General features: G+C 71.7%; 42 protein-coding genes and 1 pseudogene (1 of these 43 running past the window's edge). 20 read left to right on the forward strand and 23 right to left on the reverse strand.

Features of this window, described 5'->3' with window-relative positions; genetic code table 11:
- A partial coding sequence (locus tag FB157_RS38440; RefSeq protein ID WP_145885368.1) for a type I polyketide synthase occupies positions 1-3077 on the forward strand: 3077 nt, incomplete at its 5' end.
- A gap of 124 nt (positions 3078-3201) precedes the next feature.
- Here FB157_RS38440 and FB157_RS38445 read toward each other — a convergent pair.
- From FB157_RS38445 to FB157_RS38485, 9 genes are all read right to left on the reverse strand, one after another.
- Positions 3202-4032: an ABC transporter permease gene (locus tag FB157_RS38445; RefSeq protein ID WP_145885369.1), complete on the reverse strand. Its 831-nt coding sequence runs from the start codon at positions 4030-4032 to the stop codon at positions 3202-3204.
- A complete protein-coding gene (locus FB157_RS38450; protein WP_261386807.1) occupies positions 4029-5048 on the reverse strand; it encodes an ATP-binding cassette domain-containing protein in 1020 nt (339 codons plus the stop codon). The genes FB157_RS38445 and FB157_RS38450 overlap by 4 nt, the downstream gene beginning before the upstream one ends.
- A 230-nt stretch (positions 5049-5278) precedes the next feature.
- Positions 5279-10459, reverse strand: coding sequence for a type I polyketide synthase (locus FB157_RS38455; protein WP_145885370.1), 5181 nt, complete (start codon positions 10457-10459; stop codon positions 5279-5281).
- 100 nt (positions 10460-10559) lie between these two features.
- Positions 10560-12674 carry an aminodeoxychorismate synthase component I gene (gene pabB, locus FB157_RS38460; protein ID WP_145885371.1) on the reverse strand — a complete coding sequence of 705 codons (2115 nt, stop codon included), beginning with the start codon at positions 12672-12674 and terminating at the stop codon, positions 10560-10562.
- Positions 12674-13429, reverse strand: a complete 756-nt coding sequence (locus FB157_RS38465; protein ID WP_145885372.1) for a thioesterase II family protein — start codon at positions 13427-13429, stop codon at positions 12674-12676. Before FB157_RS38465 ends, pabB begins: the two co-directional genes overlap by 1 nt.
- A gap of 36 nt (positions 13430-13465) precedes the next feature.
- Positions 13466-13660, reverse strand: coding sequence for a ferredoxin (locus FB157_RS38470; protein WP_145885373.1), 195 nt, complete (start codon positions 13658-13660; stop codon positions 13466-13468).
- Between the two features lie 20 nt (positions 13661-13680).
- Positions 13681-14871, reverse strand: a complete 1191-nt coding sequence (locus tag FB157_RS38475; protein ID WP_145885374.1) for a cytochrome P450 — start codon at positions 14869-14871, stop codon at positions 13681-13683.
- 35 nt (positions 14872-14906) lie between these two features.
- The gene (locus FB157_RS38480; RefSeq protein WP_145885375.1) at positions 14907-15965 is read right to left on the reverse strand and encodes a DegT/DnrJ/EryC1/StrS aminotransferase family protein; all 1059 of its coding nucleotides are present in this window, start codon (positions 15963-15965) and stop codon (positions 14907-14909) included.
- Positions 15966-15997: 32 nt separating this feature from the next.
- Positions 15998-17383 (reverse strand): glycosyltransferase, encoded by a 1386-nt coding sequence (locus tag FB157_RS38485; RefSeq protein ID WP_145885376.1) that lies wholly within the window; start codon positions 17381-17383, stop codon positions 15998-16000.
- A gap of 301 nt (positions 17384-17684) precedes the next feature.
- On the opposite strand from FB157_RS38485, the gene FB157_RS38490 reads away from it, so the two are divergent.
- The 4 genes from FB157_RS38490 (at position 17685) to FB157_RS38505 (ending at position 27320) form a co-directional block, all read left to right on the forward strand.
- Positions 17685-20579 carry a LuxR family transcriptional regulator gene (locus FB157_RS38490; RefSeq protein ID WP_186581880.1) on the forward strand — a complete coding sequence of 965 codons (2895 nt, stop codon included), beginning with the start codon at positions 17685-17687 and terminating at the stop codon, positions 20577-20579.
- 121 nt (positions 20580-20700) lie between these two features.
- A complete protein-coding gene (locus tag FB157_RS38495) occupies positions 20701-23451 on the forward strand; it encodes a LuxR C-terminal-related transcriptional regulator (protein ID WP_145885378.1) in 2751 nt (916 codons plus the stop codon).
- Positions 23445-26261, forward strand: a complete 2817-nt coding sequence (locus FB157_RS38500; protein ID WP_145885379.1) for an AAA family ATPase — start codon at positions 23445-23447, stop codon at positions 26259-26261. The genes FB157_RS38495 and FB157_RS38500 overlap by 7 nt, the downstream gene beginning before the upstream one ends.
- 348 nt (positions 26262-26609) lie before the next feature.
- Positions 26610-27320 carry a LuxR C-terminal-related transcriptional regulator gene (locus tag FB157_RS38505; RefSeq protein ID WP_145885380.1) on the forward strand — a complete coding sequence of 237 codons (711 nt, stop codon included), beginning with the start codon at positions 26610-26612 and terminating at the stop codon, positions 27318-27320.
- Positions 27321-27484: 164 nt separating this feature from the next.
- Here the strand turns inward: FB157_RS38505 and FB157_RS38510 are convergent, their stop codons facing one another.
- From FB157_RS38510 to FB157_RS38535, 6 genes are all read right to left on the reverse strand, one after another.
- Complete coding sequence (locus FB157_RS38510; protein WP_222441005.1) at positions 27485-28042, reverse strand: 4'-phosphopantetheinyl transferase; 558 nt, start codon at positions 28040-28042, stop codon at positions 27485-27487.
- Between the two features lie 424 nt (positions 28043-28466).
- Entirely contained in the window at positions 28467-29249 is a 783-nt protein-coding gene (locus FB157_RS38515) for an aminotransferase class IV (RefSeq protein WP_145885381.1), read from the reverse strand.
- A gap of 63 nt (positions 29250-29312) precedes the next feature.
- A complete protein-coding gene (locus FB157_RS38520) occupies positions 29313-30158 on the reverse strand; it encodes an SCO6745 family protein (protein WP_145885382.1) in 846 nt (281 codons plus the stop codon).
- Positions 30159-30162: 4 nt separating this feature from the next.
- Positions 30163-31044: an alpha/beta fold hydrolase gene (locus FB157_RS38525; protein ID WP_261386808.1), complete on the reverse strand. Its 882-nt coding sequence runs from the start codon at positions 31042-31044 to the stop codon at positions 30163-30165.
- A gap of 137 nt (positions 31045-31181) precedes the next feature.
- Complete coding sequence (locus FB157_RS38530) at positions 31182-32798, reverse strand: cation acetate symporter (protein ID WP_145885383.1); 1617 nt, start codon at positions 32796-32798, stop codon at positions 31182-31184.
- The gene (locus FB157_RS38535; RefSeq protein WP_145885384.1) at positions 32795-33328 is read right to left on the reverse strand and encodes a DUF485 domain-containing protein; all 534 of its coding nucleotides are present in this window, start codon (positions 33326-33328) and stop codon (positions 32795-32797) included. Before FB157_RS38535 ends, FB157_RS38530 begins: the two co-directional genes overlap by 4 nt.
- A gap of 246 nt (positions 33329-33574) precedes the next feature.
- Between FB157_RS38535 and FB157_RS38540 the strand changes: the two genes are divergently transcribed.
- Positions 33575-34582 carry an NADP-dependent oxidoreductase gene (locus tag FB157_RS38540; protein WP_186581881.1) on the forward strand — a complete coding sequence of 336 codons (1008 nt, stop codon included), beginning with the start codon at positions 33575-33577 and terminating at the stop codon, positions 34580-34582.
- Entirely contained in the window at positions 34579-35382 is an 804-nt protein-coding gene (locus tag FB157_RS38545) for an SDR family oxidoreductase (RefSeq protein ID WP_145885385.1), read from the forward strand. Before FB157_RS38540 ends, FB157_RS38545 begins: the two co-directional genes overlap by 4 nt.
- Positions 35383-35480: 98 nt before the next feature.
- Here FB157_RS38545 and FB157_RS38550 read toward each other — a convergent pair whose 3' ends face one another.
- Positions 35481-35918, reverse strand: a complete 438-nt coding sequence (locus FB157_RS38550) for a MarR family winged helix-turn-helix transcriptional regulator (RefSeq protein WP_145885386.1) — start codon at positions 35916-35918, stop codon at positions 35481-35483.
- 131 nt (positions 35919-36049) lie between these two features.
- Here FB157_RS38550 and FB157_RS38555 point away from each other — a divergent pair, with 131 nt between their 5' ends.
- The 3 genes from FB157_RS38555 to FB157_RS38565 all read left to right on the forward strand — a co-directional run bounded on the left by FB157_RS38555 (position 36050) and on the right by FB157_RS38565 (position 39357).
- The gene (locus FB157_RS38555; protein WP_261386809.1) at positions 36050-37558 is read left to right on the forward strand and encodes an MFS transporter; all 1509 of its coding nucleotides are present in this window, start codon (positions 36050-36052) and stop codon (positions 37556-37558) included.
- Positions 37559-37585: 27 nt separating this feature from the next.
- Positions 37586-38383 (forward strand): maleylpyruvate isomerase family mycothiol-dependent enzyme, encoded by a 798-nt coding sequence (locus FB157_RS38560; RefSeq protein WP_145885387.1) that lies wholly within the window; start codon positions 37586-37588, stop codon positions 38381-38383.
- Between the two features lie 104 nt (positions 38384-38487).
- A complete protein-coding gene (locus FB157_RS38565; RefSeq protein WP_145885388.1) occupies positions 38488-39357 on the forward strand; it encodes a helix-turn-helix domain-containing protein in 870 nt (289 codons plus the stop codon).
- 32 nt (positions 39358-39389) lie between these two features.
- Here the strand turns inward: FB157_RS38565 and FB157_RS38570 are convergent, their stop codons facing one another.
- The 6 genes from FB157_RS38570 to FB157_RS47725 all read right to left on the reverse strand — a co-directional run bounded on the left by FB157_RS38570 (position 39390) and on the right by FB157_RS47725 (position 46112).
- A complete protein-coding gene (locus FB157_RS38570) occupies positions 39390-40580 on the reverse strand; it encodes an acetyl-CoA C-acyltransferase (protein WP_145885389.1) in 1191 nt (396 codons plus the stop codon).
- Positions 40577-41230: a CoA transferase subunit B gene (locus tag FB157_RS38575; protein ID WP_145885390.1), complete on the reverse strand. Its 654-nt coding sequence runs from the start codon at positions 41228-41230 to the stop codon at positions 40577-40579. The genes FB157_RS38570 and FB157_RS38575 overlap by 4 nt, the downstream gene beginning before the upstream one ends.
- Entirely contained in the window at positions 41227-41985 is a 759-nt protein-coding gene (locus FB157_RS38580; protein ID WP_145885391.1) for a CoA transferase subunit A, read from the reverse strand. Before FB157_RS38580 ends, FB157_RS38575 begins: the two co-directional genes overlap by 4 nt.
- A 12-nt stretch (positions 41986-41997) precedes the next feature.
- On the reverse strand, positions 41998-43770 hold the full coding sequence (locus FB157_RS38585) for an FAD-dependent monooxygenase (protein ID WP_145885392.1): 1773 nt from the start codon (positions 43768-43770) through the stop codon (positions 41998-42000).
- A 17-nt stretch (positions 43771-43787) separates the two neighbouring features.
- On the reverse strand, positions 43788-45716 hold the full coding sequence (locus FB157_RS38590) for a maleylacetate reductase and hydroxyquinol 1,2-dioxygenase domain-containing protein (RefSeq protein WP_145885393.1): 1929 nt from the start codon (positions 45714-45716) through the stop codon (positions 43788-43790).
- A 165-nt stretch (positions 45717-45881) separates the two neighbouring features.
- Complete coding sequence (locus tag FB157_RS47725; RefSeq protein WP_186581882.1) at positions 45882-46112, reverse strand: hypothetical protein; 231 nt, start codon at positions 46110-46112, stop codon at positions 45882-45884.
- On the opposite strand from FB157_RS47725, the pseudogene FB157_RS48935 reads away from it, so the two are divergent.
- From FB157_RS48935 to FB157_RS38620, 6 genes and pseudogenes are all read left to right on the forward strand, one after another.
- A pseudogene (locus FB157_RS48935) lies at positions 46018-46242 on the forward strand (hypothetical protein); the annotation flags it as partial. The gene FB157_RS47725 and the pseudogene FB157_RS48935 overlap by 95 nt on opposite strands.
- Before the next feature lie 169 nt (positions 46243-46411).
- The gene (locus tag FB157_RS38600; protein ID WP_145885394.1) at positions 46412-47497 is read left to right on the forward strand and encodes an S-(hydroxymethyl)mycothiol dehydrogenase; all 1086 of its coding nucleotides are present in this window, start codon (positions 46412-46414) and stop codon (positions 47495-47497) included.
- A complete protein-coding gene (locus FB157_RS38605) occupies positions 47494-48129 on the forward strand; it encodes an MBL fold metallo-hydrolase (protein WP_145885395.1) in 636 nt (211 codons plus the stop codon). Before FB157_RS38600 ends, FB157_RS38605 begins: the two co-directional genes overlap by 4 nt.
- A 254-nt stretch (positions 48130-48383) precedes the next feature.
- A complete protein-coding gene (locus tag FB157_RS38610) occupies positions 48384-48746 on the forward strand; it encodes a bifunctional 3-phenylpropionate/cinnamic acid dioxygenase ferredoxin subunit (RefSeq protein ID WP_145885396.1) in 363 nt (120 codons plus the stop codon).
- The gene (locus FB157_RS38615) at positions 48743-49906 is read left to right on the forward strand and encodes an NAD(P)/FAD-dependent oxidoreductase (RefSeq protein WP_145885397.1); all 1164 of its coding nucleotides are present in this window, start codon (positions 48743-48745) and stop codon (positions 49904-49906) included. Before FB157_RS38610 ends, FB157_RS38615 begins: the two co-directional genes overlap by 4 nt.
- A gap of 79 nt (positions 49907-49985) precedes the next feature.
- On the forward strand, positions 49986-51119 hold the full coding sequence (locus tag FB157_RS38620) for an aromatic ring-hydroxylating dioxygenase subunit alpha (RefSeq protein ID WP_145885398.1): 1134 nt from the start codon (positions 49986-49988) through the stop codon (positions 51117-51119).
- Between the two features lie 67 nt (positions 51120-51186).
- Here the strand turns inward: FB157_RS38620 and FB157_RS38625 are convergent, their stop codons facing one another.
- The gene (locus FB157_RS38625; protein WP_145885399.1) at positions 51187-51984 is read right to left on the reverse strand and encodes an IclR family transcriptional regulator; all 798 of its coding nucleotides are present in this window, start codon (positions 51982-51984) and stop codon (positions 51187-51189) included.
- A 150-nt stretch (positions 51985-52134) separates the two neighbouring features.
- On the opposite strand from FB157_RS38625, the gene betA reads away from it, so the two are divergent.
- From betA to FB157_RS38645, 4 genes are all read left to right on the forward strand, one after another.
- Positions 52135-53805 carry a choline dehydrogenase gene (gene betA / locus FB157_RS38630; RefSeq protein ID WP_145885400.1) on the forward strand — a complete coding sequence of 557 codons (1671 nt, stop codon included), beginning with the start codon at positions 52135-52137 and terminating at the stop codon, positions 53803-53805.
- Between the two features lie 389 nt (positions 53806-54194).
- Positions 54195-55664, forward strand: coding sequence for an aldehyde dehydrogenase family protein (locus FB157_RS38635; protein WP_145885401.1), 1470 nt, complete (start codon positions 54195-54197; stop codon positions 55662-55664).
- Positions 55665-55684: 20 nt separating this feature from the next.
- Positions 55685-56773 carry a glycine betaine/L-proline ABC transporter ATP-binding protein gene (locus FB157_RS38640; RefSeq protein ID WP_145885402.1) on the forward strand — a complete coding sequence of 363 codons (1089 nt, stop codon included), beginning with the start codon at positions 55685-55687 and terminating at the stop codon, positions 56771-56773.
- A protein-coding gene (locus FB157_RS38645; protein WP_145885403.1) for a proline/glycine betaine ABC transporter permease crosses the window boundary here: on the forward strand, positions 56773-57671 show its 5' portion. 1111 nt of this gene lie beyond the right edge of the window; only the first 899 of its 2010 coding nucleotides appear in the window; the start codon lies at positions 56773-56775; its stop codon lies off the right edge, out of view. The genes FB157_RS38640 and FB157_RS38645 overlap by 1 nt, the downstream gene beginning before the upstream one ends.

A 57671-nucleotide genomic window follows, 5' to 3' on the forward strand; every position in this document is an offset into this window, starting at 1 on the left:
CCGCCACAGGCGTGACCCGTTTCCTGGAACTCGGCCCGGACGGTGTCCTGACCGCGATGGCGGCCGAGTCCGCCGACGCGGACGCCGTATTCGCCGCGGTGCTCCGCAAGGACCGCGACGAGGAGTGGACCGCGCTCCAGGCCCTGGCCCGCCTCTACGTCGACGGCGCCAAGGTCGACTGGGCGGCTGTCTTCACCGGCACGGGTGCCCAGCACGTCGACCTGCCGACCTACCCCTTCCAGCGCCGACGCTACTGGCCCACGGGCGTTGCCGCCGGACGGGGCGCCGAGGCTCTCGGGCTGCGGTCCGCCGAGCACCCGTTGCTCTCCGGCGCGGTGGAACTGGCCGGCTCCGACGGGTTCTTGTTCACCGGTCGGCTCTCGGTGGCTACGCACCCCTGGCTGGCGGACCACGTCGTCATGGGCTCGGTGCTGGTGCCCGGCACCGCGCTGCTCGAACTGGCCGTACGCGCGGCGGACGAGCTCGGCTGCGGGACCGTGGAGGAACTCACCCTCGCCGCGCCGCTGACGCTGTCCGGGGCGGGTGGCGCGGCGCAGGTGCAGGTGGGCGTCGGTGCGCCCGACGCGTCAGGTCGGCGGACGTTGACCGTCCACTCCCGGCCCGGTCGGGACTCCGAGGAGCCGTGGACGCAGCATGCCAGTGGCGTGCTTGCGCCCGAGGTACTCGCCCCTGCCACCTTCGACACCTCGGTCTGGCCGCCGGCCGGTGCCGAACCGCTGGACGTGGCAGGAGTGTACGACCGGTTCTCCGACGCCGGTTTCGACTACGGTCCGGTGTTCCAGGGTCTGGCCGCGGCGTGGCGGCTGGGTGACGACGTGTTCGCCGAGGTCGCCTTGCCCGACGGTGCGGAGAGCGCCGGGGGTGGCGCCTTCGGGCTGCATCCGGCGCTGTTCGACGCGGCCCTCCACGCTTTCGTTCTCGGCGGCGAGGGCGTCGGAGAGGGCCATGCCGGGGTCCCGTTCTCGTGGTCCGGTGTGTCCTTGCACGCCCCCGGTGCCTCGGCGGTCCGGGCCCGGCTCAGCCGGAGCGGCGCTGGCGGGTTGTCGCTGGCGCTCGTCGACCCGGCCGGTGCCCCGGTCGCGTCCGTGGAGTCCCTCGTCGTCCGGCCCATCACTGCGGACCAGCTGACCAGGGCTCATGGAGCCGCCCACGACGCGCTCTTCCGGCTCGACTGGACGCCGGTCCAGGCCGAAGGAACGCCGAGCGAGGGGACCATGGTGGTCGGATCGCCCACTGCGGCAGCCGAACTCGGGGAATACCCGGTTCACGACAGCCTGAAGGGACTGATGGCGTCGCTGGAACCGGATGCCGGCCTCCCGCGCTTCGTCCTGGCACCGGTGTCCGGCGACGGTGACTCCATCGGATCACCCGATTCCGTGCACACTTTGACCGCTCACGTCCTGGAGCTCGCGCAGGCTTGGCTGGCCGAGGAGCGGTTCGCCGACTCCCGCCTGGTGTTCGTGACATCCGGTGCCACGACCGGCGCGGATCCGGCCGGCGCCGCGGTGTGGGGTCTGGTGCGGTCGGCACACTCGGAGAACCCGGATCGCTTCGGTCTGCTGGACCTGGACGGTCCCGACGCGGTGCGGCTGCTGCCGAGTGCTCTCGCCGCGCTCGCCGAGGGGGAGCCGCAACTGGCGCTCCGCGGTGGCGAGGTGCTGGCGGCCCGGCTCGCGCGGGTGCCCGCTCCGGCCGCCGACACGGGCCGGGATGCCGTTCTCGGTGGTGAGGGGACCGTACTGATCACCGGTGGTACGGGCGGTCTGGGCCGGCTCCTGGCGCGACACCTGGCCGCCGAGCACGGTGCACGGAGTCTGCTGCTCGTGAGCCGTCGTGGTGCGCAGGCCGAGGGTGTGGCCGAACTCGTCGCCGAGCTGGGCGAGTTCGGTGCGGAAGTCGTCGTGGAGGCGTGTGACGTCTCCGACCGGGCGGCGGTGGCGGACCTGATCACGCGGCATCCCGTGCGGGCGGTCGTCCACACCGCGGGCGTTCTGGACGACGGGATCCTCGGATCCCTCACCCCAAAGCGGCTCGCCACCGTGCTGCGCGCCAAGGCGGACGCGGCCTGGAACCTCCACGAGGCGACGAAGGACCTCGGCCTCGACGCCTTCGTCCTCTTCTCCTCCGCCGCGGGCACGCTCGGCAACGCGGGCCAGGCCAACTACGCCGCGGCCAACGCGTACCTCGACGCGCTCGCCCGGCACCGCCGTGCACAGGGCCTGCCGGGGCTCTCACTGGCCTGGGGGCCGTGGTCCGGCACCGGGGGTGGCATGACGCGCGCGCTGAGCGAGGTGGAGGCCGAGCGCCTCGCGCGGGCCGGGATGCCGCCGCTCACGCCGGAGCACGGTCTGCGGCTGTTCGACATCGCTCTCGGCGGTGAGCAGCCGGATGTGCTCCCGGTGCGGCTCGACCTCGCGGCCCTGCGTGCCCTGGGCGAGGTGCCGGCGCTGCTGCGTGGCCTGATCCGTACTCCCGTACGCCGCGGCGCGGCCGCGGGAGACACGGTGGGCGGACTCGTCGAACGGCTGACTGCGCTGCCGGAGACCGAGCGCCACGAGGCTCTCGTGGCGGAGGTGCGGGGACAGGCCGCTGCCGTGCTCGGGCATGCCCGGGCGGCGGAGGTGGACCCCGAGCGGTCGTTCCAGGACCTCGGCTTCGACTCGCTGACCGCGATCGAGCTGCGCAACCGGCTGAGCGCGCTGGCCGGGGTCCGGCTGCCCGCCACCCTGGTCTTCGATCACCCGACGACCGCGGAGCTGGCGGACCACCTGTACGCGCAGCTCGACCTCGCGCCGTCGGCCGGGGAGACCGCCGGGGCGGCACTCCTGGCCGAACTGGCCGGGTTGGAGCGGGCGTTCGGGCGGGCCGAGGTCAGCGAGGAGGTGTTCGAGCAGATCGCGGGACGACTGGACGTCCTGCGGGAGAAGTGGAGCTCCCTGCGGGCCACTTCGCGCGGTGGCGGTGGCGAGGCCGGATCGGGCGAGGATGCGTTCGACTTCGACGGAGCCTCCGACGAGGAGGTGTTCGACCTGCTCGACAAGCAGCTCGGCCTGTAGCGGCGAGCGGGTACGGGGCCACGGTCCCGTACCCGCTGAATCGTCCGAAAGACCTGGGGCCCGGCCCTCCGAGGAAGTTCCGGAGGACCGGGCCCCAGGGCCTTCAGACCTGGCGAGGGCTTGGTCACATCGGGCGCCGGAACCCCAGCACCGCCAGAACGCCGCCCACGACGGCGACGGCACCACCGGTGAGCAGGGCGGGCACGATCGAGTCCCCGCCCGGGATGCCCAGCGCGAGCGCGCGTGTCGCGTCGATGGCGTACGTGAGCGGGTTGACCCGGGCGACCGCCGCCAGCCAGGCGGGCAGGTCCGCGACCGGAATGTAGGCGCTGGAGGCGAACATCAGCGGCAGGATCGCGATGACCGCGAGGTTCTGCATCGGCTCCGCACGGCGCAGCCAGGCCCCCGCCGCGATGAACGCCCAGCCGATGGACCAGCTCATGAACAGCGTCAGGCCGACCGAGGCCGCGACCTGAGCCGCTCCGCCGCGCGGCGAGTAGCCGAGCACGGCAACGGCCAGCACGAGGATGACCACCGCCTGCACGGCGCTGCGCACCAGGTTCGCGATGCTGCGGGCGAGCAGCAGCGTGCCGGGGACGATGGGGAGGGACCGCAGCCGGGCCACCACACCGTTCTTGAGGTCGTCGACCAGTCCCACGCCCGACTGCACAGCGGACTGCACGGCGTTGTCCACCAGGACGGCGGACAGGATGAAGTCGAGATAGCTGATGCCGGCCGGAAAGTGCGGCGGCGCGCCCATCTTGCTGAAGACCTGGGTCAGGACGAAGAGAATGATGACGGGCTGCAGCAGTCCGAAGAGGATCACGCCGGGATCGGTCACCAGGGCGCGCAGTGACCGGCCGGTGAGCACCTGGACCTGGACGAACACGGAACTGCCCTGCCACTGGGCCCGGTCGTGGGGCGAAAAGGCGGGTGGACGGGTGGTCGTGGTCATGTCGCCGGACCTCCGGAGAGCGAGGGGACGAGGCCCTCGGGCCGCTGCCCGGAGAGGGTCAGGTAGACGTCGTCGAGGGTCGGTTCACCGAAGGACAGCTCGGTGGCCTCGATGCCGGCCTGGTCGAGCGCCCTGATCACGGACGCCACCTCCTTCGTCGCCTCGATGGGCACGACGACGGAGTGCGGCTCCGGGGCCGCCATCGGTTCCAGGCCGGCGCGCCGCAGCGCGGCGACGGCCGCGCCCGTGTCCTCGGCGCCGCCCATCGTGACGGTCACCGTGCGCCGGCCGACTCGGGCCTTCAGCTCGGCGGGTGTTCCGCTCGCGATCACGGAACCGGCGGACAGCACGGTGACGTGGTCGGCCAGCCGGTCCGCCTCCTCCAGGTACTGCGTGGTGAGCAGCACCGTGGTCCCGTCGGCCACCAGCGCCTCCACGATCTCCCACAGCGTCAGGCGGCTCGCCGGGTCCAGACCTGTGGTGGGTTCGTCGAGGAAGAGCACTTCGGGGTGGCCGACCAGGCTGGCGGCGAGATCCAGCCGTCGGCGCAGGCCTCCCGAGTACGTGCCGGCCCGGCGCTGCGCCACCTCCTGGAGGGCGAACAGTTCCAGCAGCTCGTCGGAGCGCGCCCGGGCCGCCTTCCGGCCCGCGCCGAGCAGCCTGGCGATCAGCACGAGGTTGTCCCGGCCGCTCAGCTTCCCGTCGACGGAGGCGAACTGGCCGGTCAGCCCGATGCGCCGACGGACTTCCTGCGGCTGCTCCGTGACATCGAATCCGGCGACCGCGGCCCGGCCCGAGGAGGGCGGGAGCGAGCCGGTGAGGATGCCGACGAGCGTTGTCTTTCCCGCGCCGTTGTGGCCGAGCAGTGCCAGCACGGTACCGCGCCGGGCGGACACGGTGACCGAGTCCAGCGCGCGCACGGATCCGAACGTCCTGCTCAGATCCTGCGTCTCGATCATGATGTCCGGGTCCGCCGACGTCCGGGGGACCGCGCGAGGCTCGAAGAGCCGGGTCATCGAAGAACTCCCAAGGGTTGGTTGCGATGCGGAAGAAGCCGACCGGCGGGAGGACCGCCGGTCGGCTGGGGACAAGGGCTGGTGGCCGAGCGGGTTCGGCGCGGTCCGGGGGGCAGCGCCCTGAAGGGGCGCGGGGCGGAGTTCGAGTGCGGCTCCGCCGCGTGGGAGCGACCGGCCACGAGGGACCCGTGGACGATCGACGGCCCGGCGCGGCCGTTCCCGCGGAACGCTCAGTCGCCGGCGCCGTCCATGAGGCGGAACAGGTCCTCGTCGGACGCGGTGTCGAGATCCAGGCCGCCGGCCGGACCGCCGGAGGGTGCCGGATCCGAGTGCTTCACCAGCTCCTTCAGCCGTGCCGCCGTCACCGGGTCGAGGCAGGCACCGGCCGAGAGCGCGCGGTCGAGTTCGTCCACGATGTCGGCGACGGACCGCTGTGCCGTCGTCGTGTGCCGGGCCAGGTTCTGTCGAACGAGGTCTGCGACGGCGGTGGGCGTGGGGTGGTCGAAGACCAGGGTGGCGGGCAGTCGTGCCCCGGTGGCCGAGGTGATCCGGTTGCGTAGTCCCACGGCGCTCACCGAGGTGATGCCCAGGTCGGTGAAGTGCGTGTCGGCGTCCGATGCCTCCAGGGGCCGTCCGCCGAGAGCGGCGGAGGTCTCGTCCAGGACCAGGCGCAGCACGGCATGCCGTCCCTCGCCCTCGCCGAGCCCGGACAGCCACGAGGCCGGCGCGGACGGTGCGGGACCACCGGCCGGCCCGTCCGTCGCGGTGTCCGCGCCTGCCCCCGTCGCGCCCGTGGAAGCCAGCCAGTAGGACCGGTGCTGGAACGGGTAGGTGGGGAGGGGCACGGTGACGGCACCGGGCAGGACCGACTCCCAGGACACGGGTGCACCGCGCAGATGCAGCCGGGCGACGGCCGTGAACAGGGCGTGCTCCTCGTTCCGGCCGCCCTCGTCCCCGTCGGCCACCGGTACGGCGCCGACCCCGGGCGTGTCCGCCGCGCACGCGTCGACCATCGGGGTGAGCGCGGCCCGCGGGCCCAGTTCCAGGAACACGTCGGTGCCGTCGCGCAGCAGCCGGTCCACCGCCCGCGCGAACCGTACGGGTTCGCGTACGTGCCGGACCCAGTGGCCGGGGTCCCGTGCCTCCTCGCGGGTGAGCGGGCGCCCGGTGAGACAGGAGACCACGGGAACGGACGGCTCGGAGGTGTCCAGCGCACCGACGGCCGCCCGGAAGTCCTCCAGCATCGGATCCATCGCGGGGGAGTGGAAGGCATGGCTGACCGTCAGCCGCCTGGTCCGGTGCCCGGCGGCCGCCATCCGCTCGGTCAGTTCGGCGACCGGTCCCTCGTCCCCCGAGATCACCACGGAGCGTGGACCGTTGACCGCCGCCACCGCCACACGGTCCGTCAGGCCGTCGAGCAGGGGCGTGACCTCCTCCTCCGACAGTTCCACCGCCGCCATGGCACCGCCCGTCGGCAGCGCGTCCATCAGCCGGCCCCGTGCGGCGACCAGCCGGCACGCGTCCTCGAGGGACAGCAGACCTCCCACATGCGCCGCGGCGATCTCGCCGACCGAGTGGCCCACCAGGCGGTCCGGCACCACTCCCCAGGACTCGACCAGCCGGTACAGAGCCACCTCGAACGCGAAGAGCGCGGGCTGGGCGTACCGCGTACGGTCCAGCAGCTCCGCCGGGCCCGACCACATCACCTCCCGCAACGGCCTCCCCAGCAGCGGGTCGAGTGTCGCGCAGACCTCGGCGAGCGCCGAGCCGAAGGCGGGGAAGGCACGGGCCAGTGCCCGGCCCATGCCGGGCCGCTGGCTGCCCTGTCCCGTGAAGACGAACCCGAGGCCCTGCGCGTTCGTGCGGCCGGCCTCCGGCCGGGCCGACGTCTCCGCCAACGACCGTACAGAGTCGAGGAGTTCCTGCCGGTCGCCGCCGACGACGTACGCCTGATGGGGGTGGACGGTCCGCGTGGCGGCGAGGGACAGGGCTATGTCGCCGGGTGAGAGATCCGGGTGGGCGGCGACATGATCGGCCAGCCTTCGAGCCTGAGCGCGCAGCGCCTCCGGAGTACGCGCGGACAGCACCCACGGCACGCAGGCGGCGGCCCCGGAAGCGTCCGGCGTCTCCTCTCCCGGCGTCTCCTCTCCCCGCGCCTTCTCTCCCGGCGCCTCCTCCAGGATCACGTGTGCGTTGGTCCCGCTGATGCCGAAGGAGGAGACCCCGGCACGCCTGACCCGTTCGGGGGTCCTGGGCCATGGCCGTGCCCCCGTGAGCAGCCGTACCTCGCCCGCCGACCAGTCCACGTGGGAGGACGGCGCGTCCACGTGGAGGGTGCGCGGCAGCATGCCGTGCTCCAGCGCCAGGACCGTCTTGATCACGCCGGCGACTCCGGCGGCGGCCTGCGTGTGCCCGATGTTCGACTTCACGGAACCGAGCCACAGCGGTCGGTCCGACGGTCGCTCCCGCCCGTATGCGGCGATCAGGGCCTCTGCCTCGATCGGGTCTCCCAGTGTCGTCCCCGTGCCGTGCGCCTCCACCGCGTCCACGTCGGCGGCCGTCAGCCGCGCGTCGGCGAGCGCCTGGCGCAGGACCCGGCGCTGCGCGGTGCCGTTCGGTGCCGTGAGACCGTTCGACACGCCGTCCTGGTTGACCGCGGACCCGCGGACGACGGCGAGCACCGGGTGACCGGCCCGGCGGGCGTCGGAGAGGCGCTCCAGCACGAGCAGGCCGGCGCCCTCCGACCAGGCCGCGCCGTCGGCCGCGTCGGCGAAGGACTTGCAGCGCCCGTCGGGAGCGAGGCCGCGCAGCCTGGAGAACTCGGTGAACGACGAAGGCGTCGCCATGACCGCGACACCGCCCGCCAGGGCGAGCGACGATTCCCCGGTACGCAGCGACTGGCAGGCCAGATGCAGTGCGACGAGGGAGGACGAGCAGGCGGTGTCCACGGTGACGGCAGGTCCCTGCAGGCCGAAGGTGTACGCGATACGGCCGGCCAGGGCGCTGCCGGCCGTGCCGATGCCCAGCAGACCCTCCAACGGGCCTGCGGCGCCACGGATGCCGGCGGCGTAGTCGTGGTACATGGCGCCGGTGAAGACGGCGGTCCGGCTGCCGCGCAGGGCCCCCGGGTCGATCCGGGCCCGTTCCAGTGCCTCCCAGGCCGTCTCCAGCAGCAGCCGCTGCTGGGGGTCGGTGGCCAGGGCCTCGTGGTCGGAGAACCCGAAGAACGCGGCGTCGAAGCCGCCCGCGTCGTGGAGGAAGCCGCCCTGCCGGGCGTACGAGGTGCCGGGACGGTCCGGATCGCTGTCGAAGAGACGGTCGAGGTCCCAGCCGCGGCCGGTGGGGAAGTCGGACACGGCGTCGGTCTCGGACATGACGAGCGACCACAGGTCGTCCGGGCCGGTGACTCCGCCGGGCAGCCGGCACGCCATGCCGACGATGGCCACCGGATCGTCCTCCACGGCGCCGGTCGGGTGCGGGGGCAGCTCGTCGGTCTCGGCGTGACCGGCCGTCAGGAACCGGGCCACCTCTGCGGGGGTCGGATGATCGAAGGCGAGCGAGGCGGGCAGCGGCAGTCCCGTCGCCTCGGAGAGCAGGTTGCGCAGCCGGATGCAGCGGATCGAGTCCAGGCCGTGGCTGCGGAAGGTGGCGTCGGGGCCGAGAGAGGCAACGGGTGCGTCCTCGGCGTCCGGAACCAGCACCCTCGTCACGCAGGTGCCGACCAGTTCCAGTGCCTCGCCGAAGGACCGCGGCGCCGCCGCTCCCGGCCGGTGTGCGGGGCCCGGGGGGAGCTCGCCGGCGGCCAGCAGCTGCTCCAGGGCCCGGCGGTGCAGTTTGCCCGCCGGGGTGCGGGGGAGGTCGTCGACGACGACGAGTTCCAGGGGGATCTTGTACTCGGCGACTCCGCGTTCCAGGAGGAAGCGGGTCACCTCGTCGAGACCGAGAGAGCCGTCCGCGCGGCCGGTGACGACCAGGCAGGGGTACTCGCCGAGCCGGGGGTCCGGTCTGCCGACCACGGCGAGTGGACCGAGGCCGGACAGGCCGGCGAGGAGGCCCTGGACCTCGGTGGCGTTGAACTTCCGGCCGCCCACGTTGATCAGTTCGGCCGCACGCCCGAGGAACGCGATTCGCCCGTCCTCGCCGATGCTCGCCAGATCCCCGGTGCGCAGCCAGCCGTCCCCGGTGACCGCGGATCGGGTCAGCTCCGGCTCACGGTGGTAGCCGCGGAACATGCCGGGACTGCGGTACTGCAGCTCGCCCGGCTCGCCCGGCGGGCACTCTGCTCCGTCCTCGGCGACGATCCGTACGCTCGCCCCGTACGTCGGCCGGCCCACGCTGCGCTCCGGCACCTTGGCAGGGTCGTCCGCGCGGGTGCAGGTACCGGTACCGACCTCGGACATCCCCCACACGACGACGAGCGGGCTGCCGAGCGCCTCGCGCACACCGGAGACCAGCGCGCCGGGGACCGCCGCGCCCGCCGTCCGGATCTCCCGTGGCCGAAAGCCCGCAGACTCCCCGCGGTCCGCGAGCCTGCCCACGATGTCGTGGAGCTGCGCGGGTACGGCGAAGACCACGGCGGGCTGTTCGGCGCGGGCCAGTTCCAGGAAGCGGTCCGGGTCCCAGCCGCGCAGCAGGGCCTGCGGGCAGCGGGTGAACAGCGCGGTGTGCAGGGACTGCAGACCGAACAGATGGGTGAGCGGACAGGCGGTGACGACCGCACCGGTGAAGGATGCCGCGCTCTCCTCCGCCACGGAGGCGGTGTTGGACAGCAGACCGTCGTGGCTGTGCAGACAGATCTTCGGCCGCGCGGACGTCGTGCCCGAGGACGGCAGCAGGACGAACGGCATCTCGGGCCGCAGCTCAACCGGCCGGGGAGGCTGCCCGGCCCACCGGGTGAGCAGCGCCTCCACCGCCACCGCACCGCGGTCCTGCGGGCTGTCACCGGCGACGAGGACGCTCCGCAGCGACGGCACCGCCGACCGCAGGGCGCCGACCGTCCCGGGCCCGGCCAGATGGGCGGAGTCGGCGGGCAGCACGGCGACCGCGGGCGCGACCCGCTCCAGCAGCGCCAGGACGTCGGCGCTGCCGTTGCCCTGATGGACGGGCATCATGACGGCGCCGGCCGCAGCGACGGCCAGATGCAGGGTCTGGAACTCCCAGCAGTTGGGCAGCTGGACGGCGACCACGTCTCCGGCGCCGACGCCCAGCTCCTGCAGCCCTCGGGTCAGTGCGGCGACATCCGCCCGCCACGCGCCCCACGTCCACGACCGGTCGCCGTCCACCAGGGCGGGCGCGTCAGGTGCCGCGGCCACGGCGGCCTCGAAGACCGCCGGGAGCGTCAGACCGCGCAGCAGACCCTGCGGATCGGCGAGAGCGGCGGTTTGGAAATCATCGACATGGACGGACACCATCACTCCCGAGAAAGCCGGCCACTGGAGGTCGCCCCCATGCTGGGCTCGCTGCCGCAGGAAAAGCCCTAGACGTGGCCAGCGGTCCCGGCCGGCCCGGTGCTCACGCCTCCGCGCCGACGCGCTGCCCGGGGATGTCGCAGGCGAGGAGCGACCGCAGCGGCGCCGCCTTGACCACCGTCTCCTCGAACTCCGCCTGAGGGTCCGACAGCGCGATGACGGCACCGCCGACGCCGTAGCGCAGCAGACCGCCGCTCATGACGACCGTGCGGATGACGATGGACAGGTCGGCCGCGCCGCCCAGCGAGAAGTAGCCGATGGCGCCCGAGTAGACGCCGCGCGGTCCGGCCTCCAGGCGGTCGATGATCTGCATGGTCCGGATCTTCGGCGCTCCGGTCATCGAGCCGCCGGGGAAGGCCGCCCGCACCCCGGCCACGGCACCGACGCCGTCCCGCAGGGTCGCCCGTACGGTGCTCACCAGTTGGTGGACGGTGGCATAGGTCTCCACCTGGAAGACCGGATCGGCCACGACGGTGCCGACCTCGGCGCATCGTCCCAGGTCGTGCCGGACCAGATCGACGATCATCAGGTTCTCGGCGCGGTCCTTCTCGCTGGTCGTCAGGTCGGCGACGTGCAGGGCGTCCTCGGCGGGTGTGGCCCCGCGCGGCCTGGTGCCCTTGATCGGCTTGGACTCCATCGTGCCGTGCCGGTCGATCCGCAGGAACCGTTCCGGTGAGGTGCTCAGCACGGACACCTCGCCGAAGCCGAGGAACGCGGCGAACGGGGCGGGACTGGCCCGCCGCAGGTGACGGTAGGCGTGCCAGGGATCGAGGGCGGTGTCCGCCTCGATCATGTTGGTCAGACACACCTCGTAGGTCTCACCGGCGCGTATCTCCTCCTGGCAGGCGTCGATGAGCTTCAGGTACGAGTCGCGGTCGTGGCGCAGCCGCAGCTCCCCGTCCTCGGCCGGCGGGGGCGGGGCACAGGGCGAGGTCTCCCGCCCGGCGAGGGACCGGAGTTGCGCCTTGGTCGCGCTCAGCCACGCCCGGGCCGCCTCCTCGTGCCCGTCCTCGGCGAGGGCGAGGAGATGCGTGGTGCCGGTGCGATGGTCCAGGACGAGGGCGTGGTCGGCGAAGACCAGGGCGGCGTCGGGATCGGGTGCACGGTGCGCACGGTCGCCGCCGCACTCGGCCTTCAGCTCGTAGCCGAGGTAGCCGACCCACCCGAGCGCGAAGTCGAAGGGCAGTTCCGGTACTTCCGTGCTCAGTGAGGCGAGATCCCGCTCCAGCCACTCCAGGAACGGGGTGCCGAGGGTCCGGCTGTTCCCGCCGGAGGTGACGGTCACCGTGCCGTCGTGGACATCGGCGGTGGCGACCCGGGCGAGCGGGCCCGAGGCGTCGCCCAGGACGGACACCCGCCCGAGGACGCCGTCCGGCCTGCTGCTGTCCAGCCAGAAGGGGTGCGGGCCCGAGCGGAAGAGGTGGTCGAAGACCACTTCGGCGTCCCACCGGGTGGGTGTCCGGTCCGCGAGCACACGCAGCCGGCGCACCGAGCGGTGCGGCTGCTCCGCGGCCGGATCGGGGGCGTACGGCTCGGTGCCGGCGGCCCGGGGACGGACCGCACGCTTCCGGGCCCGGCCGTGCGACCAGGTGAGTTCGGCGAAGTTGGCGAGCAGTCGGTGACCGCCCTGCGTGCCGATGGACTCGGGGTGGAACTGCACTCCCCACAGGGGCAGTTCACGGTGGCGTACGGCCATCACCAGGTCGTCGTCGGCGGACCGGGCGATCACTTCCAGGGCGGGGGAGACCTCGGTGGCGGCGAGCGAGTGGTAGCGGACGACCTGCAACGGGTCGGGAAGCCCGTCGAACAGGCCCGTGCCGTCGTGGCGTACCGGCGAGGACCGGCCGTGCCGGGGTTCGGGCGCGCGGCCGACCGTGGCGCCGTGCGCCAGGGCGATGCCCTGGTGGCCGAGGCACACGCCGAGCACGGGCAGCCGGGCCTCTTCGGCGATCTTGGCGCACAGGCCGAAGTCGGCCGGACGGTGCGGGGTACCGGGCCCGGGTGACAGGACGACGTTGTCGAACGCGTCGAGCTGTCCGTCGTGCCAGTCCGGGTCGTCGTTGCGGATGACCACGGGTTCCTGCCCGTTGACCTCCGCCAGGTAGTGGAAGAGGTTGTAGGTGAAGGAGTCGTAGTTGTCGACGAGGAGGGTGCGCATCAGAGCGTCCCGAGTTCGCGGGCGATCTCGTCGCCCACCGCCGACGGGTGTTCGCCGAGGAAGAAGTGGCCGCCGGGGAACAACTCGAGGCGGAAGTCGCCCCGGGTGTGCCGCTGCCAGGCCTCGGCCTCCGGCAGGGAGGTGCGAGGGTCGGCGTCACCGGTGAGGACGGTGATCGGGCAGGCGATGGTGCGGTCCGGCGGGCAGGTGTACTTCTCGATGGCCGCGTAGTCGCCGCGGATCGCGGGGAGAGCCATCCGCAGGATCTCCTCGTCACCGAGCAGATTGGCGTCGGTCCCGTTGAGCAGCCTCAGTTCGGCGATGATGCCGTCGTCGTCGCGGCGGTGCACCGTCTCGGTGCGGACCGTCGAGGGAGCCCGGCGGCCGGAGGCGATGACGCTGCCCGGGATGTGCGAGCCCTTGTGTTCGAGGCGCAGCGTGGTCTCGAAGGCCAGTACGGCCCCCATGCTGTGACCGAAGAACACGGTGGGCTTCTCGTCCAGGAGCAGCAGTTGTTCGGTGATGCGGTCGGCCAGCGTCTCGATGTCCTGGACGCAGGGCTCCTTACGTCGGTCCTGCCGGCCGGGGTACTGGAGCGCGACCACGTCGACGCCGGGGGAGAACCGGGCCGACACCGGGTGGTAGTAGCTGGCGGACCCGCCGGCGTGGGGGAAGCAGACCAGCCGGACGGGAGCGTCCTCGGCCGGATGGAAGCGGCGCAGCCAGAGGGCCGTGGAGTGGTCCGTGCGGTGCAAGGTGTCGGTCCTTTCGGGGCGAGGGGAGCGAGGGCTTCAGTCCTCGTAGACGGTGATGGTGTGTGCCGGGCACAGGTCGCCGGCCCGCAGGACGGCGTCGTGGTCCGGCGGTTCGGGCCGGGAGGTGAGAAGGGTGACCAGACCGTCGGTGTCCTGGTCGAACACCTCGGGAGCTGACAGCACGCACTGCCCCGCTCCGACGCAGCGGTCGATGTCCACGGTGATACGCATGGGCTCTCTTTTCCTGGGGGTCACCAGCGCACGGGCAGCGCGTGCAGTCCGCACAGCACGCCGTCGTACTTCAGTGGCAGTTCCGCGACGGGCACCGCGAGTTCGAGCGACGGGATGCGCTCGAAGAGCCTGCGGTAGGCGATCTCCATCTCGGTCCGGACGAGGTTCTGGCCGAGGCACTGGTGCACGCCGTAGCCGAACGCGACGTGGTGGCGCTCGGTGCGCGCCGGGTCGAAGGCGTGCGGGCAGCCGAACGCCTCGGGGTCGTGGTTGGCCGCGGCGACCAGCGGGATGATGCCCTCGCCCGCCCTGATGAGCTGTCCGGCGATCTCGACGTCCCCCAGGGCGACGCGCAGGGACACCAGATCGGCCACCGAGTGGAAGCGCAGGGTCTCCTCGACCGCGCGCTCGTCGCCGATCCACTCCGGATGCAGCAGCAGGGTCACCACACCGAGGGCGATGTTGTTGGCGGTGGTCTCGTGTCCCGCGATGAGCAGCAGCATCAGTACGCCGGTCAGCTCCTGGGCGCTGATGCTGCCGGTCGCCAGCAGCCGGCTGACCAGGTCGTCGCCGGGCCAGTCCTGCTTGATGGCGATCAGCCGGTTGATGTACCGGAGGAGTTCCTTGGCGGCCGTGTCCCGTTGCTGCTCGGTGGAGGTGCGGATGGCCACCAGGGTGCGGGTGCGGGACTCGAAGAAGTCGCGGTCGACGGGCGGCACTCCGAGCAGCGAGGAGATCACCAGGGAGGGTATCGGCAGCGCGAAGTCGGCCACGAGGTCCGCCGAGTTTCCCGCGGCGAGCAGGGCGTCGATGCGCTTGTCGACGGTCTGCTCGATCGCCGGCCGCATCGTACGCACCCGCCGTACGGTGAACTCGGGGATCAGCGCCTTGCGGAAGCGGTCGTGCTCCGGGGAGTCCAGTCCGACGAACCAGCCGGGAATCTGCTCCGGGCGGGGCACGCCGATCGTGTCGCTGATGTGGGGAAAGCCCTCGTGGGAGGGGTTGGAGCTGATCTTCTTGTTGGTGAGGACGGCCCGGACCTCCTCGTGCCGCGTCACCAGCCACACCTTGTTCCCGTTGGGGAGGTGGGTCAGGACCAGTCCCGGGTGCCGGCGGTAGTCCTCGTACCGGGGCGGGGGGAACGGTTCGCCGGGCACCCGCAGCGGGAAGTCCACCACTCTCGGTTCGGTGCCGGTCTCGGCGTTCGTCATGCTCATCACTTCCTCCGGGCCGAAGCCGGGGGCGGTCAGGCCGCGCCGTAGAAGGTGCGGATCTTCGCGGTCACGTATTCCTGGTCGGCGGCGGTCAGCCCGACGTACGTCGGCAGGTAGAGGCCGTCCGTGCTGAACCGGGTGGCGTTGAGGTAGGGCCAGACGGGGTCGTGGTAACCGGGCTGCCTGCTCATGGGCTTGAAGAACAGCCGGGTCTCGACGCCCTCGGTCTTCAGGTACGCCCGCAGCTCCTCCCGGCGCTCGGCCCGGATGTCGTACATCCACACCACGTCGCGAGGCGGCATCAGAGTGATGCCTCGCACGTCCTTGAGGCCCTGGTCGTAGCGGCTCTCTATCTCGCGGCGCCTGGCGAGGATGTCGTCGATGCGCTCCACCTGGGCGAGCGCGACGGCCGCCTGCATGGAGGTCATCCGGAAGTTGTAGGCCAGCTTCCGGTGCAGGAAGCTGTGGTCCTTGGTGAACGCCATCGCCCGCAGATGGGCCAGTTGGTCGGCGAGCCGGCTGTCGTCGGTGAGACAGATACCGCCCTCACCCGACGTGATGATCTTGTTGGCGTACAGGGAGTAGCAGGCGATGTCACCGACCGGGCGGATCCCGTGCGCCTCGGCCGAGTCCTCCACCACGCGCAGGTTGTACTGGTGCGCGAGATCCATCACCGCGTCCATGTCGCAGCGCCTGCCGTAGACATGGACGGGCATCACGGCCTTCGTCCGGGGCGTGATCTTCTCCTCGATCTTGCTGACGTCGATGTTGAGATCGTCCGCGCAATCGACGAAGACCGGTGTCGCGCCGGTGTAGGTGACCGCCCAGGCGGAGGCGATCATGGTGAATTCCGGAACGATGACCTCGTCACCGGGACCGATGTCCAGGGCGCGCAGTGCGAGGGTGAGCGCCGCCGTCCCCGAAGAGCAGGCCACGCCGTGCGAGATTCCATTGTAGTCGGCGAACGACCGTTCAAATCGTTTGACAAACGGGCCCTGGGAGGAAATCCACTCGTCCCGGACTGTTTCGGTGACATATTCGAGCTCCCGTCCGCCAAGCGTGGGTCGGGAGACGGGGTACTTGTACGACATCCGATCCTCGTTCTGTTCGGGTGCGGGGCTCGTCATGCCAGGGCGGGAAGTCCGAGCAGGAGATCGGCGGCAGTGGTCCGGCCGCCCGCCGCACGCTGCAACGCGCCGACGCGTTCGGCGCGTTCACGGAACGACGGGTTCCCGAGGACTCGGGTGAGCTTGTCGACGACATCGTCCGGATCCATGTCGCGAGGCCGGTCGAGGGTCAGGCTGATGCCGTGGTCCCGGCCGCGTACGGCCTGGTCGTAGCAGTCCACCCACAAGGGGCGCACCACCAGCGGCTTGCCGAAGTAGATGCCCTCGTGGAAGCCGTTGCCGCCGCCGTGGGTGAAGAACACACGGACGTTCGGATGGGCGAGCACGTCGAGCTGGGAGGGCACCCAGCTCTCGACCCGCAGGTTGCCGGGGAGCGATTCCCGGGCCGGCAGCAGATGCTGCTGCTCCTGGGGGAGCTTCCACAGGAACTGGTGCCGGCCGTCCAGTCGCCGGGCGACCTCGACCAGGGCCGCGACCTGGTCCCGGGTCAGCCGGGTGATGGTGCCGAAGCCCATGTAGACGACGGAGGACTGGGCGTCGAGCCAGTCCACGAGCCCGTCGTCGTCGTCGACCTGTCCGGATTCCGGCAGCGGTGGCACCATCGCGCCGACCAGTTTCATCTTCTCCGGCACCGGGAACGGGTAGTCCAGTTCCGCGACCGAATTGCAGAGGATCATCTCGGCCCGGTCGATCCTGGTCATGGGGCTGGGCTTCGAGAGGCCGAGCTCCTTGCGCAGGCGCGCGTCCTCGGAAAGCACCTTGCCCATCACCGGATTGAAGAACATCGCCAGTGTGCGCCACTTGAAAAGCTCGTTACGCAGCTTTTGCGCCAAGGTCATCTCGAAAGGCAGGCCCGAGTGCGGCACCGGGAAATTGCGCGGAGTTCCGGAGGGGCCGAAGGGGTTGAGTGATGTCAGCACGTTACTGGGCAGGAAGGGAACGCTGAGTACGAAGGGAATGTTCCGCTGGACCGCCAGGTCCACCGCGAATCCCGCGACGCAGTCGATGACCATGAGCGCCGGCTCGACTTTGTCCACGACTGATTCCAGACGGCGGAACTTCTCCGCCTGCAGATCCGGACGGTACGACTGCCGGACGACGGCGCGGTGCGCCCGGAAGCGTGAGGTCTGGGTGACCTCCCGGTAGACCTCGTCGCTCCAGCTGACCGCGGACAGCTCGGAGAAGACCTCGCCCAGCGAGGCGAACTCGACCGCGCTGCCGTGCCCTTGCCGCTCGACGTCCGCGCGCCGCGGCTCGTCCGTGGCGAACCACAGGTCGGGCACACCCCGCCGGGACAACTCGCCCACCAGCACGAGCAACGGGTTGAGCAGACCGCTTTCCGGGAGGCTCACGAACAGGATCGGCCGCTGCGGGGCGCTCATCGGACTCCTTGGGGCATGGCCGGGTGGCTGGTTGGCTGCACACCCCCTGTGGTCTCACGGGCGCGGCCGGGATTTCCTTAGAGTCGCGCACCCCAGGGGCGACTCCAGATCATGTACGGCCATCAACTATTCAAAGCGCAACCATACTCGATGTTCAAGTGTTCTTGGCCGTGGCTTCTTAATGACTCCCTTATAGTCGGCCACATCTCGATCAGGTAACCTGGCCTGGTTCAAACGGGTTTGGGGCTTACTGCAAGGAGCTTCGACGGGGGCCGGCATCTTTGCGGACAGCGGGGGGAACGTGGTTTTCAGCCAATCGGCGCCCGATTCAACCGGCCATGCGACGTTCGGTCGCACGGGCGAGATCTCGACGCTCTCCGCCCGGGCGCGGGCCGCTTGCGCGGGGAGAGCCGGCATTGTGGTGGTGTCGGGGCCCACCGGAATGGGTAAAAGCAGTCTCCTGGAAGCGTTTTCCCTTGGTCCGGGCGCCAACGGAATGACCGTACTGCGCGGAAAATGCGCCGAGAATAAGCCGACCGCGCCGCCCTACTCCGGCGTGCGCGCACTGTACGGCGCGCTGGGGACGGCCGACGGGGGAGCGGCCGCCCATCCGCTGCTGCGGGGGATCGCACGGCACGCCATGACCGCACTCGGCCCGGTACCGCCGGACGGCAGTCCGTTCGTCGCCGGTTCAGCCTCCTACCGGGTGTTCCAGGCACTCCACCGCCTGACCGTGGACCTGGTGACGCACCGTCCGCTCGCGCTCGTCCTGGACGACGCCCATCTGTGCGACGAACACTCGCTGCGCTGGATCGAGTTCCTGCTGCGCCGCGCCGACGGACTGCCGCTGCTGGTGGTTCTCGCCCGCCGCGGCGAGGGAGAACCCGCGGACAACGGTGTCTGGCCGTACCTCACCGCCCATCCCGAGTGCACGAGCCTGGTCCTCGGGCCGCCGGCCGCGGACGCGATCGGCGAGCTGGCCCGGCACGTCTACGGCGGCCCGGTCGACCCGTCCTTCGCCGAGCGGGTCGCGGACGTCTGCGGCCGCGTCCCGGGCAGGGCCGCGCGGCTGCTGCACGCACTGCGCAGCGAAGGCACCCGACCCGACGCCGACGGCGGACGTCGCGCCCTGGACCTCGGCACGTCGATGATCGCCTCCTCCGTACGGGAGTTGCTCGAACGGAAGCCGGCCTGGATGCGTGCCGTGGCCACCTCGATCGCCGTGCTCGACGGAGCCTTTCCGGAGCACGTCGCTGCGCTCGCCGGAGTCTCCACCCCGCTCGCCCGGGAAGCCGTCGCCCTGCTGCGCGAGGCCGGAGCCCTGGCCCCCGGCCGCACGGAACCGGTCCACGACGCCGTACGGACCGCCGTTCTCGCGCCGCTCGGCGCCGAGGCCCTGACACACCTTCGCAAGCGGGCCGCGCTGCTCCTCAGCGACGCGGGCCGCCCCGCGCGGGAGGCGGCCCGACATCTCATGGACGTGCCGGGAACCCCCGAACCGTGGATGTCCGGCATCCTGCGCGACGCCGCCACGGAGGCGACGGACCGCGGTGCGCCCGTGGCGGCGGCGCGCTATCTGCACCAGGTGCTCGAGGCGGAGCCCGACGACGACGCGGTACGGCTGCGGCTCGGCGACCTGCTGGCCCGCACGGATCCCGGCGCGGCCGTCGCGGTGCTCCGTGGCACCCTGGAGCGCGCGGCCGACGTACGCACCCGGGCCGGTGTCGCCGTTCCCTACGCGACGGCCTGCCTCGCCGCGCAACAGCCGGCAGCCGCCCGGCAGGAAGCCGCCGCCGCCCTGGGAGCACTCGGTGCCCAGGGCGCCGCACCCGGCCCGGACGAACGCCGGCTGCGCACCGCGCTGGAGTCCGTCCTGCTCCTCACCGGCCCCGCCGGCAGGACGGCCGCGGCCGCCGTCCTGAAACAGCTCGCGAGCGTCCCCGGGCACCCGCGGACCGCACAGCCGCACCCCGACGCGCTCGGCGCGCTCGTGGCCGCCCTGTACGGCGGCACCCCGGAACCGGCCGTGCGTTACGCCCGCCAGGCCCTGACCACCCCGTCCTGCGACGGATGGCCGCTGCTCGCCTCGGTCACCACCCTCGCCCTCGCCGACGAGACCGACGAGGCGCTGCGTGCGCTGGACCCCGGACAACGTCCCGAGGAGGCCGCGACCGGCCGGCCCGGGACCTTCGCGCAGACCGCTCGCGCCATCGTCCTGTACGGCACCGGGGCGCTGGACGACAGCGTTGTCACCGCCCGGGCCGCCCTCGACGCGGCCGGCGAGCCGGGGAGCGACGGGCGCCTCGTGCTGCCCCGGCTGATCCTGGCGGCCGCGCTCACCGCGCGCGGCGAGGCCGCGTACGCCGAGGACCTGCTCGCCGAGACGGCCTCTTCCGGGCCGACGACCCCGGTGCTGGAGCAGCACCTGTACCTGATGGCCCGCGCCCGTGCACGCCGGGCCCTCGGTGACGGCGAGGCGGCGCTCGGGCTGCTGCGCGCCGGCGGCCGAGCCCAGGAGGAGGCGGGCGTGGTCAACCCGGTCCTCGCACCCTGGTGGGCCGACGCCTGCCATGTCCTGGCCGCCCTGCACCGCCCCGACGAGGCGCGCGAATACGCCGAGTTCGGCACCGAGGCGGCACGCCGGTGGGGCACTCCCCGCGCCCTCGGCATCGCCGCCCTCGCCCGCGGTGTCCTCGCCTCACCGGCGGCGCGGACCGACCTGCTCGCCGAGGCGGCCGCGTACCTCGGACGCTCACCCGCCCGGGCCGACCACGCCCGGGCCGAGTACGAGCTGGGCCGGGCCCTGCTGCACCACGGCGATGAGCGTGCGGCCCGCCGGCACCTGCGTGCGGCCGCCGACCTCGCCGGCTGCTGCGGCGCGCTGCCGCTCGCGCGCGCCGCGCGCCGCAGGCTGATAGCGGCCGGGGGACGCATGGGCGTGATCACCGGGTCACGCGCCGACCTGCTCACCGGGGCCGAGCGCAAGGTCGTCGGCCTGGTACTGCTGGGCGCGAGCAACCGCAGGATCGCACAGCAGCTGTGCGTCACGCTGCGCACCGTGGAGACCCACCTGACCAGCGTCTACCGAAAGCTGGGCGTGAAGGGGCGGGAACAGCTCGGCACGGTCCTGCGCACGCCCGGAACGCTCGCACCGCGCCTGGCCGAGGAACCCGGCCCGGCGGCCCGGGCGAGCTGAGCCGCGCGGCACCCGCGCCACCCCCCTTCCGACTTCGACGACCTGAAGATCCGGTATCTCCATGTCCCTTTCGGCATTCCCCCGTCCCCTCCATGCCGACCACCCGCACACCTCCCCATCCGTGTCCGTCCCGCCCCGTCACGCACGCGAACAGGCCGTGCTGGCCTCGGTGCTCACCGGTCTGAGCGCGCGACGGTCCGCCGTCGTCACCGTGACCGGTGCCACGGGCTTCGGGCAGGACGCCCTGGCCCGCTGGTCCTCCCACAACGCCTCGGCGCGGGGACTGCGGGTGCTGAGCGCCCGGGCGACACCGGCCGAATCCGGGCTGCGGTACGGCGTGGTGGCCCAGCTCCTGGCCTCCATGCCCGGCCTGCGCGCAGACCTCGCCGAGGGTTCCCCGCTCCCGACCGGCCACAACTGCCCGCCCGCACCGGCCGAGCTGCTGCACACCTGCCGGCAGCAGCCGACTCTGCTCGCCGTCGAGGACGCACACTGGCTCGACGCCGAGTCACTCCGCTGGCTGCACCTCCTCGCCCGACGTGCCTCCTCGGCCCCCGTGGTCCTGCTCGCCGCCGGCAGCGCCGCCACGGTCAGCGGGCCGGACTGGCGCGAAGTCGTCGTCTCCTCCCCGGGCCCCGTCGGCGTACGCGAACTCGCGCTGGGCCCACTGACCGCGGCCCACGTCGCGGACGCGGTGCTGGATGCCTGCGGTGCGCCCGGTGCAGAAGAGTTCCTCGTCGCCGCCCACCGCGCCACCGCGGGGAACCCCGCCGTGCTCCACGACATGCTGTGCCACTTCGCCCGGCAGGGACACCCGCCGGACGCGAAGCGGGTGCCGGAACTCAGGGCGATCGGCGCGGCCGTCCTGGACGACCACGTCGACCGGGGACTGCGCGGCCTGCCCGAGGAGACCGTCAGCCTGCTGCACGCCCTGGCCGTCTGCGGCGAGGTACTGGAGTTCCCCCTGGTCTGCGTGCTGGCCGGCCTGCGGCACCTGGGCGAGGCCCGGGTGCGCGCCGCCGTGGCAGCCACCGGCTTCGTCTCCACGACTCCCACCGGACCGCGCCTGGACCGGCGGGTCCGCACCCGTCTCCTGGAGGGGATGAGCCATTCGGCGCGGGCGGACCTGCACGCCCGCGCCGCCGAACTCGCCCATCGCGCCGCCGCCGACGACCGGGCCGTGGCCCGACTGCTGCTCGGGGCCCGGCCCGTCGGGACCGCCTGGGCCGTGCACGCGCTGAAACGCGCCGGCCGGACCGCCGGGCGGGAGGGCGACCACACCCGCTCCACCGCCTGCCTGGCCCGGGCCTTGCGGGAAGCGACCGATCCGACGGAGCGGGCGCAGCTCACCTTCGACCTCGCCGCCACCGAACTCGTCACCCTCCCGGAGGCGGGCCGCCGGCGGCTCGCCGAACTCGTCCGGTCCCGCGACACCGCCCCCGACCTGCGGGTACGAGCGCTCGACCTGGCCCTCACCGACGGCGGCTCGGACGTCCTGCGCCAGGCCGCCGCCGAGGCCCTGCCCACGACCCCCGGCCCGGAGCGGGACGACCTGATCGCCCTGTTCTGGGCGGCCGATCAGGCCGCACCCGAGCGCGCGGAACTGATGGTGCCCGAGGTGCCTGCCCTGCCCGACCCCCCGGCCTCGCCCGCCCAGGCCGGGCAGCGCGCCTGGCAGCTCGCGGTGCGCGGGGTGAACCTTCCCGTCGCCAGACAGCTCGCCCGTGCCGCCCTCGCCGCACCGGCGCGTCGAGCCCTGATCCTGCCGCGTCTTTCCGCCTGCAGAGCCCTCTGCCTCACCGAGGACTACGAGGAGGCGGAGGCCGGGCTCACCTCACTGCTCGCCGAGCTCCACCTGCACGACCTGGGCGTGGCGGTACCCCACGTCCTCACGGCGCGCGCCGAGCTGCGTCTGCGCTGCGGCCGTCTCGCCGCCGCCCAACGGGACGTCGCCGCTGCCGAGACGGCCGCGTACCGGGTCGCCCGGCACCCGCTGTCGATGCCTCATCTCCGAGCCGTCCGGCTGCTCGTGGATCTGGAGAGCGGCCATCACCGCGACGCTCTCCCGCTCGCCCCGGAGCCGGAGACCCGACCCGCCCGGGACAGCGGCTACTGGCCCCATCTGCTCTTCGCGCGGGGTCTCGTCCATGCCTCCGAAGGCGACCTGCGGATGGCGGTCGGCCTTCTGAAGGAATGCGGCCGGCAGCTGCTGAACCGCCACGAGCCCAACCCGGCGCTCATTCCCTGGCGTTCGTTCGCGGCCCGCCTTCTGCGCATGACCGGCGGACGGACCGAGGCGGAGCGGCTGAGCCGTGACGAGCTCAGGCTCGCCCGCGGCTGGGGGGCGGCCGGCGCCATCGGGTGGGCAGAACTCAACGCCGGGCCGGACGCCGGGCAGGACCGGCTGAGCAGGGCCCGCCGCGCGGTCCACCTGCTCAGGAGCGGCCCGGCAAGCCCCGGCTACCTGAGGGCACTTGCCGAACTCGCCGCCGCCGAGAGGGCGAAGAACGGGAGCCGGATCACGGCCACCGCGGCCCTCGACGAGCTGTCGGTGCTCACCTCCACCCATCCGCACAGCCCCATGGCCGCCCGAACGCGGCTGCTGGCGCGACTCGCACAGCGGACGGAGCCACAGCCACGGCCGGCCGACGCCCCCTCCCCGGCATGGGCCGAACTGTCGCCGCGAGAGGCACGTACCGCGTTGCTCGCCGCACACGGCCACAGCAACAGCCACATCGCCGAATTGCTGTCGGTCTCCAGGCGCACCGTCGAACTGCGGCTGAGCAGCGCCTACACCAAGCTTCGCATCAGCGGCCGGCAGGAACTGCGGGCGCTCGTCCGTGCGAGGGAAGGAGCGCGGAACGTATGTTGATCGAACGAGAAACCGAGACCGAGCGGGTCCGGGAGGCGCTGCGCGCCGTTTCCGGCGGCCGATCCTCCCTCTTACTGACGGCGGGACCGCTCGGCATAGGACGCTCGGCCTGGCTGCGGGAACTCCCCACGTGCTTCCCGGAGCAGGACGTGTACGTGCTACGTGCCCACGCGGCGCCCATGGAACAGGACTTCGCCTTCGGCGTCGTACGGCAGCTCTTCGACAGCCTGGCACCCGGCAGGCCGGAGCAGGCCCGCGAGCGCCTGCTGCACCGGACACCCGCGGCGCGGCAGGCGCTCGGCTACGACACCGCCCCGCCCGCGGAGGCCGACGTGAGCGCTGCTCCCGACGCCGTCCTGCACGATCTCAGGGCGCTGGCGGAGCAGCTGGGCGCGGAGCGGCCGCTGCTGATCCTCGTCGACGATCTGCAGTGGGCGGACGACTGGTCGCTGCGCTGGCTGGCGTACCTGGCGAGACGGCTGCACGGCCTTCGGGCGGTCGTCGTGTGTGCCCTGCGGGAGGGCGAGCCGAGGTCCCGCGATCCTCTGGTGCGCGAGGTCGTGGAGGCGGCGACAGGCACGTTGCGCCTCGCACCGCTGTCGCGGGCGGCCACCGCCCGGATCGTCCGGGAACAGTTCGGGGTGCCGGGCGACGAGGAGTTCGTCCGCGCCTGCCACGAGACCTCGGGCGGCAACCCGGTGTTCCTGATGTCCGTCGTCCTCGCCATGGTGGCCGGGGGCCATCGCCCCACCGCCGATCAGGCGGACACCGCCAGGTCCCTGCGCCCCTCGAATCTCAGGGAACGCCTCACGGGCTGTCTGCGCACCCAGCCACAGCCGGTACGCGATCTCGTCGCCGGCATCGCCACACTGGGTGAGCAGGGCACGCCCGAACTCGTCACCCGGCTGGCCGGCCTCGACACGGTCGGCTACGCGACGGCGGTGCGCGCACTGCGCCAACTGGGCCTTCTGGCCGAGGCGGACGAGCCCCGCTTCGTCCACCCGGTCGTGCAGGACGCGGCCGAGGCCTGTCTGATCCTCGCAGAGCGGCAGCACTGGCACGAGGCCGCGGCCGCCCTGCTCTACGACGGCGGGCACCCCGCCGAGCAGGTCGCCGCGCAGCTCATGGCGGTGGCCGCGTCCGGCGCCGGCTGGTCCGCCGCCGTCCTGCGCGCCGCCGCCGACAGCGCGCTGCACCGGGGCGCCCCCGACACGGCGGCCCGCTATCTCAGACGGGCCCTCCTGGACAGCGAGGAACAGGGCGAGGAACGCGCCGGGCTGCTGATCCACCTGGCCACCGCCGAGCGTCACTTCGACGCCGCCGCGTCCGAACGCCACATCGCCCAGGCCATGTCGCTCCTGGACACCGCCCGCGACCGGGCAGCCGCTGCGTTGCGCGTCTCACCCGGCTTCCTCGGCAGGACCAGCGCCGGTGCCCTCGACATCCTGCGACGCGCCGCCGACGATCTCGGCCCCCACTCCGAGCTGAGCGGAACACCGCGTGACCTGGCACTGCGCCTGGGGGCACGGCTGAGCCACAGCGGACGGGAAGACCCGTCCGAACTCGCCGTCGCCGTAAGGCTGCTGCGAGACGAACCACAGGCGCCGCCGGTGTGCTCGGCCGCCGAGCGCGAGTGGCTCGCCGTACTGCTCCACGCCGTCTCGCTCAGCGGCAGCCTGCCGGCGTCACAGGTGACACGGCAGGCCACCCGCATCCTGGAACGCGAACCGGCGAGGACTTCCGAAGGCCACAGCGCGCTGCCCCTCGTGCTGTCGGCTCTCGTCGCCGCGGACGCGGCCGACGAAATCGACTCGTGGCTGGGCACGGAGGAGACACCCGCTCTTCGCGGCGTCGGAACCGCCGACCCGCTGGTCGCGACGGGACACGCGTTGTCGTGTCTCGGGCGTGGACGACTCGCGCACGCCAGGGAGCAGGCCGAGCGTGTCTTCGGCCCTGCCGGGACCGGTCGGCAGGAGGTCGAAGCCGTCGCCGGGGCGGTGCTGGCCGCCGTCGCCCTGGAGATGCGGGACCACGCGCTCAGTGAGCGGGTGCGGGCCCGTACCCTGGCGAGCCGGCCACTCGGGCTCGGTACCACCACGATGCTGCGGCTCCTGGAAGCCTCGGCCGAGGACCAGCGCGGTGAGACGGCCCGTGCCCTGGACACGGTGCTGGACTGCGGCCGGCGGTTGGAGGCTTCCGGCTGGCGCAATCCCGTCCTCTTCCCCTGGCGGCCCCGGGCGATCGGGCTGCTCGGCCGACTGGGTGACACCCGCTCGGCCCGGGCGCTCGCCGAGGAGGAGTACAAACAGGCGCTGCTGTGGGGTGCGCCGGTCGCGCTCGGGCGCGCACAACGACTGAGAGGCGCACTGCGCTGCGACAGCGAAGGCACCGCCCTGCTGCGCGACGCGGTGGAGACACTGCGGGGATCCGGCCACGAGCTGGAACTCGCCCGCGCCCTGCGCGCGTTGAGCATGTCCCTCGGAGAAGGGGCCGAGGCCAAGGCCCTGCTGGGAGAGGCGTCCGGGCTGGCCGCCGGATGCGGAGTGCCCTGGCGCACGGACCTGATCGCGGCGGCGGCACCGGCGCGGGCCGCCGCGACACGGCCGGACGTGGCGCTCACCCCCACCGAATCAAGGGTGGCGGCCCTGGCGAGCGGCGGTCTGACCAACCAGGAAATCGCCGTGGAGCTCGGCGTCGGTTCCCGCGTCGTGGAAAAACATCTGACCAATTCCTACCGTAAACTCGGCATTTCCGGCCGTCGGGAACTGGTCACCTTGATGAAAGGCGTCGGAGTGAATCCCCGGCAATGACTCTGCCGAGTCCGGACCTTCGGTCGCCCACGCATGGTGCGGTCGGTACCGACCCCCGCTTCGGTGGTGCGGTCGGTCCGGCCCGCGCGCGCCCCAGCAAGCGCCCAGTAGGTACTGACCTGGGGTGTAACGGAGACCGAACCGCACCGAACCACCGAAGTCCCAGGGGTGGACCGCACCGTACGGAAGTGCGGCCACGAACTTGCCGGTGCCGGTGCCGGACGGCGTTGACCAGCCTGATCCGACGTATTTAGGGTTGAATTCAGAATCCCGATGAGCGCCACTCGCCATGGGCGCACGGATCGCATCACGCCGCTCGGCGACGCATTTCCAGCCACCCCCCACGCCATGAAGGGAAGTAATTCCTTGGCAACCTCCGCTCCCATTCCGGCGGACCTCGCTCACTCCGGCACCCCCGATCTCCAGGCGGAGCCCGCCGGACCGGCACAGACACACCCCCTGTTCCACCAGCCGGGCCTCACGACGGCCTGCCTCGACCGGAACCTCGCCCTCCAGCAGGCGAACCATGAGTTCTTCCACCGGTTCGGCGGCTCGGCCCCGCAACTCGTGGGCCAGTCCTTCGTCGACCTCGTGCACCCCAGCGTCCAGGAGCCCTTGCTGAGGCAGTTCGCCGGGCTCACCGACGGCCGGCGTGACCGGTTCGCCACGGAGGTCATCGCGGTGGGTCCGGACGGCGCGCCGTTCCGGGTCTTCCTGACGGCGTTCGCCGTGCGCGGCGGAACGCCGGACATCTCGGCCATCTGGCTGATGATGACCGGGTTCGGCGACACCGCGGAGCCGACGATGGCCACTCCCCGCAAGAAGATCCTCAGCGAGGTCGACGCCCGCATCCTCGAAGGCATAGCCGCCGGAGTCTCCACCGTTCCCCTGGCGGCGCGCCTGTACCTGAGCCGACAGGGCGTCGAGTACCACGTGACCTGTCTCTTCCGGAAGCTCCGCGTCCCCAACCGGGCCGCGCTCGTCTCCCGTGCCTACTCGATGGGCGTGCTCAAGGTGGGAACCTGGCCGCCCAAGGTGGCGCAGGACTTCGTCAAGTGAAGCCGGTGGACGCGGGCGAGCCCGGCTGACGGCCCGTTCGCACACCGAGCCCGTCTCGGCCGGCCGTTCGCCGTCGTCGGTGCGGCGACGGTCGGCCCGCCCGGCCACCGGGGCCGTGGGGTCACGCGGCAGCCGGCGCAGGGCCGACGGGCGCCCGGAGCGGATCAAGGGTCGCAGGGGGTTGCGAGAGCCGCCGGTACGAGCCCCTCGCCGACCAGCCATCTGCCGGAGAGCCGGCTGATCGGGCGCCCCTGGCACCACAGGCGTGTGGACACCAGGATCCGGGCGGAGAACGTACCCGCGACCGGGTCCACGGAGATCCTCGCGTCCTCGAATCCCAGCCGCCGGGCCGTGGCCGGATACCAGGACCTGTGGACGGTCTCCTTGATGCAGAACAGGAGACGGTCCCGGTGAACGCCCGGCGAGCCCGCCCGCAGATCGCGGACCCAGGACCGCTCGCCGGGAAGGGCGATGGTCTCCAGAATCCCTGGGGGCAGCGCGGCATGGGGCTCCGCGTCGACGCCGAGGAGGCGAAACCGCGTGGCGTGTGCAACGACCGCGGCCCGGTATCCCGCACAGTGGGTGATGCTTCCCACGACGCCGTCCGGCCACTGCGGCGCACCGTGCGGGCCACGCAGCACAGGGCCGGGCGGGACGCCGAGTTCCGACAGCGCGTGCCGTGCGCACCAGCGGGCCGTGGCGAACTCTCTGCGGCGGCTCACCACGGCATGCCGGACCGCGAGAGCCTCGCGTGGGTGCAAGACAAGCCCCCGGTCGGTCCCCGGCGGCCTCGGCGCTCATCACGCGCGCGGGAAGAATGCGCTCGATCACCCGTCGATGCGCGCCCAGGCGCGGATCAGTGCAGGCGCCCAGGCCGACCGGTCGGGACGCGCGCCCGCGGGACGCTCCGGACCGGTGCCTCCGTCATGCCGGTATCCGTCCGTCCCGGGAACCGGCCCGGGGCGCAATGCGGTGCCGAGCGAATGGAGCTCGCTCACCCAGGAGAGCAGACCACGAACGCCGAGGTCCCCTGCCGGAGTCATGATCCCGATGCCCCTTCCGTGACCGGAGGGCCCTGACGACGTCAGGGCCGTGCTGGTCCTCCCGACCCTAGGGACGTCCGGTTAGTGAAAGTCGTAGGGACCGTCACAGATGTTCCGTCGGGAGAGCGGCGTAGGCTTCCCGGAGAGTTGCCAGCACGGCGTCGTCGTCCGGGAACCTCGTGTCGTCGACGCCGTGGATCGCACGCACTCCGACGGCGGCGCTCGTGGCGAAGGCGGCCCGCATGGAGCGCAGTTCAGCGATCCGTACGGTGCGTGTGGTGCTCCCCGCATGGGCCGTTCGAAGCAGGCGCATGGTGACGCCCGGCAGGATCTCGGCGTCCGGCCAGACGACCTGTCCGGCCTCGTCCACGAAGCCGATGTTCCAGGTGCAGCCTTCCGAGATGCGGCCGTCGGAGTCGGTGAACAGGACGTCGTCGAACCCGGCGAGCTGTGCCGCACGCCGCATCCTGAGCTGGCCGAAGAGCGCGACGTGCTTCACGGCGGCCGCGTCACGGTGGAAGGCGAGGGACCGGACCCTGAGCGGAGGCGGGGAGAGCGCACCGGCCGGGCGTGTGGTCACGAGAATGTGGGGGTCGGCCTTCTCGGCCGGGCGCGCCAGGTCCAGGGCCGGGTCGAAGACGGTGACGCGCACGATCAACGGGCCGGCCCGGCGGCCGACCTCCTGCCGCACACAGGACAGGACCCGCTCAGGATCGAGACGTGCCCCGAAGACCGCGGCGCAGTCCTGCACGAGCCGGGCGAGGTGCAGCGAGAGTCCGCGGACTCCTCCGTCGTCCAGCCGCATGGTGGTGAAGTGCCCGTAGTTCGTCAGGGCGAGCGTCGTCATCTGCTCGACGGACACGGGCAGTCCGTTGACAGTAGCCATGAGGCCAGTGTGGCCGCTGCCCGGGTCCGGTACGGCGCACGTGATCGGCCTCTAGGGATTCGCTCACAACGCCGGCCGCGTCGAAGCGACCGGCATGGTGAGGAGGCCCGCGTCGACGACGGCGCGGCCGAAGGGGCTCGCGAGTTCGGCGAGACGTGCACAGCCGGCCTCACCCAGGGCGGCGTAGGCGGGAAGGGCCAGGCGGTCGGTGCGGTCCTCGACGTGCCGGCGCAGGAGTGCGCCTTCCGGGCTCAGGGCGTCGCCGTCGAGGAGGCCCCGCTCGCGCAGGTGGTCCCGGGTGCCGGCCCACTCCTCCTCGGGCCAGGCGCGGCTCGCCTTGAGGAGGCCGACGGGCACCTCACCGGTGGCTGCGTGCAGGATCAGGGCCTCCAAGCCCCCGATGCCCTCGGTGAGCAGGCACGCGACATGGCCGTCGCCACGGAATTCCCGGAGCAGCGTCTGGGCGTGCCACAGCTGCAGTACCGGCTCCTCGGGCCAGGGCAGTGCGGCATGCGCGGCGAACAGCGGGCGGCCCTGCATGTGTTCGCGGGCTGCCTCGGCGGCCCGGCGGGTCAGCGCCACGACCTCGTGCAGGTCGGGCAGTTCGTGGACTCCCGCCCGTCGCAATGCTTCACCCGCGGCGGCGTACCGCGCGTCCAGCACCTGCTGCGGTGTCGTCCTGTCCCAGGCCCCGTCGACCGCCTGCCGCACGAAAGCGGGGTTGAAGTTGTAGAAGGTCGCGATGACCAGCTCGGCGGATGCCCGGCCGAAGGCGGCGCTGCGGGAGGCGAAGTACCCGGCGCGTCGGCTCAGTCCCAGGTCCGCGTACCGTCGCCCGGCCTCGGGGACGAAATAGATCATGCCGTGCACGGGTTCGAGGCGGCGCCAGGCCGCACGTGCCGTCTTCATGCGGTCACCTCTCCGGGGAGTCGGCGAGCGGGGTACTCGCTGCGGTTCCGAACTCACCGTGCGTTCGCAGGTGTTCGAGCAGCAGTCGGTTCAGCGTCCCGGGTGCCTCCTCGGGGACCCAGTGGCTGACGTCCCGGAGGATCTCGAACCGGTACGGCCCGTTGACCCACTGCCCGGTCTCGTGCGCGGCCGCCCGGCCGAACGCGCGGTCCCCGGTGCTCCAGACGTACAGGGTGGGGACGTCGACGGCGCCGATGCTGCCGTCGGGACGGCCGGCCCGGTACCAGTTCAGCGCCGCGGTGAGAGCGCCCGGCCGGGACAGGTGCCGTACGTAGGCCTCGGCGCTGTCCTGCGGGACCTTTCCGGCGTAGACCTCACGAAGCTGCCTGGCATCGTGGGCGAGCATGCGCTCCTCGGTCGCGGGTGTCTCGCGCCAGTCGATCATGTAGTGCGAGCGTTCGCGCTGATCCTGGTCGGTGCGCAGAGCGGTGGCGAGAGCGGCGGGGTGCGGGGTCGAGACCACGGTCAGGGTGCGTACGCGGCCGGGGTGGGAGTGAGCGGTCCACCAGGCCACCGCGCCTCCCCAGTCGTGGCCGACCAGGTCGAACGTCGGCCAGCCCAGTTCTTCGGTGATCGCGGCCACGTCGTCGACGAGACGGCCGATGCGATAGTCCTCGGGCCGCAGGGGGCGGACGCCGGGGGAGTAGCCCCGCTGGTCGGGCGCCACCACCCGGTAGCCGTGCGCGGCCAGCGCCGCGATCTGCCGTTGCCACGCCAGCCCCGTCTGCGGGAAGCCGTGCAACAGCAGCACCGGGCGGCCCTCGGGCGGACCCGCCACGATCGCGTCGAACACGCCCGCATCCGTGGAGATGCTCAGCTCAGTCACGGCCCACCTCTTCGTACCGACTGGTCGGTAGCCTCCAGGCGAAGTGACGGGCTGTCAAGACGGTGCGCGCGAGACGCGCCGGGCGGGCTGCAGCGCCGGCACCGAGACCGTTCGTGCAGCCCGCCCCCGCGGGGTGGTCATTCGGCTGCGGCGAGCAGCCGGGCCTCACTCTCCTCGTACAGCCGCTGGTTCTCGCCGCTGACGGCGGGGCGGCGCCGGTGGTCCCAGCGGCTGCCCAGCCACCCCGCCAGGTAGCCGAACGGCACGGAGACCAGTCCGGTGGACTGCATGGGGAACAGGTCGAAGTGGGCGTCGGGGAAGACGGCGGCCGGAGTTCCCGAAACGGCCTTGGAGAGTGCCATGAGCAGCACCGCGCAGGACGCGCCGCCGTAGAGGGTGGCGAGCAGGCCGGTGCGGGTGAATCCGCGCCAGAACAGGGAGTAGGTGAGCGCGGGAGCCACCGCCGATGCCCCGATGCAGATGGCCAGGGTGGTCAGCACCCCGACGTTCCAGTTCTGGACGAGGGTGGCGAGCGCGATGGCAAGGGTCCCCACGGCCACGCTCGTCCACGCCGCCACCGTCATCTCCGTACGCGGCTCGGCCTGTCCCCGTCGCGCCGCGTGGGCGAAGAGGTCGTGGGCGAGCGACGAGGCCGCGGCCAGGGTCATCCCCGCGACCGACGACAGCAGGGTGATGAACACCATGCCCGCCACGGCCGAGTAGAGAATCGTCGAGCCCGCGGAGTCCGCGGCCCCGCCGAGCATCTGCGACAGCATGAGCACCGACGTCCTGCCCTGCGGGTCGGCCGCGGTGATGTACCGCGATCCCACCAGCGCTGCCGCACCCGTACCCATGATGATCACGAGCAGGCAGAAGGTGGTGACCGTGCTGACCGCCCACGACATGGAGCGACGTACGGCCGGCACGTCCTGCGCGGAGTACAGGCGCATCGTGATGTGGGGCAGGCAGGCCACACCGAGGACCACGGTGATCTGGAGACCGACGAAGTCCAGCCGGTCCAGCGGCGAGGTGCCGAGCTGAAGGCCCTGCTGGAGGAAGGCCGGGCCCGCGCCGCTGCCGTGCTGGGCCGCCCTGAGGACGTCTCCGGGGCTCCAGTCGAAGCGGTGCAGCACCAGGGCGGCGACGACGACGCTGGTGCCGAGCAGGAGCACGATCTTGATCATCTGGATGAGCGCGGTGCCCCTCATGCCGCCGAGCGCCGCGTAGAGGATCATCAGGCTGCCGACGATGACGATGCACACCGTTCTGGCGCCCGCCACGTGCGGGATGTTCAGGATGAAGGTGAGCAGCGACCCGGCCCCGGACAGCTGGACGACCAGGAAGGGCAGGGTCGCCGAAAGTGTCACCACGCACGCGGCGATCCGCACGGCCCGCCCGGGCATGTTGCGTGCCAGGACGTCGCCCATGGTGAACCTGCCGGCGTTGCGGAGGGGTTCGGCCAGCAGGAACATCAGCAGGACCAGGGACAGGGCCGTGCTGACCGCGAGGACGTACCCGTCGTATCCGGCGAGCGCGATGATGCCCGTGGTGCTCAGCACCGTTGCCGCGGAGATGTAGTCGCCCGCGATCGCCAGGCCGTTCTTGAACGGGGTGAGCGAGCGGTAGCCGGTGTAGAAGTTCGTCAGGTCGTCGCGGTCCGGTCCCGCCATCACGCACATCAGCAGCGTGACGGTGACCAACGTGGTGAACAGGATCAGGACCGTGGCCTGCGTCCCGCTGCTGAAGTCGTTCATCTCGCCGTCCCCGTGTTCCGGCCGGTCGCGACCGCCCGCTCTCTGACGGCGCGGGCCAGGGGATCGACCGAGCGTCGTGCGCTGCGGCCGTACCAGGAGACCGCCGCGAAGGTGACGACGAGCTGGAGGACCCCCAGGGCCATCCCCAGGCTCAGCTCTCCGGCGATCTTGGCCCCCATCAGGCCGGGGGCGTAACAGGACAGCACGACGTACACCACGAAGGAGCCCAGCGCCGTGAGCGTGGAGATCCGGCGGAGCAGGCGGTAGGCCGAGCGCAGGGCCGCGAGGTCGGCACCGCGCCCATGGGTCTCGTGCGCGTGAGGCTCGCCCCAAGAGGCTTGTCCGTACGGCGCGCCCCAAGAGGCTTGTCCGTACGGTGCGTCCCAGGCGGGTTGCCCGTACGGCGCGTCCCAGGCGGGCTGCCCGTGCGACTCGTACCGAGGGGCGTCGGGTCCGTACCCCTGGGGCACGGTGCGGGGCGGCCACCCCGTTTCTGTCGGCGGGTACCGGTTCTCTTCGGCGAACGTCATCGCATGGCCTTCCGCTACGGCTCGGATCCGTGGAGGTGGACGGGGAGGGGGTGGCTTTGGCGGCGCACGATACCGACTGGTTGGGATGCCCATAAGGTCACCGCGGGTCACGTTTCGGGGTCGGGCGTACGGCGACCCGCCCGGCTCGTCTTCCCGCCTCGCGACCGGTGCGTGTCGAACGTCACACGCCCGGACATACCTACTGGTCGGTACCCTGCGGCGAAGCCGTGAACGACAGGAGGCGCGATGTCTGCGACCAACCGCCAGATCCGTCTGGCAGCCCGCCCCGTGGGTGAGGTCAAATCCGATGACTGGGAGCACTGTTCGGGACTCGTCGAGGAGCCCGGTCCGGGCCGGTTCGCGGGCCGGACGCGCGTCATCTCCCTGGACCCGGCGATGCGGGGCTGGCTGGACGACCGTCCCTCCTACCTGCCGCCGGTGGGTATCGGCGAGGTGATGCGAGCCGGGTCGGTCATCGAGGTCACCGCGTCCAATCACCCCGACTTCCAGCCGGGCGACCACGTGGTCGGCACGTTCGGCGTCCAGGAGTACGTGGTCTCCGACGGCCGGGGGGCCATGAAGATCGACACCTCGCTCGCCCCGCCCTCGACCTATCTCGGCGCGCTGGGCATGCCCGGCATGACCGCCTACTTCGGCCTGCTGGACGTCGGGGCGCTGAAGGACGGAGAGACCGTCGTGGTGTCGGGCGCGGCCGGTGCGGTCGGCACCATCGCCGGTCAGATCGCGAAGGCCAAGGGCTGCCGGGTCGTGGGCATCGCCGGAGGGCCTCAGAAGTGCGCCATGCTCACCGACGAACTGGGATTCGACGCGGCGATCGACTACCGCGCCGAGGACGTCAGGAAGGCGCTGCGCCGGGAGGCCCCCGACGGCATCGACGTCTACTTCGACAATGTCGGAGGGGACATCCTCGACGCCGCCCTGACGCGGCTGGCGATGCACGCACGCGTCGTGGTCTGCGGTGCGATCAGCCAGTACAACAACGCCACACCGGTCAAGGGCCCCTCCAACTACCTCTCGTTGCTGGTGCGCCGCGCCCGCATGGAGGGCTTCGTCGTCTTCGACTACGCCAAGCGCTACGCGCAGGCCGCGCAGGACATCTCCGCCTGGATCGGAGCCGGCCGCATCAAGGTCAAGGAACACGTGGTGACCGGAAGCGTGGACGACTTCCCCGAGACGCTGGGGATGCTCTTCCGCGGGGAGAACGTCGGCAAGCTCGTCCTGGAGCTGGCATGACCGCCGTCGAGAGCGACGCCGTCGCACGGCCGGGACGGACGGACGGCGCCGCGCTTCAGGGCAAGGTGGCCGTGGTCACCGGCGGGGCCAGTGGACTGGGCCGGGCCACGGCACTGGCGCTGGCCGAGGCGGGGGCGCGTGTGGTCGTCGCGGACCTCGACGCAGAAGGCGGCCGCGAGGTGGCCGAGGCGATCGGCGGCCGTTTCCACGCCTGTGACGTCTCCGACCCCGACGCCAACCGTGCGCTGGTGGCCTTCGCCCAGGAGCAGTACGGCGGAATCGACATCGCGTTGCTCAACGCCGGGGTGGCGACCGGATGCGGCCTCGGCGACGACTTCGACCTGGCGCGCTACCGTCGCGCGATGGGGGCCAACCTCGACGGCGTCGTCTTCGGCACCCATGCGGTGCTGCCGGCGCTGCGGGCCCGTGGTGGAGGGGCGATCGTGGCGACGGCGTCCCTGGCGGGCCTGGCGGCCGTCCCGCTCGATCCCCTGTACGCGGCCAACAAGCACGCGGTCGTAGGACTTGCCCGCTCGCTGGGGCCGGCTCTGGCACCACAGAACGTGCGCTTCAACGCCGTCTGCCCCGGCTTCGCCGAGTCGCGGATCATCGATCCGCTGCGCGACATGCTCTCCGAGCAGGGGCTCCCGGTCATCCCGGCTCAGGTCGTGGCGGACACGGTGCTGCGGATCGTCACCGGGGACGGCACCGGGGAGTGCTGGTTCATCCAGCCCGGACGCGACCCGGAGCCGTTCCGTTTCCGTAAGGTCCCCGGTCCGGGCAAGCCGGACGGTATCTGAGGGGTGGAAAGCCGTACGTCCGGACGCGCGGTGCGGATCGGGCGTACGGCCCGCCCCCGGCGGTACTCGGCGGCTCACCGTCCGCGGTGAGCCGCCGGTCAGGCGGCCGCGGCCTGCCCGGTGAAGGCGCGCTCCAGCAGCGCGTACAGGGTGTCCTGCTCCTGCTCGCTGAGTCTGTCCAGGCCGGCCAGCGTGTTGTGCATCTTCCCGCGGATCACGTCGATCACCTGCTCGCCCTCCGCGGTGAGGAGGACGTTCTTGACGCGCCGATCGGAGGGGCTGGGCTCGCGGCGCACCAGGCCGCGCTTCTCCAGCCGGTCGATGATCCCGGTCATGTTGGAGGCGTCGCAGGTCAGCGTGGTGGCGAGCATGCTCATCGAGGCGGCCCCACGGCGCAGCACGTTGAGCGTCTTGCCCTGGCTGGCCGTGAGGTTCTCGCTCGCGGCGGCGACCGTGAAATCGCCGTAGTAGGCGGCCAGCGACACGGAGAGCAGCTCCATGAGCCGGGCGGGGGTGACGCGGGGGAGTGCCGTCATGCTGCGCACCTTACCCCCGGAAACTTGACGATCTCAAATATTGACGGCTACGGTCTCGCCCATTACTTGAAGTTCTCAAGCTTCGATGTTCTCAACTAGTTCGTCGAAGTCTCGACAAGGGAAGAGATTCCGTGTCTCACGAACAGCACACGGCGGCAGGACGCCGCTCGGCGGACACTGCGGTCGTCCTGGTGCTCGGTCTTTCCGCGATGGTCGTCTCGATGATGCAGACCCTGGTCGTGCCGATTCTGGGCATCATCCAGGGCGACCTGCACGCCACCACGGCGAACGTCAGCTGGGTGACCACCGCCACGCTCCTGTCCGCCGCGGTCTTCACCCCGCTGCTCGGCCGCTTCGGCGACCAGCACGGCAAGAAGCACACCCTCGTCGGCGTTCTGCTCGTGATGATCGCGGGCTCGGTGCTCGCCGCCACCACCACCTCGCTGACGTGGCTCATCGTCGGCCGGGTGATGCAGGGAGCGGCGACCGCGATCTTCCCGCTGGCGCTCTCCATCCTGCGTGAGGAGATCAAGCCGGAGAAGCTGCACGGTGCCATGGCCCTGGTCAGCGGCACGCTCGCGTTCGGCAGCGGACTCGCGCTGGTCGGTGCGGGGCTCCTCACCCGTGGCTCCGACCCCGACTACCACCGGGTCTTCTGGCTCGCGGTGGTGCTCGCGACGGTGGCGCTGGCCGGAGTGCTGTTCACGGTGCCCGCCTCCCGGGCGACGACCGGAGGCCGGACGGACTGGCTGGGCGCGCTCACCCTGGCGATGCTGCTGGTGCTGCTGCTTCTGCCCATCTCGCAGGGGCACGAGTGGGGATGGACGTCCGGCCGCACGCTCGGCTCCTTCGCCGCGGCGGTCGTCATGGCGGTGGTGTGGGTCGTCACCGAGAGCCGGGTCGGGGAGCCGATGGTGGACATGAAGATGTTCACCCACCGGCCCGTCCTCTTCACCAACCTGGCCGGGCTGTTGCTGGGGTTCGCGATGTTCGCCCAGTTCATCGGCGTCTCCTACCTCGTCCAGGTGCCGGAGAGGATCGCGGGCTACGGCTTCGGCGCTTCCGTGCTCGAGGCGTCCGTGGTGTACCTGCTTCCGACCACACTCGTTTCGCTCGCGGGCGCCCAGTTCGGCGGCGTACTGGTGCGCCGGCTCGGAGCGCGCTTCACCCTGGCCGCCGGGGCCTGCTTCGGAGTGCTCGGCTTCACGTGGCTGAGCGTCGCGCACGACACGACCGCTTCGGTGATCGGCGCGGGCATGGTCATCGGTCTCGCGATCAGCTTCGGCTACGCCGCCATGCCGGCGCTCATCGTGGCCAGCGTCCCCGCTCACCAGTCCGGCATCGCCAACGGCATCAACTCCATCTCCCGCTCGGTCGGCAGCGCCGTCGCCAGCGCGGTGATCACCTCGCTGCTGGCGTCGAAGACCATCCCGCTCCCGGCCGGAGCGCCCGCTCTGCCCCAGGAGAGCCAGTTCACGACGAGCTTCGTGATCGCCGGCGTGGCCTTCGGCCTGGTCGTCGCCGTGTCCCTCCTCGGCATCAAGCCGAGCCATGCGCCTCGTACGCCGGTGTCGAAGAAGGCCGCGGACTCCGGGGCGGCAGGGGTCGAAGAGGCGGAAGCCGACGCCGAGCTCGTGTGACCGTGCTTCACCGAAAGGCAAATCACCATGAAGACGTCTGACCACACCCCGCACGCGTCCGGTTTCACCCCGGTCGATCACCGTACGGCGGTCGCGGCGGAGACCGCCCGGTTCGTCGCGGCGGTCAGGGACGCCGACCTGGCCGCAGGGGTGCCGAGCTGCCCCGGCTGGACGCTGGCCGACCTGGTCAAGCACACCGGCAGCGTTCAGCGCTGGTTCTCTGTCCTGTTGCGGGCGCGCATCCAGGAACCCCCGCGCTCGCGTGACGTGGACCTTCGGCTCCCGGAGCAGGAGGACGGGTACGCCGACTGGCTGGCCGAGAGCGCGAGCGTGGCCGCGGACGCCTTCGCCGCCACCGACCCGAACCAGCCGATGTGGGCTTGGGGCGCCGACCAGCACGCCCGGTTCTGGGCGCGCCGGATGCTCTTCGAGACCCTGCTGCACCGAGCCGACGCCGAGCTCGCACTCGGCCTCCGGCCCGCGATCGAGCGCTCGGTCGCGGTCGACGGGATCGACGAGTTCCTCGTCAATCTGCCCTTCGCCGGCTTCTTCGCCCCCAAGGTGGCCGAGCTGCGCGCCCCCGACAGGACCGTCCGCTTCCGCGCGACCGACGGGGACGAGGGCTGGGTCGTCCGTCTGCGGCCCGACGGTTTCGGACTCGATGCGGCGCACCCGGCCACGGCCGCCGCCGACGCGACCGTCCGGGGAACCGCGGCCGACTTGCTCCTGCTCGTCTACGGCCGGCTGTCCTACGACGCGAAGGCCCTTGCCCACGAGGGTGACGAGCAGTTGCTGGCCCACTGGTTCGCCAACTCCGCCTTCTGAGGAGACGTGCTCTGCCGGTCTGCCGCTCGAACGGCAACGCCGGCCGCCGGTCCGCCGCTTGGTTTACCCTTCAATCACATGGGGTGTCGTGAGGAGGTCTGATCATGACGGAACTCGGCCTGGCGGACACGGTCGGCATGCTGCGGCAGGCCGGCGTGCAGACACGGCACACCAGCTCCGGGCTCGGATGGGACCAGCTGTACCTCTCCGCGCAGGAGGAGCAGCCCTACCGCGCGGCCTTCGATCCGGCCCCGACCCACCTGCTGATCCTGCACCTCAGCGGTCCCGTCACGGTACGGCGGGGGCAGGGGCCGGACGGACGGGCACGGACGATCCCGGCCGGCGGACTCTTTCTGCAGCCGGCCGGCCGAGCCCTCGCCGTAGAGCTCGGCGGTCGGCTGGAGACGATCCACACCTACCTCACGGACGACGCCCTGCGCGACGCGAACGGCGGGCGGCCCGTGGAGCTGTCCGAGGAGTTCGGGGCCAGTGATCCACTGGCCGAACAGCTCGTCCTCGCGCTGGAGGGCGCGGTCCGCTCCTGGGAGCCGTCGGCCCGCACGTACACCGATCACCTGACCGGGATGCTCGCCGCCCAGCTCGCGCGCCGCCACGGGGCCCGCGCGGCCGCGCCCCCGCCCGACCGGTCCGGGCTGTCCGACCGGCAGCTCGCCACCGTCCGCGAACTCATGGAGCAGCGCCTCGACGAACCGCTGCCGATCGCGGACCTCGCCGCCTCGGCCTCGCTGAGCCCGAGCCAGTTCACACGGAGGTTCCGGGCGAGTACCGGGCACTCGCCCCACCAGTTCCTCCTCAAGCTGCGGCTGGAAGCCGCGTGCCGGATGCTGCGCACCGGCTCAGCCCCGATCGTGGAGGTGGCTGCCACCTGCGGCTTCTCCCACCAGGAGCATCTCACCCGGGTGATGCGCGCCCGGCTGGGCACCACCCCGGCCGCGCTGCGCCGCTCCGGCTGAAGAGGTCCCGCACAGCCTGCCGCAGCCTCCCCTCAGCGCTCCAGCACCAGGGCCAGACCCTGGCCCACTCCGATGCACAGCGCCGCCAGTCCCGTGCCGGTGCCCGCGGCGGACAGCTGGTGCGCGACCGCTCCGGTGATGCGCGCGCCGGACGCGCCCAGCGGGTGGCCGATGGCGATGGCGCCGCCGCGCGGGTTGACCACCGCGGGGTCGAGTTCCGGCAGCGCGGCCAGGCAGGCCAGCGCCTGTGCCGCGTAGGCCTCGTTCAGCTCGATCGTGTGCAGATCACCGGGGGCGACGGCGGCCTTGGCCAGCACCTTGCGGATGGCGTCGACCGGGCCGAGTCCGAAGTACTGCGGGTCGATGCCCGTCACCGCCGCCGCCCGCACCCGGGCCAGGGGCTCGCGCCCGATCGCGGCGAGTCCGTCCTCGTCGGCGAGCAGCAGCGCGGCCGCCCCGTCGTTGAGCGGTGAGGCGTTGCCTGCCGTGATCGTGCCGTCCGCGGTGAAGGCCGGCCTCAGCCGGGCGAGGGCCTCCAGGGAGGTGTCGTCCCGGATCCCCTCGTCACGGCTCAGGTCCACCCCCTCGACGGGGACCACCTCTCCCGCGTACCGGCCCTCGCGCCAGGCACGGGCGGCGTTGCGGTGGCTGTCCAGGGCGAACGCGTCCTGTGCCGCGCGGGTGACGGCGTGCTTGGCACCCACCAGCTCCGCGCTCTCGCCGAGCGGGATGGTCCACTCCGCGGGCATCCGCGGGTTCACCATCCGCCAGCCGAGCGTCGTCGAGTGCAGCTGCTGGTCCTTCGCCGGGAACGCCCGCTCCGGCTTCGGCAGCACCCAGGGCGCACGGCTCATGGACTCCACACCGCCCGCCACCGCGATGGAGGCGTCGCCGAGCGCGATGGCGCGGGCCGCCTGGATCACCGCCTCCATACCGGATCCGCACAGCCGGTTGACCGTGGCGCCGGGCACGGTGACCGGGAGCCCGGCGAGCAGGACGGCCATGCGGGCCACGTCGCGGTTCTCCTCGCCCGCGCCGTTGGCGTTGCCGAGCAGCACGTCGTCGATGCGCGCGGGGTCCAGGCCGGGGCTGCGGTCGACCAGCGCGCGCAGCACGCCGGCGGCCAGGTCGTCCGGGCGTACTCCCGCCAACGCGCCGCCGTAGCGGCCGAAGGGGGTACGGACGGCGTCCACGACGTACACGTCACGCGGTTGCTCGATCATCGGTTGCTCCCAGCAGGCTTCTCACGAGGGCTCGTCAGGGGCGTGTGGGCAGCGACCTGACCGGCGGTCACGCCCGGCGCGGTTTCGACGAGTTCGAGCCCGTGGGGGGTCACGTCGAGGACGCACAGGTCGGTGATGATCCGGTCCACGCAGCCGCGGCCCGTCAGCGGCAGCGTGCACTCCCGGACGATCTTCGAGTCGCCGCCCTTCGTCAGGTGCTCCATGAGCACGACGACCCGGCCGGCGCCGTGGACGAGGTCCATCGCACCGCCCATCCCCTTGATCATCTTTCCGGGGACGGCCCAGTTGGCGAGGTCGCCGCGGACCGAGACCTGGAGCGCGCCCAGAACGGCGGTGTCGATGTGGCCGCCGCGGATCATGCCGAAGGACAGCGAGGAGTCGAAGAAGGACGCTCCCGGCCGTACGGTCACGGTCTCCTTGCCCGCGTTGATGAGGTCGGCGTCGACCTCGTCGGGCGACGGGTACGGCCCCACACCGAGCAGCCCGTTCTCCGAGTGCAGGACGACGTCCACGCCCGCCGGCAGGAAGTCGGCCACCAGGGTGGGCAGCCCGATGCCCAGGTTGACGTAGTCGCCGTCCCTCAGTTCGCTCGCGGCGCGCGCCGCCATCTCGTCCCTGCTCCAGCTCATCGCTCGCGCACCGTCCTCTTCTCGATTCCCTTGTCGGCCGCCTGCGCGGGGGTCAGCGCCACGACACGCTGCACGAACACGCCCGGCAGATGGATTTCGTCGGGGCCGAGAACGCCCGGCTCGACCAGCTCCTCCACCTCCGCGACGGTGACGCGCCCGGCCATGGCCGCCAGCGGATTGAAATTGCGCGCCGCGCGGCGGAAGACGAGGTTGCCGTGGCGGTCCCCGCGCGCCGCCCTGACCAGCGCGTAGTCCGTGGTGATGGCGTGCTCAAGGATGTGGTCCACGCCGCCGAAGGCCCGCACTTCCCTGGGCGGCGAGGCCACGGCGACCGAACCGTCCGTGGCGTAGCGCCAGGGCAGTCCGCCCTCGGCGACCTGAGTGCCGACGCCGGCCGTGGTGTAGAAGGCCGGGATCCCCGAGCCACCCGCCCGCAGCCGCTCGGCGAGCGTGCCCTGCGGTGTCAGTTCGACCTCAAGCTCGCCCGCGAGGTACTGACGGGCGAACTCCTTGTTCTCGCCGATGTACGAGCCGGTCACCCGGGCGATGCGGCCCGCGGCCAGCAGGATGCCGAGGCCGCGGCCGTCCACGCCGCAGTTGTTCGACACGACCGTCAGACCGCTCGCGCCGCTCTCGTACAGGGCACCGATGAGGACCTCGGGGACGCCGCTCAGCCCGAAGCCGCCGACGGCGAACGACCGTCCGTCCGTCACGTCCGCCAGGGCCTGCCCGGCCGTGGCCATCACCTTGTCCATCCTGCTTCTCTCCTACCGGGCCAGCACCCGGCGCAGTGCGCCGAGCAGCTCGTTCTGGGCCGACTGCGCGCTTTCGGGGGCGGTGGCGCGGCGCCAGGCGACATGGCCGTCCGGGCGCACCAGCAGCACGCCGTCCTCGGCTATCTCGCTGACCCGGCTCCACTCGCCGTACGCGTCACGGGAGTCGTCGTCCCCGATGCGCACCACCCGCAGCGGTACGCCGAGTTCTGCCCGGCACGCCGTCGCCGCCACGTCCCAGACACCGCCCGACAGGCCGGTCAGCACGGTGAAGGTGCCGTCGCCGACGACGTCCAGCGTGGAGAGACGCTCGCCCTGGGCGTCGACGAGCCATGCGTGCGGCAGTTTCGCGCCGGGCCGTGTGGTCGGTTCGGCCACCAACTCCCGGTCCTGTTCCCAGACTTCGGCAGGGGAGTCGTCGGGAAGCACCGCGGCGGAGACGTAGCGCTGGTTCATCTCGACGCCGTGCGCGTTGAACTCGTAGTTCTTGAGCTGGATCGCCTCTTCGAGCCGGCGCCGCTTCTTGGCACCCTCGGGGGTCGGCGCGTCCAGCGCCGCGAGCCCGTCGGCGATGGCCGCCTCGTCACTGCCGCCGCCGATGCCGAGCACGTCGAAGATCGGGCCGAACTGGTCCCGGCTGAGGTTGGCCCGCTCGACGATCTGCCGCCCGACCGGGGCCCGTTCGGCGGAGTAGCTGTCGAGCAGTTCGGGGCCGGCCTCGCCACGGATCACCATGGCGAGCTTCCAGGCCAGGTTGTAGGAGTCCTGTACGGAGGTGTTGGAGCCGAGTCCGTTGGACGGCGGGTGACGGTGCACCGCGTCGCCCGCGCAGAAGACCCTCCCGGACGAATACTCCGAGGCGTGGCTGTGGTTGACGGTCCACAGCGAGGTCGACGTGATCTCCACCGCCAGTCCGGGGTCGCCGATGAGGTCGCGCACGATCTGCCGGGCCGCCTCCTCGTCCACCTGCGGCGGCGGCTGCTCGATGTCGTACCCCCACACCAGCAGCCACTCGTTCCACGGGCGGACCATGCGCACCAGGCCCATGCCGATGCCGCCGGTCTCGGCGCCGGGCCGCAGCACCCAGTACAGGACGCTCGGCCGGTGGGCGCAGTACCGGGAGAGGTCGGCCTTGAAGACGATGTTCATGCTGCCGGCCTTGGCCATGCGGCCGTCGAAGGGGAGGCCGAGCTGTTCCGCGACCGCGCTGCGCCCGCCGTCCGCGCCGATCAGGTAGCGGGCCCGTACGGTGAACTCGTCGCCGCGGACGCGGTCGCGCAGCAGCGCGGTGACGCCGTTCCCGTCCTGGGTGAAGCTCAGGAACTCGGTGTCGAAGCGCACCTTGGCACCGCGGGCCGCCGCGTTGTTCACCAGGATGGGCTCCAGGTAGGTCTGCGGCAGGTCGATCATCTCGCAGGGGCTCTTCGCCGCGTACTCGCCGTACTTCGCCGGCCCCGTGCCCCAGCTGCGGATACGGCCGATCTCCTGTCCGGTCAGCGCGGTGCACAGCACCGTGTCGCCCATGAGGTGGGACGGGCTGCCGACGGACAGCGCCTCGGACTCCACTCCGAGGTCGCGCAGGACCTCCATGGTGCGCTGGTTGGTGATGTGGGCCCGGGGCGTGTTGGCCAGCCAGCCGTACTTCGTCACCAGCAGGGTGCGGATGCCGTAGGTGGCCAGCAGCAGGGCGGCGGAACCCCCGGCGGGGCCGCTGCCGACGACGAGGACGTCGGTGTCGTACGTGTCGTGTGCATCGGTGGTGGTCATGGGTGGGCGCTCCTCGGTCATCCGGCCAGGGGGGCGAGGCGGAAGGTGTATGAGAGCCGGCGCCACTCGCCGTCGACCCGGCGGCCGTCGGGAGTGGGGCCGGCCTGCGGCGCGAAGTCGACGACGAGCTCGTCCTTCACGCCGAAGACCGTGTCGCTGTCCAGGTAGGCGCCGCCTGACACGAACAGCTGGGTGACGAGCCGGCGGTGGCCCGGCGCGTCGAACATGAAGTGGAGGTGCGGCGCCCGGAAGGGATGGCGCCCGACCGCCGCGAGCATCTGCCCCACCGGCCCGTCCTCCGGGATCGGGTACTCCGAGGGCAGGATCGACCAGAACGTGATCCGTCCCTCGGCGTCGGTGCGCAGCCTGCCACGCAGGACCGGACCCTCCAGGTCCGGGAGCTGGACGTCGTAGAAGCCGTCCTCGTTGGACTGCCACACGTCCACGACCGCGTCCCCGACCGGTTCGCCGTCGGTGTCCGTGACCCGCACGTCCACCCAGAGCGGGGTGCCGGGCAGCCCTCCGGAGATGTCGCCGCCGTGCGGGGTGTCGGGCGGTCCCTCCACGTAGAAGGGACCGAGCACGGCGGACGGAGTGGTCAGGGGAGTACGGGAGTTGGTGAGCAGATCCACGGCACTGGAGACACCGAGCGTGTCCGACAGCAGTACGAACTCCTGGCGGGTCAGGCTGCAGCTCTCGCCGGTGCGGGTGAGGAAGTCGATGGCGTACTGCCATTCCGCCTCGGTGACGTCGTTGGCGGCGAGGAAGGTGTGCAGCTGCCGGACCAGGTCGCTCAGCAGGGTGCGGACGCGCGGGTCGGGCGCCTGCGCGAAGCTGGCCACGACCTGTCCGGTGAGCCGGGACAGCTTGGCCTCGGTGGTGGCGGGACCCTCGGGGCGGCGCCCGTGCCAGGCACCGGCCAGCAGGTCGGCGATGCCCTCGGTGGTCAGCTCGCGCGGGTTCGGGTACGGCGTCGAAGTGGCCAGCTCGGCCGCGTGGGCCAGGCCCGCCTCCGGCATGCCGAGGTCACGCAGCGAGGTGGGGCCGCCCAGGGCGGCGACCAGGTCGTACACACCGCTGGGGGCGTCGGGCACACCCAGTGCGGCGGCGATGCGGCGCATCACGTCGGGCACCGCGGGCGCGTTGTAGGCCATGGCGTGCGGCAGTACGACGGTGTGCGTCTCGGCGTGCGGCAGATCGAAGCTGCCGCCCAGGGTGTGGCACAGCTTGTGGTGCAGGCCCATACCCACCGTGGCGAGGCAGGTCCCCGCGAGCCAGGCGGCGCGCAGCAGGTCGGCGCGCGCCTCCAGGTCGGACGGGTCGGCGGCGAGGCGGGGCAGCGCCCGGGCGATGCGCGAGATCGCGTCGAGGGCCTGCTGGTCGGTGACCGGGTTCGCCTCAACGGAGTACAGGGCCTCGACGGCGTGGGCGAGCGCGTTGACGCCGCTCGTGACCGTCAGGGACAGCGGCAGGGTGAGGGTGAAGTCGACGTCGTAGACGACGGTCTCGGGCAGGATCTCCGGAGAGGACCGGGTGACCTTGCGTCCGTCCCGGGTCTCGCCGAGGACGGGCGTCACCTCGGAGCCGGCGTACGTCGTCGGCAGGATCACCTGCGGCAGTCCCGTGCGCAGGGCCAGGGCCTTCGACAGACCCGTCGTCGAACCGCCCCCGACGGCGACGATGCCGTCCACGGCCGACTCCTTCAGCAGGTCGAGGGCCTGTTCGGTCACCTCCACCGGGGTGTGCATGGCCGCGCCGTCGAACTCCGCCGCCAGGAGGCCGCCGAGCGCCTGGCGAACCCGTGCCGAGGCGGCCGCGAGGGGCCCGCTCGACAGCAGCAGCACCCGCGAGCAGCCGAGCCGCCCGACCTCGTCGGCGAGGCTGCCGACCGTGCCGGCACCGAAGACCACCCGCGAGGGGTGAGATGTGTAGACGAACGTCCGCATGGAACTCTGCCTCCGCGTGTCATCCGGTCGAATCGGTCTCTTGAGTCACCGAGTATGCGAATGACATCCGCGTGAATTCCTGCACGATCCGCGCGCCCCACTGCATGAAACACGCGTCTGTGCGATGCGGCGACGGCCGTCACACAACGGGCCGGCGTGCCGCTGTCACTTCCCGGGAGCGTCGTCGGCGTCGCGCAGCGCGCTCATGGCACGGGCGAGCCGGCTCAGCCCGTCGCGCCCGAGGGGGGTGAGGACCCGGGCACGCAGGAACCGCGTCACCACCTGGGAGACGGCTCGGGCCGTGGCCTCGCCCCGGTCGGTCGGTTCGAGGCAGACGAGGCGTCGGTCGTCCTCGGCGGACCCCGCCGCCGCTGCACGGCACGCGCGGTTCGGCAAGCTTCCCGAGCGCATCCGCCTCGATGGCATGACCGAGGAGGCGGAAGCCGGCCCGAGTGGCGGGGTGGCGGCCGCGTACGACATCGAGAGTTCGTGGAAGTACTCGTGTCTGGCTCTGGACCTGGGGCTGCAGGAGCCGCGGGAAAGACCTGTCGTGACGGTCGGCCGCGCGGCCACGCGATTCCTCCGCCCGACGGATTCTTGACCGCTGCTTCGGCCTCCGCGATGCTGTGTTGCGAAACACGAGATGCGTACCGCATTAGGCAACGTCTCGTCCCTCTGTCAGTCGAGGAGTGGCCATGTCTCAGCAGGTCCGAGCGGTCGTCGCGCGGAGCAAGGGCGCCCCTGTCAGTCTGGAAACGATCGTCGTGCCCGACCCCGGCCCGGGTGAGGCAGTGGTCAAGATCGAGGCCTGCGGCGTCTGCCACACCGATCTGCACTACCGCGAGGGCGGCATCAGCGACGAGTTCCCGTTCCTGCTGGGGCACGAGGCGGCGGGAGTGGTCGAGGCCGTCGGCGAGGGGGTCACCGACGTGGCACCCGGTGACTTCGTGATCCTGAACTGGCGTGCGGTGTGCGGCACTTGCCGGGCCTGTCTGCGCGGGCGGCCCTGGTACTGCTTCAGCACGCACAACGCGAAGCAGAGGATGACCCTGACGGACGGCACGGAGCTGTCGCCCGCGCTGGGGATCGGTGCCTTCGCCGAGAAGACCCTCGTGGCGGCCGGGCAGTGCACCAAAGTGGACCGGGCCGCGTCGGCGGCCGCCGCCGGACTGCTGGGCTGCGGGGTGATGGCGGGCATCGGTGCCGCCATCAACACCGGCAACGTCGGTCGCGGCGACACCGTGGCGGTCATCGGCTGCGGCGGCGTGGGGGACGCGGCGATCGTCGGGGCGAAGCTCGCGGGCGCGGCGAAGGTCATCGCCGTGGACATCGACGACCGCAAGCTGGCCACGGCCGCGAAGCTGGGCGCGACCCACACCGTCAACTCCAGGCAGACCGACGCGGTCGACGCGGTGCGCGAGCTGACCGGGGGCTTCGGCGCCGACGTCGTCATCGAGGCGGTGGGGCGTCCGGAGACCTACCGGCAGGCCTTCTACGCCCGCGATCTCGCCGGGACCGTGGTGCTGGTCGGTGTGCCGACCCCGGAGATGAAGCTGGAGCTGCCGCTGCTGGACGTCTTCGGCCGGGGCGGGGCGCTGAAGTCGTCGTGGTACGGGGACTGCCTGCCCTCCCGCGACTTCCCGATGCTCATCGACCTCTATCTGCAGGGCCGCCTCGACCTGGACGCCTTCGTCACCGAGATCATCGCCCTCGACGAGGTCGAGAAGGCCTTCGAGCGCATGCACCACGGCGACGTCCTGCGCTCGGTGGTGGTCCTGTGACGACCGGCGCCCGCATCGAACACCTCGTCACCTCGGGGACGTTCTCGCTGGACGGCGGCACCTGGGACGTCGACAACAACGTCTGGATCGTGGGGGACGACGACGAGGCACTCGTCATCGACGCCGCCCATGACGCCGACGCGATCGTCCGGGCACTCGGCGGACGCACCCTGCGGGCGATCGTGTGCACCCATGCCCACGACGACCACATCGACGCCGCGCCCGAACTCGCCGACCGGACCGGCGCCCCGATCCTGCTGCACGCCGACGATCTGCCGCTCTGGAAACAGACCCATCCCGACCGGCTGCCCGACGGCGAACTGACCGACGGGCAGCGGCTCCCGGTCGCGGACACCGAGCTGACCGTGCTGCACACCCCGGGCCATGCCCCGGGAGCCGTCTGTCTGTACGCCCCGGGGCTCTGCGCGCTCTTCAGCGGCGACACCCTGTTCGCCGGCGGGCCGGGGGCGACGGGACGGTCCTACAGCGACTTCCCCACCATCATCAGCTCGATCGGGGACCGGCTCCTCGGTCTGCCGGAGGGCACCGTCGTGCACACCGGCCACGGGGAGACCACCACGGTCGGTGCCGAGGCGCCGCATCTCCAGGAGTGGATCGACCGCGGCTTCTGACCGCGTCGGCGCGGAAGCGGCCCTGACCCGGTGACGGACCTCGTGGACGGCACCGGGTCAGGGCCGTCGTCGCACCGGACGAGGCCGTGTCCCCCTTGTTCACCTGCGCTTTCGAGGTCGCTTCGGCATGCCCCGAAGACCGTCGCCCGACCGCGCACAACCCGGCCTGTGGACGCCTTGACAACGCTTCAGAACGGCCCTCAGACTGGTGTTGCGTCAATCGCAATCCGTTTCGTTATACGCACCGAGGTGTCATGATGATTCCCGCGTGCCGTCTCGCGGATCTGCCGCGAGGCGAGGCCCAACGGCTCGACATCGACCCGCCCGTGTCGGTGTTCCACACCGACGACGGCGAGCTCTTCGCCATCGACGACACCTGCACCCACCAGGACGCCTCGCTCGCCGACGGCTGGCTGGAGGGCTGCGAGGTGGAATGCCCCCTGCACGCCTCCAAGTTCGACCTCAGGACCGGAGCCGTGGACGCACCCCCGGCCAAGCTCCCGGTCCGCACCCACGAGGTCGTGGTCGAGGACGGGATGGTCTACGTCCGGCTGTCGACGGACGCGCCCAACCTGCCGCCGTGCATCGCCGCCCGCCTCGCCGGCGGCCCCGCGTGAGGACCGTCGCCGTGGTGGGGGCGTCGCTGGCCGGTCTGTCGGCCGCGCGCGCACTGCGGGAGCGCGGGTACGACGGCCGGCTCGTCGTCATCGGGGACGAGCCCCACCGCCCGTACGACAGGCCGCCGCTGTCCAAGGAGTTCCTGGCCGGTGCCATCGGCGAGGGGGACCTGGCGCTGGAGCGGGACGACGAGGAACTCGGGGCGGAGTGGGTGCTCGGGGTCCGCGCCACCGGTCTCGACCGCACCGAGCGGGCTGTCCGGCTCGCCGACGGCCGGGAGATCCGCGCCGACGGCGTGGTCGTCGCGACCGGAGCCGCCGCCCGCACCCTGCCCGGCACCGACGGACTCGCCGGGGTCCATGTACTGCGCACCGTCGACGACGCCCGCGCCCTGCGCGACGACCTCGCCCGCGGCGGACGGCTGGTGGTGATCGGCGGCGGGTTCATCGGCGCCGAGGTGGCCTCCACGGCGTACGCCCTCGGCCTGGACGTGACCGTGATCGAGGCGGCGCCGACGCCGCTGGCCGCACCGCTCGGCGAGGTGATGGGCGGGGTCGTCTCGGCCCTCCACGCCGACCACGGCGTACGGCTGCTGTGCGGGGTCGGGGTGAAGGGGCTGAGCGGGGAGCGCAGGGTGGATGCCGTACTGCTGGAGGACGGTCGCTCCGTTCCCGCCGACACGGTCGTCGTCGGGGTCGGCGCGCGCCCCTGCGTCGACTGGCTCGAGGGGTCCGGCGTCGCGCTGGACAACGGAGTGAAGTGCGGCGCCGACGGGCGTACCAGTGTCGCCGGGGTGGTCGCCGTGGGCGACTGCGCCAACTGGTACGACCCGCGCACCGGAATCCACCGCAGGGTCGAGCACTGGACCGGTGCGCTGGAACGGCCCGCCGCCGCCGTGGCCACGCTGCTCGCGCACGGTGCCACGGAACCGGGTGTGCCGCGGCCGCCGTACTTCTGGTCCGACCAGTACGGCGTGAAGATCCAGTTCGTCGGCCATGCCGCCGGGGCCGACAGCGTGACGGTCGAGGAGGGCTCCACCGACGATCGCAGCTTCCTCGCCGTCTACCGGCGGGCCGGCCGGCCGGTCGCCGCGCTCGGGATGAACCAGCCGCGGCTGTTCACCCGCTGGCGCAAGCAGTTCACCGCCACCGCATCCTGACACCGCGCCGGCGCCCTCTCGTGCTGCGTTGCCCGGCACGTGACCGAACCTTCCACGACGCTTCCCGAGGAGTGCAGCGTTGACCTCGACAAACCTGCCGGACAGCCTCATCGCCACCCTTCCCGGCTCCGCCTACACGGACCCGGGGGTCTTCGCCCAGGAGCAGGAACGCATCTTCGAGACGATGTGGTTCTGCGTCGCCCGCGCCGCGGACCTGCCGAAGCCCGGTGCCTTCCGCACTGTCGACGTGGGCCGTGAGAGCATCCTCGTCACCCGGGCCCGGGACCACTCGATCCGCGCCTACTTCAATGTCTGCCGGCACCGCGGAGCCAAGCTCTGCACCGAGGATTCCGGCGAGGTCAAGCGGGCCTTCCAGTGCCCGTACCACGCCTGGACCTACGGCCTGGACGGCAAGCTGGTCGCGGCGCCCAACCTCACGAAGATGCCCGACGTCGGCCGCACCGAGTACGGCCTGGTGAGTGTGGCCGTGCGGGAATGGCTCGGCTACGTCTGGGTGTGCCTCGCCGAGGACCCGCCCTCCTTCGAGGAGGACGTGATGGGGGCCGTGGTCGAGCGGCTGGGCGACGTCGAGTCGATCGAGCGCTACGACATCGACAACCTCGCGGTGGGCAGGCGGATCGTCTACGACGTCAAGGCGAACTGGAAGCTCATCATCGAGAACTTCATGGAGTGCTACCACTGCGCCACGATCCATCCCGAACTGACCGAGGTGCTGCCCGAGTTCGCCGACGGCTACGCCGCCCAGTACTACGTCGGCCACGGCGCCGAGTTCGGCGAGGCCGTCCAGGGCTTCACCGTCGACGGCACCGAGGGGCTGGACCGCATCCCCTCAGTCTCCGAGGACCAGGACCGCCGGTACTACGCGATCACCGTCAAGCCGCAGGTGTTCATCAACCTGGTGCCCGACCACGTGATCTTCCATCGGATGTATCCGGTCGCCGTCGACCGCACCGTCGTCGAGTGCGACTGGCTCTATCTCCCGCACGTGGTCGAGAGCGGCAAGGATGTCGGCCGGTCCGTGGAACTCTTCGACCGGGTCAATCGCCAGGACTTCGACGCCTGCGAGCGCACCCAGCCGGGCATGGGCTCACGGCTGTACGCCAAGGGCGGCGTGCTGGTGCCCAGTGAGCACCACATCGGTGCCTTCCACGACTGGGTGCACGAGCGGCTCGGTACCCGGCAGCCGGAGTGAGGCGGAGGGTGCCCGTGGCCCGCGCGGGGGGCGGACGCGGGCCGTACGGCGGTCGTACTGTACGTGCTCAGCCCAGGTACCCCATGCGATGGCTGATCTCCTCCGCGCCCTTCACCAGCACCGGAGCCAGCTCGTGCATACGCTCCTCGGTGAACCGGTACGACGGCCCGGAAGCGCTGATCGAGCCGATGACCTGGCCTTCCCGGTCCCGGATCGGCGCGGCCATGGCGTGCAGCCCGATCTCCAGCTCCTCCAGCGTCCAGGCGTAACCGCGCTCCCGGGCCTCGGCGAGATTCTTCTCCAGCTTCGTCTTCGAGGAGATCGTGTGCGGGGTCAGCTTCTTCAGGCCGGCCTCCGTGACCAGCTCGGCGCGCTCCTGGGCGGGCAGATGGGCCAGCATGATCTTGCCGCTGGAGGTGGCGTGCAGGGGAGTCAGCTGGCCGACCCAGTTGTGCGCGGTGACGGCGGACTGACCGCGCACCTGGTAGAGGTTGATCGCGTAGTGCTCCTGCATCACCGCGATGTTGACCGTCTCGCCGATCTCCTCGGCCAGACGCTCGCACACCTGGCGGCTCTGCTGGGTGATGTCGATGCGTCCCGTCACGGCACCCGCCAGGCGTACGATGCCGAAGCCGAGCCGGTACTTGCCGCGCTCGCCCGCCTGCTCGACGAGACCGCGCGCCTCCAGGGCGCCGAGCAGACGGAACGCGGTCGACTTGTGAACATCGATCTCGGCGGCCACTTCGCTGACGCCCGCCTCGCCGCGCTGGGCGAGGATCTCCAGGACGCTGATGGCCCGGTCGACGGACTGGACGCCGCCGGACGGTGAAGCGGTCGTTTCGCTATCCGGACTGTAGTTGCTCATAGCGGAACTATACGCGCAGTAAACAACGCACTTGCAAGTAATGAGATGTGAACAAAGATCTTACAAGTTGCGTTGTTCGCAACCTAGTGCGCATGACGATACTCGTACTAGCATCCCCGCATAGCGACGACGCGAGCGAGACGAGGCACCATGGCTCTCCTGCACTACGACTTCGTCATCGTCGGCGGTGGATCGGCCGGCAGCGCACTTGCGAACCGGCTCTCGGCCGAGCCCGGGAACCGGGTGCTCGTGCTGGAGGCGGGCCGCCCCGACTATCCCTGGGACGTGTTCATCCACATGCCCGCGGCGCTGACCTATCCCATCGGCAGCCGTTTCTACGACTGGAAGTACGAGTCCGAGCCCGAGCCCCACATGGGCGGCCGGCGCGTCTACCACGCGCGCGGCAAGGTGCTCGGCGGCTCCAGCAGCATCAACGGCATGATCTTCCAGCGTGGCAACCCGATGGACTACGAGCGCTGGGCGGCCGACCCCGGCATGGAGACCTGGGACTACGCCCACTGTCTGCCGTACTTCCGCCGCATGGAGAACTGTCTGGCGGCCGACCCGGACGACGAGTTCCGCGGCCATGACGGCCCCCTCGTCCTGGAGCGCGGCCCGGCCACCAACCCGCTCTTCTCCGCCTTCCTCGAGGCCACCCAGGAGGCGGGCTACGCGCCCACGGACGATGTCAACGGCTATCGGCAGGAAGGTTTCGCCAAGTTCGACCGCAATGTCCACCGCGGCCGGCGCCTTTCGGCGTCCAAGGCGTATCTCAAGCCCGCCAGGAGGCGTCCCAACCTCACCGTGAAGACGCGCGCCCTCGTCACCCGCGTCCTCTTCGAGGGCAAGAAGGCCGTGGGGGTCGAGTTCCAGCGTGGCAGGGGTGCCCTCCAGCAGGTCCGGGCCAAGGAGGTCATCCTCTGCGGCGGCGCGATCAACTCCCCGCAGCTGCTGCAGCTCTCCGGCGTCGGCAACGCCGAGGAACTGCGCGCCCTCGGCATCGACGTCGTCCACGATCTGCCGGGCGTCGGCGAGAACATGCAGGACCACCTCGAGGTGTACATCCAGTACGCCTGCAAACAGCCCGTCTCCATGCAGCCGTACCTGGCGAAGTGGCGGGCCCCCTTCATCGGCCTGCAGTGGCTCCTGCGCAAGGGGCCGGCGGCCACCAACCACTTCGAGGCCGGCGGCTTCTGCCGCAGCAACGAGGACGTGGACTACCCCAACCTGATGTTCCACTTCCTGCCCATCGCGGTCCGCTACGACGGCTCCGTACCGGCCGGCGGCCATGGCTACCAGGTCCACGTGGGCCCCATGTACTCCGACGCGCTCGGCTCGGTGAAGATCAAGAGCAAGGATCCGCACGAACACCCGGCGCTGCGCTTCAACTACCTCTCCACCGAGCAGGACCGCCGCGAATGGGTCGAAGCGATCCGGGTGGCCCGCAGGCTCCTCAACCAGCCCGCACTCGCCCCCTACAACGACGGGGAGATCTCGCCCGGCCCGTCCGTGGAGACGGACGAGGAGATCCTCGCCTGGGTCGCCAGGGACGGCGAGACCGCCCTGCACCCCTCCTGCACCTGCAAGATGGGCACCGACGAGATGTCCGTCGTCGACCCGCAGAGCATGCGGGTGCACGGTCTCGACGGGCTGCGCGTGGTGGACGCCTCGGTGATGCCGTACGTCACCAACGGCAACATCTACGCGCCGGTGATGATGATCGCCGAGAAGGCGGCCGACCTCATCCTCGGCAAGGAGCCGCTGGCGCCGTCCAAGGCCGCGTACTACCGGCACCGCGACGCCCAGAAGCAGGCCGGGTAGCCGGTGGGCGCCCGGGCCCCGCGGGCACTGCTCGCCCGCGGGGCCCGGAGCCGGCGCTCGGCCGCACCGGGCGGCTGCGGGCTGCGGGAGCCGACGACCCGTTCGTGCCGGTGGGCGACGCCGACCCACCGGACGGTCCGTACGGCGGAGCCCGTCGGCGGGAGTGGCCGGACTGCGCCTGTTCAGCTCCGACCGGATCGCCGAGACGTAGCGCCGGCGCCGTAAGGTGCTGGACCGGCCGTGTGGGCCGACACCCCTGGTGGAGTGCCGCTCAGGTGGCCGAATCGGGACATGCAGACCCCTTGACGGGTGTCCGTACATTCGGCCAGGGTGTTCCACCACAAGCAATACAGTGCACAATGCGCAACGAATTTTCGAAGGGCGCGGCAGTGGCAGATCTGTATGTGGACGGAGAATGGCGCACCGCGGTGGCGGGCGGCCTCCGGGAGATCCGCTGTCCGGCGGACGGTACGCCGGTCGCGACGGTCTCGGAGGCGACCCGCCCCGACACCGAGGCGGCGATCGCCGCGGCCCGGCGCGCCTTCGACGACGGCCCCTGGCCGCGTACCCCCGAGCGCGAGCGCGGCGCACTGCTGCTGCGCACCGCCGACCTGATCGAGCGCGACGCCAAGGAGTTCGCCCGGGCCGAGTCGCTGGACACCGGCAAGCGGCTGGTGGAGAGCGAGTACGACATCGCCGACGTCGTCTCCTGCTTCCGCTACTACGGCGGGCTCGCCGGTACCGACGCCGGCCGGGTGATCGACACCGGCCGCGACGACGCCGTCAGCCGTGTGGTCTACGAACCCGTCGGTGTGTGCGGACTGATCACCCCGTGGAACTACCCGCTGCTGCAGGCCAGTTGGAAGGTCGCTCCGGCGCTCCTGGCCGGCAACACGATCGTCCTCAAACCGAGCGAGCTCACCCCCTCCAGCTCCGTCCTGCTGATGAAGTCGCTGGAGGAGGCCGGGCTCCCGCCCGGTGCCGCCAACCTCGTCCTGGGCGCCGGGCCCGAGGCCGGTGCCCCGCTCTCCGAGCACCCCGCCGTCGACATGGTCTCCTTCACCGGCGGCCTGGAGACCGGCAGACGGATCATGGCCGCCGCCGCCACCACGGTGAAGAAGGTGGCGCTCGAACTCGGTGGCAAGAACCCCAACGTGATCTTCGCCGACGCCGACTTCGAGACGGCCGTGGACTTCGCCCTCACGGCCGTCTTTCTGCACTCCGGGCAGGTCTGCTCGGCCGGTGCCCGCCTGATCGTCGAGGACTCCCTGCACGACCGCCTGGTCGACGAGGTCGTCCGCCGCGCCCGGCGCATCCGTCTCGGCGGACCCTTCGACCCCGAGGCCGAGACCGGCGCGCTGATCTCCGCCCAGCACCGGGACAAGGTCGAGGCGTACGTGGCGGCCGGCGTCGCCGAGGGTGCCGTGCTGCGCTGCGGCGGGCAGCGGCCCGCCGACCCCGCCCTCGCGAACGGCCACTACTACCCGCCGACCGTCCTCGACGAGTGCCGGCAGGACATGCGCGTGGTGCACGAGGAGTCCTTCGGTCCCGTCCTCACGGTCGAGCGCTTCACCGACGAGGACGACGCCGTACGCATCGCCAACGACACCGAGTACGGACTCGCCGGAGCCGTGTGGACCCAGGACGCCGGAAAGGCCCAGCGGGTCGCCCGGCGGCTGCGCCACGGCACGGTGTGGATCAACGACTACCACCCCTACGTGCCGCAAGCGGAATGGGGTGGCTTCGGGCACTCGGGCGTGGGCCGGGAGCTGGGGCCGACCGGCCTGAACGAGTACCGAGAGCCCAAACACATCTGGCAGAACATCCAACCCCGGCCGCAGCACTGGTTCCGCGGCTGAACGCCGAAAAGAGGTCGATCGTGACCCCAACACAGACCGAGGTGCCGCAGCGGCGCGGCACACCCCAGGACTCGGACGCCACTCCGGTCATCTCCGTGCGCAATCTGTGGAAGGTGTTCGGGCCGAAGGCCGACCGGGTGCCGGGCTCAGAGGAGCTGTGCGGTCTCTCCCGCCGTGAGCTCATGGATCGCACGGGATGCACAGCCGCCGTGCGCGACGTGAACTTCGAGGTGGCGCCGGGCGAGGTCTTCGTCGTCATGGGTCTGTCCGGCTCCGGCAAGTCCACGCTGGTGCGATGTCTGACCCGGCTGATCGAACCCACCGCCGGTGAGGTCGTCTTCGAGGGCCAGGACATCCGCGAGGCGGACGACAAGCGCCTGCGCGAGCTGCGCCGCCGCAAGTTCTCCATGGTCTTCCAGCACTTCGGGCTGCTGCCCCACCGCCGGGTGGTCGACAACGTGGCCTTCGGGCTGGAGATCCGCGGGATGAGCAGGGCCGAACGCACCCGGCGGGCCCTGGAGGTCGTCGAACTGGTGGGCCTCGCCGGCTACGAGAACTCCTACCCCGACCAGCTCTCCGGCGGTATGCAGCAGCGCGTCGGCCTCGCCCGGGCTCTGGCCGGCGATCCGGACGTGCTCTTCTTCGACGAGCCGTTCTCCGCGCTCGACCCGCTGATCCGCCGCGACATGCAGAACGAGGTCATCCGGCTGCACCACGAGGTCGGCAAGACCATGGTGTTCATCACCCACGACCTCTCCGAGGCGCTCAAGCTGGGCGACCGTATCCTGATCATGCGCGACGGCAAGATGGTCCAGTGCGGCACCGGTGACGAGCTGGTGGGCGCCCCCGCCGACGACTACGTGCGCGAGTTCGTCAAGGACGTACCGCGCGGCGATGTGCTCACCCTGCGCTGGATCATGCGCCCGGCCGAGCCCGACGACGCCCTGGACGGACCCGAGTTGGGGCCGGACGTCGTGGTGCGCGAGGCCACCCGCGCCGTCCTCGCGGCCGACCGGCCGGTCAAGGTCGTCGAGAACGGCAAGCTGCTCGGCATCGTCGGCGACGAGGAGATCCTCTCCGTGGTCGCCGGGCGGGAAGGCGGCGCGTGATGACCGTCGCCATCGAGAAACCCGAGAAGCCCGAGAAGACGGCGACGGCAGAGCCGGCCGCTGCCGCCAGAGGAACACGCAAGGTCGGCCGGCCTGTGATGGCCGGTGCGATCGTGGTCGTCTGGCTGGTGCTGTTCGCCGTGCTGCGCGGCAAGGAGACCCTGTCCCTGGCGGCGGCCGACCTCACCGACCTGCACCGGTGGCTCAACGACCTCAACGACTCCATCGGCGCCAACCGCAACTCCAACCCGCTCTTCCTGTACTTCTTCAACGAGATCCGGCTGGTCATCGACAACCTGGTGACCTTCGTCCAGCACCTGATCTCACAGCCGTCCGGCGCCCGCCCGGTCCCGCAGATCGGCTGGCTCGGCGTCGTCGGTCTCGCCGGCTACGTCTCCTGGGCCGTGGGCAACTGGCGGGTCGCGCTGCTGGCCGTGGCCGGCTTCACCTTCATGGGTCTGCAGGGCCTGTGGCAGCCGAGCATGGACACCCTGGCGCTGACCCTCTCCGCGGTCTTCGTCGCGCTGCTGTTCGCGATCCCGCTGGGTGTGTGGGCGGGGCTGTCCGACCGCTTCAACCGGATCATGACGCCTTTCCTGGACTTCATGCAGACGATGCCGACCTTCGTCTACCTGGCACCGCTGACCCTGTTCTTTCTCATCGGCGGGGCCTCCGCCACCATCGCCACCGTCATCTACGCGGCTCCGCCGGCGATCCGCATCACCGCGCACGCCATCCGGAACGTGCCGGCGACGACGGTCGAGGCGGCCGACTCGCTGGGCGCCACGCGCCGCCAGTCGCTGCAGAAGGTCCTGCTGCCGATGTCCAAGCGGACCGTGGTGATGGGCGTCAACCAGACCATCATGGCCGCCCTGGCCATGGTGACCATCGCGGCACT

It is taken from the genome of Streptomyces sp. BK340 (assembly GCF_007827595.1).
Classification (GTDB): Bacteria; Actinomycetota; Actinomycetes; order Streptomycetales; family Streptomycetaceae; genus Streptomyces.

Bases quoted from the DNA above. Each gene is read 5' to 3' on its own strand.
- FB157_RS38445 (WP_145885369.1), bottom strand. From the start codon at position 4,032: ATGACCACGACCACCCGTCCACCCGCCTTTTCGCCCCACGACCGGGCC.
- FB157_RS38450 (WP_261386807.1), bottom strand. From the start codon at position 5,048: ATGACCCGGCTCTTCGAGCCTCGCGCGGTCCCCCGGACGTCGGCGGAC.
- FB157_RS38455 (WP_145885370.1), bottom strand. From the start codon at position 10,459: ATGGTGTCCGTCCATGTCGATGATTTCCAAACCGCCGCTCTCGCCGAT.
- pabB (WP_145885371.1), bottom strand. From the start codon at position 12,674: ATGCGCACCCTCCTCGTCGACAACTACGACTCCTTCACCTACAACCTC.
- FB157_RS38470 (WP_145885373.1), bottom strand. From the start codon at position 13,660: ATGCGTATCACCGTGGACATCGACCGCTGCGTCGGAGCGGGGCAGTGC.
- FB157_RS38475 (WP_145885374.1), bottom strand. From the start codon at position 14,871: ATGACGAACGCCGAGACCGGCACCGAACCGAGAGTGGTGGACTTCCCG.
- FB157_RS38480 (WP_145885375.1), bottom strand. From the start codon at position 15,965: ATGTCGTACAAGTACCCCGTCTCCCGACCCACGCTTGGCGGACGGGAG.
- FB157_RS38485 (WP_145885376.1), bottom strand. From the start codon at position 17,383: ATGAGCGCCCCGCAGCGGCCGATCCTGTTCGTGAGCCTCCCGGAAAGC.
- FB157_RS38500 (WP_145885379.1), top strand. From the start codon at position 23,445: ATGTTGATCGAACGAGAAACCGAGACCGAGCGGGTCCGGGAGGCGCTG.
- FB157_RS38505 (WP_145885380.1), top strand. From the start codon at position 26,610: ATGAAGGGAAGTAATTCCTTGGCAACCTCCGCTCCCATTCCGGCGGAC.
- FB157_RS38515 (WP_145885381.1), bottom strand. From the start codon at position 29,249: ATGGCTACTGTCAACGGACTGCCCGTGTCCGTCGAGCAGATGACGACG.
- FB157_RS38520 (WP_145885382.1), bottom strand. From the start codon at position 30,158: ATGAAGACGGCACGTGCGGCCTGGCGCCGCCTCGAACCCGTGCACGGC.
- FB157_RS38530 (WP_145885383.1), bottom strand. From the start codon at position 32,798: ATGAACGACTTCAGCAGCGGGACGCAGGCCACGGTCCTGATCCTGTTC.
- FB157_RS38535 (WP_145885384.1), bottom strand. From the start codon at position 33,328: ATGACGTTCGCCGAAGAGAACCGGTACCCGCCGACAGAAACGGGGTGG.
- FB157_RS38540 (WP_186581881.1), top strand. From the start codon at position 33,575: ATGTCTGCGACCAACCGCCAGATCCGTCTGGCAGCCCGCCCCGTGGGT.
- FB157_RS38545 (WP_145885385.1), top strand. From the start codon at position 34,579: ATGACCGCCGTCGAGAGCGACGCCGTCGCACGGCCGGGACGGACGGAC.
- FB157_RS38550 (WP_145885386.1), bottom strand. From the start codon at position 35,918: ATGACGGCACTCCCCCGCGTCACCCCCGCCCGGCTCATGGAGCTGCTC.
- FB157_RS38560 (WP_145885387.1), top strand. From the start codon at position 37,586: ATGAAGACGTCTGACCACACCCCGCACGCGTCCGGTTTCACCCCGGTC.
- FB157_RS38565 (WP_145885388.1), top strand. From the start codon at position 38,488: ATGACGGAACTCGGCCTGGCGGACACGGTCGGCATGCTGCGGCAGGCC.
- FB157_RS38570 (WP_145885389.1), bottom strand. From the start codon at position 40,580: ATGATCGAGCAACCGCGTGACGTGTACGTCGTGGACGCCGTCCGTACC.
- FB157_RS38575 (WP_145885390.1), bottom strand. From the start codon at position 41,230: ATGAGCTGGAGCAGGGACGAGATGGCGGCGCGCGCCGCGAGCGAACTG.
- FB157_RS38580 (WP_145885391.1), bottom strand. From the start codon at position 41,985: ATGGACAAGGTGATGGCCACGGCCGGGCAGGCCCTGGCGGACGTGACG.
- FB157_RS38585 (WP_145885392.1), bottom strand. From the start codon at position 43,770: ATGACCACCACCGATGCACACGACACGTACGACACCGACGTCCTCGTC.
- FB157_RS38590 (WP_145885393.1), bottom strand. From the start codon at position 45,716: ATGCGGACGTTCGTCTACACATCTCACCCCTCGCGGGTGGTCTTCGGT.
- FB157_RS38600 (WP_145885394.1), top strand. From the start codon at position 46,412: ATGTCTCAGCAGGTCCGAGCGGTCGTCGCGCGGAGCAAGGGCGCCCCT.
- FB157_RS38610 (WP_145885396.1), top strand. From the start codon at position 48,384: ATGATGATTCCCGCGTGCCGTCTCGCGGATCTGCCGCGAGGCGAGGCC.
- FB157_RS38625 (WP_145885399.1), bottom strand. From the start codon at position 51,984: ATGAGCAACTACAGTCCGGATAGCGAAACGACCGCTTCACCGTCCGGC.
- betA (WP_145885400.1), top strand. From the start codon at position 52,135: ATGGCTCTCCTGCACTACGACTTCGTCATCGTCGGCGGTGGATCGGCC.